This is a genomic window from Paenibacillus sp. FSL R5-0908 (genome assembly GCF_038006245.1).
Classification (GTDB): Bacteria; Bacillota; Bacilli; order Paenibacillales; family Paenibacillaceae; genus Paenibacillus_AQ; species Paenibacillus_AQ odorifer.
In genome coordinates this window covers 1,268,267-1,325,937 of sequence record NZ_JBBOUV010000001.1, presented here as the reverse complement: position 1 = coordinate 1,325,937, position 57,671 = coordinate 1,268,267, and the positions used below count along the sequence as shown (strand labels likewise).

At 45.0% G+C, this 57,671-nt stretch carries 54 protein-coding genes (2 of these 54 running past the window's edge); 29 read left to right on the top strand and 25 right to left on the bottom strand.

The window, feature by feature from the left end; translation table 11 throughout:
* The 6 genes from MKZ09_RS05895 to MKZ09_RS05870 all read left to right on the top strand — a co-directional run.
* Positions 1–159 carry the 3' portion of an STM4014 family protein gene (locus MKZ09_RS05895; RefSeq protein WP_256719291.1) on the top strand. Its footprint begins 1,179 nt before the window's first position, so the window shows 159 of its 1,338 coding nt (coding positions 1,180–1,338); its start codon lies off the left edge, out of view; it ends in the stop codon at positions 157–159.
* Entirely contained in the window at positions 159–941 is a 783-nt protein-coding gene (locus tag MKZ09_RS05890) for an STM4013/SEN3800 family hydrolase (protein ID WP_038568987.1), read from the top strand. Before MKZ09_RS05895 ends, MKZ09_RS05890 begins: the two co-directional genes overlap by 1 nt.
* Before the next feature lie 32 nt (positions 942–973).
* Complete coding sequence (locus MKZ09_RS05885) at positions 974–2,323, top strand: STM4012 family radical SAM protein (RefSeq protein ID WP_076207693.1); 1,350 nt, start codon at positions 974–976, stop codon at positions 2,321–2,323.
* On the top strand, positions 2,320–3,186 hold the full coding sequence (locus MKZ09_RS05880; protein WP_076207690.1) for an STM4011 family radical SAM protein: 867 nt from the start codon (positions 2,320–2,322) through the stop codon (positions 3,184–3,186). The genes MKZ09_RS05885 and MKZ09_RS05880 overlap by 4 nt, the downstream gene beginning before the upstream one ends.
* A gap of 103 nt (positions 3,187–3,289) precedes the next feature.
* On the top strand, positions 3,290–4,027 hold the full coding sequence (locus tag MKZ09_RS05875; protein WP_076207688.1) for a glycerophosphodiester phosphodiesterase: 738 nt from the start codon (positions 3,290–3,292) through the stop codon (positions 4,025–4,027).
* 4 nt (positions 4,028–4,031) lie between these two features.
* Positions 4,032–5,264: an SLC45 family MFS transporter gene (locus tag MKZ09_RS05870; RefSeq protein WP_076207685.1), complete on the top strand. Its 1,233-nt coding sequence runs from the start codon at positions 4,032–4,034 to the stop codon at positions 5,262–5,264.
* A 65-nt stretch (positions 5,265–5,329) separates the two neighbouring features.
* Here the strand turns inward: MKZ09_RS05870 and MKZ09_RS05865 are convergent, their stop codons facing one another.
* Complete coding sequence (locus MKZ09_RS05865) at positions 5,330–6,148, bottom strand: GGDEF domain-containing protein (RefSeq protein ID WP_081387703.1); 819 nt, start codon at positions 6,146–6,148, stop codon at positions 5,330–5,332.
* A 77-nt stretch (positions 6,149–6,225) separates the two neighbouring features.
* Complete coding sequence (locus MKZ09_RS05860) at positions 6,226–6,813, bottom strand: histidine phosphatase family protein (RefSeq protein WP_038568983.1); 588 nt, start codon at positions 6,811–6,813, stop codon at positions 6,226–6,228.
* 234 nt (positions 6,814–7,047) lie between these two features.
* Here MKZ09_RS05860 and MKZ09_RS05855 point away from each other — a divergent pair, with 234 nt between their 5' ends.
* Positions 7,048–8,202 carry a phosphodiester glycosidase family protein gene (locus MKZ09_RS05855; RefSeq protein WP_076207774.1) on the top strand — a complete coding sequence of 385 codons (1,155 nt, stop codon included), beginning with the start codon at positions 7,048–7,050 and terminating at the stop codon, positions 8,200–8,202.
* A 324-nt stretch (positions 8,203–8,526) separates the two neighbouring features.
* Here the strand turns inward: MKZ09_RS05855 and MKZ09_RS05850 are convergent, their stop codons facing one another.
* Positions 8,527–9,432: a GNAT family N-acetyltransferase gene (locus MKZ09_RS05850; RefSeq protein ID WP_076207683.1), complete on the bottom strand. Its 906-nt coding sequence runs from the start codon at positions 9,430–9,432 to the stop codon at positions 8,527–8,529.
* A 539-nt stretch (positions 9,433–9,971) separates the two neighbouring features.
* Between MKZ09_RS05850 and MKZ09_RS05845 the strand changes: the two genes are divergently transcribed.
* From MKZ09_RS05845 to MKZ09_RS05795, 11 genes are all read left to right on the top strand, one after another.
* Positions 9,972–11,090, top strand: a complete 1,119-nt coding sequence (locus MKZ09_RS05845; RefSeq protein WP_076137728.1) for an IS4 family transposase — start codon at positions 9,972–9,974, stop codon at positions 11,088–11,090.
* 517 nt (positions 11,091–11,607) lie between these two features.
* A complete protein-coding gene (locus tag MKZ09_RS05840; RefSeq protein ID WP_076208509.1) occupies positions 11,608–11,970 on the top strand; it encodes a hypothetical protein in 363 nt (120 codons plus the stop codon).
* 139 nt (positions 11,971–12,109) lie between these two features.
* The gene (locus MKZ09_RS05835; RefSeq protein WP_076138722.1) at positions 12,110–12,808 is read left to right on the top strand and encodes a response regulator transcription factor; all 699 of its coding nucleotides are present in this window, start codon (positions 12,110–12,112) and stop codon (positions 12,806–12,808) included.
* Entirely contained in the window at positions 12,805–13,803 is a 999-nt protein-coding gene (locus tag MKZ09_RS05830) for a sensor histidine kinase (protein ID WP_076208510.1), read from the top strand. Before MKZ09_RS05835 ends, MKZ09_RS05830 begins: the two co-directional genes overlap by 4 nt.
* 239 nt (positions 13,804–14,042) lie before the next feature.
* Complete coding sequence (locus tag MKZ09_RS05825; protein WP_036679832.1) at positions 14,043–14,813, top strand: ABC transporter ATP-binding protein; 771 nt, start codon at positions 14,043–14,045, stop codon at positions 14,811–14,813.
* Positions 14,788–16,734 carry an FtsX-like permease family protein gene (locus MKZ09_RS05820; RefSeq protein WP_076208511.1) on the top strand — a complete coding sequence of 649 codons (1,947 nt, stop codon included), beginning with the start codon at positions 14,788–14,790 and terminating at the stop codon, positions 16,732–16,734. Before MKZ09_RS05825 ends, MKZ09_RS05820 begins: the two co-directional genes overlap by 26 nt.
* Positions 16,735–16,878: 144 nt before the next feature.
* Positions 16,879–17,835: a helix-turn-helix transcriptional regulator gene (locus MKZ09_RS05815; protein WP_076208512.1), complete on the top strand. Its 957-nt coding sequence runs from the start codon at positions 16,879–16,881 to the stop codon at positions 17,833–17,835.
* A 105-nt stretch (positions 17,836–17,940) separates the two neighbouring features.
* Positions 17,941–18,399, top strand: coding sequence for an SRPBCC domain-containing protein (locus MKZ09_RS05810; protein ID WP_076208513.1), 459 nt, complete (start codon positions 17,941–17,943; stop codon positions 18,397–18,399).
* A 226-nt stretch (positions 18,400–18,625) separates the two neighbouring features.
* The gene (locus MKZ09_RS05805; protein ID WP_036679839.1) at positions 18,626–18,880 is read left to right on the top strand and encodes a FeoA family protein; all 255 of its coding nucleotides are present in this window, start codon (positions 18,626–18,628) and stop codon (positions 18,878–18,880) included.
* Positions 18,877–19,608, top strand: coding sequence for a FeoB small GTPase domain-containing protein (locus tag MKZ09_RS05800; RefSeq protein ID WP_038568974.1), 732 nt, complete (start codon positions 18,877–18,879; stop codon positions 19,606–19,608). Before MKZ09_RS05805 ends, MKZ09_RS05800 begins: the two co-directional genes overlap by 4 nt.
* The gene (locus MKZ09_RS05795) at positions 19,586–20,995 is read left to right on the top strand and encodes a nucleoside recognition domain-containing protein (protein ID WP_076208514.1); all 1,410 of its coding nucleotides are present in this window, start codon (positions 19,586–19,588) and stop codon (positions 20,993–20,995) included. Before MKZ09_RS05800 ends, MKZ09_RS05795 begins: the two co-directional genes overlap by 23 nt.
* Before the next feature lie 1,173 nt (positions 20,996–22,168).
* Here MKZ09_RS05795 and MKZ09_RS05790 read toward each other — a convergent pair.
* Both MKZ09_RS05790 and MKZ09_RS05785 read right to left on the bottom strand, forming a co-directional pair.
* Positions 22,169–22,864, bottom strand: coding sequence for a hypothetical protein (locus MKZ09_RS05790; RefSeq protein WP_076208515.1), 696 nt, complete (start codon positions 22,862–22,864; stop codon positions 22,169–22,171).
* Positions 22,865–23,064: 200 nt separating this feature from the next.
* On the bottom strand, positions 23,065–24,474 hold the full coding sequence (locus MKZ09_RS05785) for an aminotransferase-like domain-containing protein (RefSeq protein WP_076130628.1): 1,410 nt from the start codon (positions 24,472–24,474) through the stop codon (positions 23,065–23,067).
* Positions 24,475–24,642: 168 nt separating this feature from the next.
* On the opposite strand from MKZ09_RS05785, the gene MKZ09_RS05780 reads away from it, so the two are divergent.
* The 4 genes from MKZ09_RS05780 (at position 24,643) to glpX (ending at position 28,233) form a co-directional block, all read left to right on the top strand.
* Complete coding sequence (locus tag MKZ09_RS05780; RefSeq protein WP_076208516.1) at positions 24,643–25,575, top strand: DMT family transporter; 933 nt, start codon at positions 24,643–24,645, stop codon at positions 25,573–25,575.
* A gap of 154 nt (positions 25,576–25,729) precedes the next feature.
* Complete coding sequence (locus MKZ09_RS05775; RefSeq protein ID WP_081394446.1) at positions 25,730–26,374, top strand: helix-turn-helix transcriptional regulator; 645 nt, start codon at positions 25,730–25,732, stop codon at positions 26,372–26,374.
* A gap of 12 nt (positions 26,375–26,386) precedes the next feature.
* Complete coding sequence (locus MKZ09_RS05770; protein ID WP_038568970.1) at positions 26,387–27,193, top strand: pyruvate, water dikinase regulatory protein; 807 nt, start codon at positions 26,387–26,389, stop codon at positions 27,191–27,193.
* A gap of 44 nt (positions 27,194–27,237) precedes the next feature.
* Positions 27,238–28,233, top strand: a complete 996-nt coding sequence (gene glpX / locus MKZ09_RS05765) for a class II fructose-bisphosphatase (protein WP_076208518.1) — start codon at positions 27,238–27,240, stop codon at positions 28,231–28,233.
* A gap of 89 nt (positions 28,234–28,322) precedes the next feature.
* Here glpX and MKZ09_RS05760 read toward each other — a convergent pair whose 3' ends face one another.
* Positions 28,323–28,874 carry a general stress protein gene (locus tag MKZ09_RS05760; protein WP_038568969.1) on the bottom strand — a complete coding sequence of 184 codons (552 nt, stop codon included), beginning with the start codon at positions 28,872–28,874 and terminating at the stop codon, positions 28,323–28,325.
* Positions 28,875–29,075: 201 nt separating this feature from the next.
* Here MKZ09_RS05760 and MKZ09_RS05755 point away from each other — a divergent pair, with 201 nt between their 5' ends.
* Together MKZ09_RS05755 and MKZ09_RS05750 are read left to right on the top strand one after the other, a co-directional pair.
* Entirely contained in the window at positions 29,076–29,924 is an 849-nt protein-coding gene (locus tag MKZ09_RS05755) for an AraC family transcriptional regulator (protein ID WP_038568967.1), read from the top strand.
* 94 nt (positions 29,925–30,018) lie between these two features.
* Complete coding sequence (locus tag MKZ09_RS05750; protein ID WP_305953789.1) at positions 30,019–31,008, top strand: aldo/keto reductase; 990 nt, start codon at positions 30,019–30,021, stop codon at positions 31,006–31,008.
* Positions 31,009–31,108: 100 nt separating this feature from the next.
* On the opposite strand, the gene MKZ09_RS05745 is transcribed toward MKZ09_RS05750, so the two are convergent.
* From MKZ09_RS05745 to MKZ09_RS05725, 5 genes are all read right to left on the bottom strand, one after another.
* The gene (locus MKZ09_RS05745) at positions 31,109–31,840 is read right to left on the bottom strand and encodes a ZIP family metal transporter (protein WP_036676473.1); all 732 of its coding nucleotides are present in this window, start codon (positions 31,838–31,840) and stop codon (positions 31,109–31,111) included.
* Between the two features lie 181 nt (positions 31,841–32,021).
* Positions 32,022–32,825 (bottom strand): phosphonate ABC transporter, permease protein PhnE, encoded by an 804-nt coding sequence (phnE, locus tag MKZ09_RS05740; RefSeq protein WP_036676480.1) that lies wholly within the window; start codon positions 32,823–32,825, stop codon positions 32,022–32,024.
* A complete protein-coding gene (gene phnE, locus MKZ09_RS05735; RefSeq protein ID WP_036676482.1) occupies positions 32,822–33,613 on the bottom strand; it encodes a phosphonate ABC transporter, permease protein PhnE in 792 nt (263 codons plus the stop codon). The genes phnE (MKZ09_RS05740) and phnE (MKZ09_RS05735) overlap by 4 nt, the downstream gene beginning before the upstream one ends.
* A gap of 1 nt (position 33,614) precedes the next feature.
* Positions 33,615–34,397 (bottom strand): phosphonate ABC transporter ATP-binding protein, encoded by a 783-nt coding sequence (phnC, locus tag MKZ09_RS05730; protein WP_076208520.1) that lies wholly within the window; start codon positions 34,395–34,397, stop codon positions 33,615–33,617.
* Positions 34,398–34,526: 129 nt separating this feature from the next.
* Entirely contained in the window at positions 34,527–35,504 is a 978-nt protein-coding gene (locus tag MKZ09_RS05725) for a phosphate/phosphite/phosphonate ABC transporter substrate-binding protein (RefSeq protein ID WP_038568963.1), read from the bottom strand.
* Positions 35,505–35,681: 177 nt separating this feature from the next.
* Between MKZ09_RS05725 and MKZ09_RS05720 the strand changes: the two genes are divergently transcribed.
* Positions 35,682–37,259 (top strand): bifunctional metallophosphatase/5'-nucleotidase, encoded by a 1,578-nt coding sequence (locus MKZ09_RS05720; protein WP_076208521.1) that lies wholly within the window; start codon positions 35,682–35,684, stop codon positions 37,257–37,259.
* Here MKZ09_RS05720 and MKZ09_RS05715 read toward each other — a convergent pair.
* The 3 genes from MKZ09_RS05715 to MKZ09_RS05705 form a co-directional block, all read right to left on the bottom strand.
* The gene (locus tag MKZ09_RS05715; protein WP_076208522.1) at positions 37,256–39,025 is read right to left on the bottom strand and encodes a M3 family oligoendopeptidase; all 1,770 of its coding nucleotides are present in this window, start codon (positions 39,023–39,025) and stop codon (positions 37,256–37,258) included. The two genes, MKZ09_RS05720 and MKZ09_RS05715, sit on opposite strands and share 4 nt — an antisense overlap.
* 224 nt (positions 39,026–39,249) lie before the next feature.
* Positions 39,250–40,461, bottom strand: coding sequence for an MFS transporter (locus MKZ09_RS05710; protein WP_038568957.1), 1,212 nt, complete (start codon positions 40,459–40,461; stop codon positions 39,250–39,252).
* 11 nt (positions 40,462–40,472) lie between these two features.
* Complete coding sequence (locus MKZ09_RS05705; protein ID WP_036676493.1) at positions 40,473–40,925, bottom strand: MarR family winged helix-turn-helix transcriptional regulator; 453 nt, start codon at positions 40,923–40,925, stop codon at positions 40,473–40,475.
* 280 nt (positions 40,926–41,205) lie between these two features.
* Between MKZ09_RS05705 and MKZ09_RS05700 the strand changes: the two genes are divergently transcribed.
* Together MKZ09_RS05700 and MKZ09_RS05695 are read left to right on the top strand one after the other, a co-directional pair.
* Positions 41,206–41,745, top strand: coding sequence for an NADPH-dependent FMN reductase (locus MKZ09_RS05700; protein WP_036676495.1), 540 nt, complete (start codon positions 41,206–41,208; stop codon positions 41,743–41,745).
* Between the two features lie 188 nt (positions 41,746–41,933).
* Positions 41,934–42,842 carry an EamA family transporter gene (locus tag MKZ09_RS05695; protein ID WP_076208523.1) on the top strand — a complete coding sequence of 303 codons (909 nt, stop codon included), beginning with the start codon at positions 41,934–41,936 and terminating at the stop codon, positions 42,840–42,842.
* 67 nt (positions 42,843–42,909) lie between these two features.
* Here MKZ09_RS05695 and MKZ09_RS05690 read toward each other — a convergent pair whose 3' ends face one another.
* From MKZ09_RS05690 to MKZ09_RS05675, 4 genes are all read right to left on the bottom strand, one after another.
* A complete protein-coding gene (locus MKZ09_RS05690; protein ID WP_076208524.1) occupies positions 42,910–43,515 on the bottom strand; it encodes a flavin reductase family protein in 606 nt (201 codons plus the stop codon).
* A 17-nt stretch (positions 43,516–43,532) separates the two neighbouring features.
* Positions 43,533–44,510, bottom strand: a complete 978-nt coding sequence (locus MKZ09_RS05685) for a ring-cleaving dioxygenase (RefSeq protein ID WP_076208525.1) — start codon at positions 44,508–44,510, stop codon at positions 43,533–43,535.
* Between the two features lie 299 nt (positions 44,511–44,809).
* Positions 44,810–46,018, bottom strand: a complete 1,209-nt coding sequence (locus MKZ09_RS05680; protein WP_036676501.1) for an MFS transporter — start codon at positions 46,016–46,018, stop codon at positions 44,810–44,812.
* Positions 46,019–46,160: 142 nt separating this feature from the next.
* Positions 46,161–48,743 carry an S-layer homology domain-containing protein gene (locus MKZ09_RS05675; protein ID WP_341040703.1) on the bottom strand — a complete coding sequence of 861 codons (2,583 nt, stop codon included), beginning with the start codon at positions 48,741–48,743 and terminating at the stop codon, positions 46,161–46,163.
* A 264-nt stretch (positions 48,744–49,007) separates the two neighbouring features.
* Here MKZ09_RS05675 and MKZ09_RS05670 point away from each other — a divergent pair, with 264 nt between their 5' ends.
* Positions 49,008–49,985, top strand: a complete 978-nt coding sequence (locus MKZ09_RS05670) for a tRNA dihydrouridine synthase (protein ID WP_036676503.1) — start codon at positions 49,008–49,010, stop codon at positions 49,983–49,985.
* Positions 49,986–50,122: 137 nt separating this feature from the next.
* On the opposite strand, the gene groL is transcribed toward MKZ09_RS05670, so the two are convergent.
* The 7 genes from groL to MKZ09_RS05635 all read right to left on the bottom strand — a co-directional run bounded on the left by groL (position 50,123) and on the right by MKZ09_RS05635 (position 55,599).
* Positions 50,123–51,754 carry a chaperonin GroEL gene (groL, locus tag MKZ09_RS05665; RefSeq protein WP_036676504.1) on the bottom strand — a complete coding sequence of 544 codons (1,632 nt, stop codon included), beginning with the start codon at positions 51,752–51,754 and terminating at the stop codon, positions 50,123–50,125.
* 78 nt (positions 51,755–51,832) lie between these two features.
* On the bottom strand, positions 51,833–52,114 hold the full coding sequence (gene groES / locus MKZ09_RS05660) for a co-chaperone GroES (protein ID WP_036676506.1): 282 nt from the start codon (positions 52,112–52,114) through the stop codon (positions 51,833–51,835).
* A gap of 511 nt (positions 52,115–52,625) precedes the next feature.
* Complete coding sequence (gene tatC / locus MKZ09_RS05655; RefSeq protein ID WP_076099398.1) at positions 52,626–53,393, bottom strand: twin-arginine translocase subunit TatC; 768 nt, start codon at positions 53,391–53,393, stop codon at positions 52,626–52,628.
* Between the two features lie 143 nt (positions 53,394–53,536).
* A complete protein-coding gene (locus tag MKZ09_RS05650; protein ID WP_036676510.1) occupies positions 53,537–53,779 on the bottom strand; it encodes a twin-arginine translocase TatA/TatE family subunit in 243 nt (80 codons plus the stop codon).
* Between the two features lie 139 nt (positions 53,780–53,918).
* Complete coding sequence (locus MKZ09_RS05645) at positions 53,919–54,404, bottom strand: MogA/MoaB family molybdenum cofactor biosynthesis protein (protein ID WP_036676512.1); 486 nt, start codon at positions 54,402–54,404, stop codon at positions 53,919–53,921.
* Positions 54,405–54,489: 85 nt separating this feature from the next.
* Positions 54,490–54,960, bottom strand: coding sequence for a cyclic pyranopterin monophosphate synthase MoaC (gene moaC, locus MKZ09_RS05640; protein WP_076099399.1), 471 nt, complete (start codon positions 54,958–54,960; stop codon positions 54,490–54,492).
* 3 nt (positions 54,961–54,963) lie between these two features.
* Positions 54,964–55,599: a 5-formyltetrahydrofolate cyclo-ligase gene (locus tag MKZ09_RS05635; protein WP_076137219.1), complete on the bottom strand. Its 636-nt coding sequence runs from the start codon at positions 55,597–55,599 to the stop codon at positions 54,964–54,966.
* Positions 55,600–55,843: 244 nt separating this feature from the next.
* Here MKZ09_RS05635 and MKZ09_RS05630 point away from each other — a divergent pair, with 244 nt between their 5' ends.
* Positions 55,844–57,671, top strand: the 5' portion of a protein-coding gene (locus tag MKZ09_RS05630; RefSeq protein ID WP_076147091.1) for an ABC-F family ATP-binding cassette domain-containing protein. It continues 113 nt past the right edge of the window; 1,828 of the gene's 1,941 nt are visible here — the first part of the coding sequence; it begins with the start codon at positions 55,844–55,846; the stop codon falls past the right edge of the window.

The following is a 57,671-nucleotide window of genomic DNA, read 5'->3' as shown; positions in this document are numbered from 1 at the left end:
CAGCAGTGTTTTGTCGCCGATGTTAATCCTTTTGGCGATTTGCTGTACGATGTGAAATACCGTGGCTGCAGCACCTACGAATGGGAAATGAAGGTATTGACCGCCAGAGACTATATTACTCATCCCTCAACACCGCTTATAAAGGAAGGATCCTCTTAATGGATATGAACACTATCGTTGGCACCCATGACATTCTAATGATCACGCTTGATACCCTTCGATACGATGCAGCTACTATGGAGGAAGCGAACTGCCCGAACCTGTGCGGAACGGGACCCTGGGAGAAAAGACATACTCCCGGCAGCTTTACTTATGCGGCCCATCACGCTTTTTTCGGCGGCTTCTTGCCTACTCCAGCTACAACGGATAAGACTGAGCATATCCGCATGTTCCACTCCCGAAACACCGGCATGAAGACGCATCCCCATACATGGCTGTTCGATACGCCGGATATCGTGTCAGGACTTGCTGCTGAGGGCTATCGTACGGTTTGTATTGGAGGTGTTATTTTCTTCACCAAAAAAAATCCACTCGCTCGTGTGTTGCCAAGCTATTTCCAGCAAAGCTACTGGCGGATGACCTTCGGTGTGACCAATCCGCGTTCCACAGAGCATCAGGTGAACCATGCCTTAAAGCTGCTAAAGGATACTCCTAGCGAGCAAAGATTGTTTATGTTCCTCAACGTCTCTGCCATTCACGGACCAAATCATTATTTTGTACCTGGTGCTAAAAAAGACTCTGTAGACAGCCAGCGCGCCGCTCTTCGTTATGTGGACGGTGAACTGGGCCGGTTGTTCGATGCGTTCCGGGAACGCGGCAATCCGGTCTTCTGCCTGGCTTTTTCAGATCATGGAACCGCTTATGGGGAAGATGGCTATCAGGGGCATCGCCTTGCCCACGAGACGGTATGGAACGTCCCTTATCGGGAGTTTATTTTATAATATTTATAACAAGGAAAGGATGGAGAACTGATATGACGTTATCGTCCTTCTCTTTAGAAGAGCTTCACAAGTGGAAAGACAGCATTACTGCTCACCCTTACCGTTCTTATCTGTATTCCTATCCACACAAAACGGCTTACAGGGATTTGCAACCTCCGATGCCGCTAGAAACACTCTGGCGTGATGAGCCTGCGGAATCTTTCTTTCTATATATGCATATTCCGTTTTGTGGCGCACGCTGCGGATTCTGCAACCTATTTACCCTGCCTGATAAACGTGCAAATGTTCATGCCACATACGTGGATGCACTGGAACGCCAAGCAAAGCAATGGGCGGAATTCACCAGACACAGGCCTTATGCCCGTTTTGCGATCGGCGGTGGAACTCCCACCCTGCTGGCAGCAGATCAGCTCCGCCGCTTGTTCCATATTGCCGTTGATACGATGGGACTGGATACAAATACAGCCTCCATCTCAGTGGAAACTTCACCGGAGACGATTACCGAAGAGAAGCTGAATATTCTTAAAGAGTATACGGTGGATCGGGTCAGCATGGGCATCCAAAGTTTTGTTGCAGCTGAATCGGCAGCCATCTATCGCCCACAAAATCCGGATGAGGTGTATCGGGCACTAGAGCTGCTGGGGAAATATGATTTTCCCATACTAAATTTAGATCTGATCTACGGGCTTCCGGGGCAGACGGTCGACTCTTGGCTATATTCGCTCAATCAAGCGATCAGCTTTGAGCCAGAGGAAATTTTCATCTATCCGCTCTACACTCGAGAGCATACGATTGTGAAGCCTGGTGATATCCAGCGTCAGGACGATATTCGCCTAGACTGCTACAAAGCCGCTGGTCAGCTGCTTAGAGCGAGAGGATATCGCCAATACTCCATGCGTCGTTTCGCCAAGGAAGACGCCGGAACAGCTAAACCCATTCTCGATTATAGTTGCCAAGAAGAAGGAATGGTCGGCTTGGGCTGCGGAGCCAGATCCTACACCCGCCATGTGCATTACGCTTCCCGTTATGGGGTAAGCCGTAAAGCAACCGAGAGCATTATTGCTGATTACATTGCGACGGATCGTTACGATACTGCGGATTACGGAATTGTGCTGAGTCTTGAAGAACAGAAACGCCGCTTTATTCTGAAGGCGATTCTACATAGCGAAGGGCTGAAGCTTGAAGATTACAGCCAGCGTTTCGATCAATCACTCTGGAGTGATTATCCTGAGCTGTCCAACCTGCTTCATTCCGGTCTTGGGCAGGAGGGAGATGGCATCCTGCGTCTTACCACCGAAGGGATGGGTTACTCTGATTCGATTGGGGATTGGTTTATTTCTGGGGAGATCCGAGAGCAGATGGAAAGGTTCGTATTGCCATGAATGCGGTCCTCTACTACCGCGGCTCCCTCACGTCCTGCAACTATGATTGCCCCTATTGTCCTTTTGGCAAAACAAGAGACAGCGCAGCTACACTCGCCAAGGACCGCCAGGGGCTGGAAGCCTTTGTAGCGTGGGCCTCTGAGCAAGGTGCGACAGGTCATCGGCTTTCTATATTTTTTAATCCCTATGGCGAAGGGCTAATTCATCGCTGGTACAAAGAAGCAATGATTGCTCTCTCCAATATGGACCATGTAGAGAAGGTAGCGATTCAGACCAACCTTTCTGCCAACCTGGATTTCATCTCCCAGCTGAATCGTAAAAAAGTGGCCTTTTGGGCCACCTACCACCCCGGACAAGTGCGAGAGGATAAATTTCTGTCGCAGTGTTTGACTTTATACGAGAACGACGTTCCATTTAGTGTGGGAAGCGTTGGAATACGCAGCGCTTTTTCAGCGATAGCTTCACTTCGCTCTGCATTACCAGAGAACGTGTACTTATGGGTCAATGCTTACAAAGATAAACCGGATTATTATACAGCAGAGGATTTTGCCTTCCTTAGCGAGATTGATCCACATTTTTCTGTGAATGCTATGGATTATGAAAGCCTTGGCCAAGCCTGCAATGCAGGAAAAGATGTTTTTTATGTACAGGGCGCTGGGCTTGTGAAACGCTGCTATAAGGACAGAGGGGTCATAGGCAATCTTTACCGTGATGGGCTCGAAGGTCTCTCTGCGGTTAGAAGCTGCCGAATGAAGGTATGCGATTGTTATATCGGTTATATTCATATGCCCGAGCTGAAGCTGCGGAACATCTATGAGGATGGACTTTTGGAACGAATCCCTTATGGCGCTATGAACAACTGATTTTAAAATTCCAGACAGGGTTTCTTTACTCTCTGTGGAATATGACAAGTAGCCCCCATCTATAGGGGCATAGCAAACACTAAAGTTGGAGGGACAATAACTTATGAACAACATCATTAATTTTGCGCATCGTGGAGCGTCGGCAGTGTGTCCAGAAAATACTATGGCGGCATTTTGCAAAGGTCTTGAGCTGGGTGCAACCGGAATAGAAACTGATGTACAAATGACCAAGGATGGCGGCCTAGTCCTCATTCATGATGAAACTCTAAACCGCACGACAAGCGGAACCGGCTATGTGAAGGATCATACACTCGCAGAACTGCTGGAGGTGGACGCAGGCTCATGGTTCGGACCTGAATTCAAAGGTGAGCGCCTTCCATTGCTGGAAGATTTATTAGATCTGCTGCAAGGTAGAGATACCATACTAAATATCGAGCTTAAAAATGGCACTTTTTTATATCCGGGCATGGAGGAAAAAGTGATCGCGGCCGTACGGGATTTCAAGATGAGCGATCGCGTCATTTTTTCGAGCTTCAACCATTATTCACTAGCTTACTGTCAGTCGCTGGCACCGGAGATCAGAACTGGAATTCTGTACGGGGAAGGCCTGTATCGTCCTTGGGATTATGCAGCTACACTTGGAGCGACTGCGTTGCACGCTTATCATTTTGCGGTACTGCCTGAATTCGTCGAAGAAGCTGCGAAGCATGGCGTCGCCTACCATCCTTGGACCGTTAATGATCCCGAGCGGATGAAATATTTAATTGAAGCGGGTGTATCAGGCATTATTACCGATCATCCAGACCTACTCGCTGGACTTCTGGCTGACAAGGGAGTGTGATGGTGTGAAAAAAGTCTGGCTGCTCGGATTCGGCTTTTTCAGCATCAGCATTACATGGAGTCTGTATAACGCATTTGTACCTTTTTTCCTCGAAAAATATGTACATAGTGTAGCCCTTATCAGCTTCATGATGACGATTGATAATTACTTCGCCTTATTCTTGCAGCCTTGGATCGGCAATCGGAGTGACCGCACGACCTCGCGTTTTGGACGCAGAATGCCTTATCTTATGATCGGTATGCCCTTCGCTGCCGTGCTGACTATGCTGATTCCGTTTCATACCGGACTATTTACACTGCTTTTATTTATGATGCTGATGAATTTAGCCATGAGTTTATACCGTTCCCCCACCGTCGCTCTCATGCCCGACATAACACCTGAAGAGCAGCGTACAAAGGCTAACGGATTAATTAATTTCATGGGTGGATTCGGATCAATTCTGGCTTTCGGCGTGGGTTCGATCCTCTATAAATCAAATCCTGCACTGCCATTTCTCGTTGCTGGACTGATTACCCTGTTATGTCTGTTTATCGTATCGCGTTTCATCAAAGAAAAACGGGATGGTGTGAATAAAAGCCCTATGCTTTTATCCGATACAGCGGAGAGCCCTTCTGCGACAGTAGTTAATCCTTCCAGAATCTCCTTTCGCGGCCAGCTGGATCGTACTACAGTCTTTCTACTGGCAGCGATCTTCTTCTGGTTTGTAGCTTATCAAGGGGTCGAAACCTTGTTTACATTGTATGGCAAAAACCATCTGGGCCTCAGTGAACAAGCAGCCTCCTTCTCCCTTACCTTCTTCTCCCTTGCCTTTGTGCTGTTCGCTATTCCGAGCGGTTGGCTGGGTGGGCGATTCGGGAAAAAGAAGATCATTATCGTCGGCGTATGTGGCCTGATGACGGTCTTTGCGCTTGTTGGGTTTGCACAGGACCTGCTGGTGCTTCGAGCGTTGCTCCTGACAGGAGGAATCTTCTGGGCTTGTATCAACATCAACTCTTATCCTTATGTTGTTGCTACGGGGACTGAGGAAAGTATTGGTACTCGAACAGGGATGTATTATTTGGTCTCTTCACTGGCAGCGATCAGCTCACCACCTTTGCTGGGGCTAATGATTGATATTTTTGATTACTCCATCCTGTTCTATGTAGCAGCGATTAGTATGGCGGTTGCCCTGCTCTGCCTTTTCTTGATGAAGGGACGCAAGCAAGTGCCCCACAAGTTTCACACACCGGGAGCCTAAAAAAGCGTCAGCCTTAGACATCTATTTATGTCCAAGGCTGACGCTTATATTTTACACTTAACAAACTAATTTTTATAAACTGAATAACGACCTGTACCGAGCTGTTTGGCGGTGTACATCGCTGTATCTGCCTCATGCAGCAGCCTGAAATGATCCACCTTGCCATGACTAATACTGATGCCTATGCTCGCAGATACAAAGAGGTTGTGCTCTCCCAGCTGATAATGTCTGGTCGTCTTCTCCAGAATCTGCACCGCTAACTGCTCCGCTTCCTTCTGATTGCAGCCTTTAGCTACGATCACAAATTCATCACCGCCTATACGGAAAATATGGCGTTTTCTTTTGCTGGAAAATTGACTTAACCTTCCTCCCACTTCTTGCAGCAGTAAATCGCCCACATGATGTCCTAAGCTGTCATTGATGGATTTGAAACGGTTCAAATCCATAAACAATACAGCTAGTTGCTCATTTACTTTGCAGCGATCCCAAAAGTGATCCATTCCATTCTTGTTTAACAGCCCCGTTAAGCCATCCTTATAGGCAAGTTCTTTAAGCTGCTCTCTTTCCGCCAAAACAAGGTTCAACCGTGTAAGCAAAAACATTAAAACAGCTATCGTAAGCGCGTATATCAATAACGGAGTGAAAATCCCCCCATTGACCTCTATAGTTTCTTCTAAGGATTTTTTGCCTAGCTGATGCATTGCCCACAATCCAACGACGATAGTTATAATGGAAAGGCCCGTATAAACCGCTCTTTGTTTTGGTTCCTTACTAGCAACATCCCGGTAAAATCTCAATACTAAATAACCTACAACCCCTGCGATGATAATGGACATTAACGTTTGTAAATAAATCTGAACCTCTACCACCTTTAATTCGCACATCCTTCTGAACTACAAATAATTAGCTTACTGTACTGCGATACCAATATATAAAAAAGCTCTGAACATTATCTGAACACTTACTCTTTCTCCAAATGCCGCGCACAATTATATAACTCGCAGTTCCATGAGCCATCCGATTCGGATTTTGTTATTCGCGTAATTGACGTATTGTTCAATAATACTGTGCCGTCCAGTTCTGGAAGTAGTCTTCTAAGGCTACTGCGTAAAATCGCACCATGGCTAACGATCAGAATATGACTGCCTGGATGTCTCGCCGCAATTTCTTCAATCACTTCGCTGCCTCTGAGCTCGCTGGCTTCTGGAGTTTCCAAACCCAAATCTAACGTCTTCCAATCGGTTCCCCAGCGTTCAATCCGCTCTTGCTGCGTAGTTCCTTCAATAAGTCCCGCATACATCTCTCGAATGCCCGGCGCTAAACCCGTGATCTCAAGGCCTAATCTTTCTGCAATAACCTCTGCCGTTTGCCGCGCTCTGAGTAAATCGCTTGAATATATGTAATCCCATTGTTCTGTGCTCAGACGTTCAGCCAGTAGTTGTGCCTGTTGCAGACCTTCAGCATCCAATGAATTATCCGTATGCCCTTGCACTCTGCCTTCTTTATTCCACGCGGTACTTCCATGGCGAATTAAACCTATTGTAGTCATAAAAATCTCCTTTTAGCTATTGAGTCTAGTGGCCGTTGTGATGCTGGATATTGTGCTAGTTATGGTGCTAATCTCAGTGCAATTTCAGTACTAATATAAATAATATAATCTATATTCTATCAGATTCACCCTATGAACATTTAAAAATAAAGGTTATCCAAGTTTTTGAACATGAGGTATAATAAACCTTGTCGTTTTTTACAACAGCTACAAGATAAGGAGTAATTGTTAATGATGAAAAAGCTAGGGTCCACTCTGTTTCTTACCTTCTTACTGCTCATTCCACTTGTCGCCACTTGCCCATCCACTGTTGGTGCAACACCAGTTCCTAAAAACACCGTCTATGTGGACAAGAATAACCATTCATACATACCACTGCGTCTCTTAAATAGCTTCACTGGTATACAGTCTGTATGGAATCCTAACGAAAAACGTATAAGCATTACGAATGCAGACTCCACCATTACGCTTACATTAGGTCAAACCGCTGCGCTCGTCAATGAAAAGTCGGTTACACTAACTGATCTTGCTTTCAGTGATAATGGCACGGTATATATCCCGTTGTCTTTTATCAGTACAACGCTTGGCATTCAATTAACTTGGGATAAGGAAGCCTCTTCATTAACCCTTAAGAGTAATGATATTGCAACCACTGTTCCTGTACAGTCCGGCGCACTAATCAAAGCGGATTCGTCACCAGTTGTCAGCGCTAGTAAAACCTTCAAGGTTGGCGGCAGATCCTTCAAAGCCCAGACAGTTACAGTGTCCCTGCTGCATCCTAAGGTGAAACTTGATGTCGTACTGGCTGGAAATACGGTTGGAAAAGTGGAGGACCTAAGCAGTCTGGCTAAACGTAATAATGCCGTAGTTGCCATTAACGGAACATTTTTTGATGCCTATACAAAAGGAGCATACAAAGCTCCATACGGCTACATTGTCAGCGGCGGAAAAATGCTTAAAAACAGCTCCGGGGATCGCCGGACGATTTTCACCTATGACAGCAACCATCTGGCGACACTGATTCCTGGGCTGGATTTCACAAGCCGCTTCGCTTCCGGTTCTATGGAAGGAGCTCTTCAAGCCGGTCCGCGTCTTCTTGTGAACGGTAAGGTATCCCTTAATGTCGCGGCAGAAGGCTTCAAAGATCCGAAAATCTTAACCGGCGGCGGAGCACGCAGCGCGCTCGGATTAACACGCGACCATAAGCTCATTCTGCTGACCACTGGTGGAGCCACCATCCCACAGCTGGCAGAAATGATGAAGCAAGCTGGAGCGTATCAAGCCATGAATCTGGATGGTGGTGCATCCAGCGGGCTCTACTATAACGGCAAATATCTTACGTCCCCTGGGCGTCAGATCAGCAATGCGATTGTAGTCAAATATCAATAAAATCTCCTGGGCAGACGATTAGTTGCGAGCGCTGAGCTTTGCGATTTGGCTCAGCTACAGCTACTGCTCGGCTTCGGCTTCGGCTTCGGCTACGGCTACGGCTACTAAGAATATTGTACAAAGTGCAATCAGAGGTAGTTTGCAGCGCATAATTGCTATGGCGGTATAATTGCTGTGCGACGTATGAGATTACTATGCAGCATATGATTGCCGAGCTTAACCCAAAAATCCCCTTGATGACTTAACCATCAAGGGGATTTTTCATAATATATTGCCAGTTTAGGTACTGCTGACAGATTCAGAGTTGGGGGCAGCCGGAGCAACTTAATCTGTGTGACCTGAATATTCCCACACCTGCAACCAAACTTCTGTAGTAAAGCCCAATTTCTCGTAGAAAGGCTGCATCGAACCTACATAAACTTTACTAGCTCCGAGTTGTTTTAAACGGTTAAATCCTTCGTGTAGGACCGCCCGTCCCAATCCCAGCTTTCGATAATTAATGGATGTCCCTACAGGCTCCAGAATACCAATTCTATTGCTGCTGTCCCAAAAAATATTACAAAAGGAAACCACTTCACCCGCGTCATTCACAACGCTAAGATCGAGCTGCGGATTATAGCTTGGAGCGTTACTCATATTCCCATAATGCAGCAGCGTGAGCTCTGCCTCCGCCGTTTCTGCATAGTCGAAGGCCATAATATGTCCGAGCGCTTTTGCAGTAACCTCGATCTCATCTCCGCTGCAAATTCTGAAGCCAGAGGGGAGCTCCACAGGAAATTGCTTATCCAATCGCAAGGAGTTTACGCTTTCCTTACCACCCGTTTGATGATACCCCCTCTTACGAGCAACCTCTGCCGCAGAAGTCATATTTTCCGGTATTGGCACATACAGCTCTACGTAACCACCGTTCTCTTCCTCAGCTTTTTGTTCAGCAAAAGCGAACATTTCTTCAAGTAATTTTTCCGGAGGATTCATCTCAGCACACTGAAAATAGAACCCATCGTCCCTGCATACTACAGCTGCAAGCTCTCCATTCTCATACTCCCATAAGCCCACTTTTTGTTCCCATTGCTCCAGCGTTCCACTTCTCGTCTCCTGAAAAAAAACAACAAATTCCCAGCGGTCTATAAGCCAGGTATTTGGAGTCTTTAGCTTACTGTAACTTTGTATAAGAAAATGACGTACCTTTAGCAGATCTTCTGAACGGTAGCTTCTAAAATTAATGTTCATTTTCCGCGCCCCTCTCTTTAATTTCATATTAAGGGGGATGCAAAATGAAGCATATATCATAATTAGTTATTATTATTTTATACTACCGAATATGATCCGTACGTTCACAAAACAAACATTTCTTGAGTGGAAATTGTGAGCTCCACACATCCGTTAACTGCATTTAGTGCAACTATTTCCTCAGAATGTTACTTAAAAAAATAGTTAGTTGTATTTCGTGCAGCTAAATTTCTGGTTTTCCTTTAATTGCACCGAATTCACCCTTTTTAGTTGCACGAAGTGCAATTAAACGGCTTCTAATGAGTATCTACGCAGAAATAAGTGTATAAAGTGCAATTAGAGAAAGTTTTGGAGTGGGCGGTCTTCTTCCGGAGGAAATAGTCACTGATCAAGTATTTTCAAGCGATAATTATGAGCTCCACACATCCGTTAACTGCATTTAGTATAGGCCTGTTGATTAACCAATAAAAGGTAGAAAAAAGGCCGCTCATTCGGTAAAGTGTTTGTACCCCTACAAACATCCGAAACGAGGCGACCTCATGAGAAAGTCTACTTCATTATCAAATATTCTGCAATTGGTGATTCCCGAGGAAAAGATACTCCATCTTCTTAAAGAGCTGAAGTATATTGATGTGGCAAGAAAGTTTACGGTATATGATTTGTTTCTATTTTTGGGCGAAGCTGCCTTCCAGCAGTGGGATGGATACCGGGACGGAGAACAGCGGATGGCCCTTTGTGGGCAACGTTCTGTAGATCATTCTACTCTCTCCAAAAAAGCCAAAGACGTTCCTTTTGAATTATTCAAGCGTTTGCTGGATCTCATGATTGGGTTGTGTAATCGAAAGACTCGGCGTGTACTTGGTATTCCAAAAGAGTTGCTGGTCGTTGATTCTACCACAATTACGGTAGGTTTGGGACGACTGCCTTGGGCTCCACACAAAGGTCAAAAAGCGGGTGTTAAGCTACACGTAGGGATCGTTGGAGACCACGGCGAATTGCACAGAGTCACCGAAACGACGGGATATGAACCTGATTTGAAGAGTTGCCCAGACTTATTGGACTGGAGATATATTTTGGTAGCAGACCGAGCGTATGGCAAGCATAAGGGATTTGACAACTATCAAGAGCAAGAAAATCGGCAATATTTTGTAATTCGCCTTCGTGACAATACGACCTTCCAGAATCCGATCCCAAGAGAACGAAAAAGCCCTTTTACGGGAACGATTGAACAGGATCTGACCTGCCAATTAGGTAAGACAAAGGCGCTCACTCAGAACAGGTTTCGGGTGGTGATCCTAAAAGATCCGAAAGACAATCCCGTCATTCTCGCTACAAATCTGCATTGGCATTCAGCCGAACGAATCGCAGATATCTACAAGAAACGGTGGCAGATTGAGGTCTTTTTTCGTTGGATCAAGCAACATCTCAACATTCCGAAATTATTTGGAACAACGCCAAATGCAGTGTATGGACAGTTGTACACGGCGTTACTCATTTATGTTTTGCTTAAATTCCTGTTTGAGCAAGGAAATACAGTTGTGCATGGAAGCGCTAAATTGACATTCGCCGACTTTGATCGGTTATTTACTTTACAAACTTTACCACCGGAGTGGAGGATTTATTTAGCTAATGCAGTGTTTTTTCCTGCCATAATTTAGCTAATCAACAGGCCTGCATTTAGTACAACTATTCCTCAGAATGCTCATTCAAAAGTTAGTTTAGTTGTATTTCGTGCAGTTAAATTTCGGGTTTTCCTTTAATTGCACCGAGTTCACCCTTTTTAGTTGCACGAAGTGCAACTAAACGGTTTCTAATGACTATCTACGCTGAAATAAGTGTACAAAGTGCAATTAGAGTAAGTTTGTTGAGTGCGCGATCTTCTTCCGGAGGATGTACAAAGTGCAATTAGAGTAAGTTTTGGAGTGGGCGATCTTCTTCCGGAGGAAATAGTCACTGATCAAGTATTTTCAAGCGATTTTTATGAGCTCCACACATCCGTTAACTGCATTTAGTACAACTATTCCTCAGAATGCTCATTCAAAAGTTAGTTTAGTTGTATTTCGTGCAGTTAAATTTCGGGTTTTCCTTTAATTCCACTAGATTCACCCTTTTTAGTTGCACGAAGTGCAATTAAATGGCTTCTAGGGACTATCTACTCAGAAATAAGTGTACAAAGTGCAATTAAGTCTGGATAATCCGCTTGAGCTAAATCTGGATTGCATAGATCTAGATCGGTTAGATTTTAGATCAGTTAGTTTTGGATCGATTAGCGGTAGATCGGTTAAAGTTGGATCAGCTAGAGCTATTCAGCTAGAGCTAGGTCAGCTAAAGCTAGGTCAGCTAGAGCTAGGTCAGCTAGAGCTAGGTCAGCTAGAGCTAGGTCAGCTAGAGCTAGGTCAGCTAGAGCTAGGTCAGCTAAAGCTAGGTCAGCTACAGCTAGGTCAGCTACAGCTAAGTCAGCTAGACTTGGATCAGCTAGAGCTAGATCAGCTGAAGCTAGGCCAGCTACAGCTAGGCCAGCTAGGCCAGCTAGGCTAGGCCAGCTAGGTCAGCTAGACTTAGATCAGCTAAATTCACCTTGATAAATCTAGGTGGATTCTTAAGTTGATCATTAGTACTCTTTTTGCATAATTTTCCTTGTCCATGTTACTGTATAACTGAACAAAGGAGTGAAAATATGGAGACGATTCTAATCATAGAGGACGATGCCAAGCTGGCAAGCTTGCTGAGCACGTACCTATCGAAATATGGGTTCCGTACAATTATTGTAGAGGATTTCAACAGGGTGCTGGAGACTTTTAATGAAAGCTCGGCTGACCTTATCTTACTGGACGTCAATCTGCCTAAATATGATGGGTTCTACTGGTGCCGCCAGATCCGTTCCCTCTCACTCTGCCCGATTCTGTTCATTTCTGCACGGGATAGTGGAATGGATCAGGTGATGGCGCTTGAGAATGGTGGGGACGATTATATCACTAAACCTTTTCACTATGAGGTTGTACTTGCCAAAATCCGCAGCCACATACGTAGAGCATACGGTTCATACTCACAGACTCAAGAAGAGCATAAACTCCAGTCTGGAGGTTTAATCCTCTATCCTGAACGATATATGATCCAATACGACGGGCACACGAGTGAGCTAACCCAGAAGGAAGCGGTTCTACTGGAAGCTTTACTGCTTAAGGAAGGACGAGTGGTTAACCGGGAGCTTCTGCTCGATCTCATGTGGAAAGATCAGCATTTCATAGATGACAATACATTAAATGTCTACATAACCCGTGTCCGCAAAAAGCTCAAGGATCTCGGTCTTGGCGACATTGTGGAAACCGTAAGAGGCGCTGGCTATCGGCTTAATGTCTCTAAGGATACGCCATGAGACTTTTTTGGAGAGACCAGATCTCACTGATCCTATTCTATCTGCTTCAGATGCTGCTTATCCCTTTGCTGTATTGGCTGTCTGGTGAGAACAGACCTATCTCTATCATGCTTTATGGAATCGCCTTGAGTACCGTAGTTCTACTGCTATATCTAGGCTACCGATACGTTCAGCACCGGAGATTGTATGCAGCATTAAGCGAACCTATGGACATGCTCCAAAAACATCTTGTTTCCTTAGGAGACACTCCTCTTTCAGAAGCTATCCATGAGTTATTGCAGCTGATTGACCGCCAGTATCAGGAGCAAGTGAATGCGCATGCGCGCCAGATGGATCAGCATATCGTATTCATGAATCGCTGGGTTCATCAAATGAAGACCCCGCTCTCTGTAATTCAGCTTACGCTAAAGGATCTTGAAGAGGAGGCTGCCGCAAGTATTCAGGAGGAACTGGAACGTCTGCGCGGAGGGCTGGAGATGGTCATCTACACTTCAAGACTTGACCGATTTGAAAATGATTTTCAAGTTGAACCGTTACTTCTGCGCAAAACCGTTAGTAAGGCGGTAGCCGAAAATCGCAGACTATTCATACGCCGGGGCATAAAAGTAGATGTACAGGTGGATGCCAATCTAGCAGTATATAGCGATGCCAAATGGTTAATGTTTATGCTGGCCCAAATCTTAACTAATGCCGTAAACTATACCTCCGGTTCTGGCAAAACCGTTACCCTCTCAGCTCAGCGTGTGGGCACCGACACTATTCTGGATATTACCGATCAAGGGATCGGCATTTCTCCTGAGGATCTGAAGCGGGTCTTTAATCCCTACTTTACGGGTGACCGCGGACGACATTATCATGAATCGACAGGAATGGGACTGTATCTCGTCCGGGAGATTTGCAACAGGCTCGAACACAAGGTGGATATTCAGTCCCGGCTCGGGGAAGGAACCCGCGTGCGGCTTATTTTTAGCAACAGTGATCATCTACAGAAATAATATTGAGGGGACTTCGTCGTCATTATTCATGGCTTTGAAGCCTCCTTCTTCTTTATAGGCTACTTATCTCTCAACCCATTCTCCACAATGAGAAAAGCGAACATAACCTTAACTTCTCTGTAAGGAAACCTTAAGGTAAATCCATAGCAGCTAATCTCTCGATCTTATAAATTATATACATAACCCGTTCCACGAATAAGGCGGATGAAATCATTTTTTTATTGGAAGGAATGAATGATATGAACGTATTGGAAGTCAAAGGACTTCATAAGGTATACCCCGGCAAAATAGTGACCCAAGCCCTCACCGATATTCATCTTAATATTGAAAAAGGTGAATTTGTCGGAATTATGGGACCGTCTGGTAGCGGTAAAACAACACTGCTCAATATGGTATCCACAATCGACCAGCCGTCCTCTGGCGAAGTGAATATCAATGGCAGCAACCCTTATCTTTTGAATAAAAAAGAGCTCGCCCACTTTCGCCGAAAACAGCTAGGCTTTGTGTTTCAGGACTTCAACCTGCTTGAGACGTTAACCGTCGCCGAAAATATTGTGCTGCCCCTGACTTTGGATAACCGTAAGCTCTCACAGATGGAGATCTTGCTTCAAAGAGTCGCTGAACGCTTAAACATTACCGATATTCTGAGCAAACGCACCTATGAAATTTCAGGGGGACAACGTCAGCGGACCGCAATTGCCCGGGCGATCATCACCTCTCCTTCGATTATTTTGGCCGATGAACCTACGGGTGCGCTTGACTCCAATTCTTCGCGGATGGTGATGGAATCGCTGGAGGATATTAATCACAAAGAAGGCACCACGCTAATGCTCGTAACACATGATCCACTGGCAGCGAGCTACTGCAACCGAATTGTTTTTATAAAAGACGGCAAACTAGCAGCGGAAATTCATCGGGGAGATAACCGTCAGGCCTTCTTCCAAAAGATTATCGACACACTTTCGTTCTGGGGAGGGAATAGTCATGAACTTTCCTCAATTCGCGTTTAATAATGTACGCCGTAATTCGCGCGCTTATTTTGCTTTTTTCTTAAGCAGTGCTTTTATGGTCATGATCTTTTTCTCTTATTCAGTCTTTATTTATCACCCTAGTATTACGAACATCGCGCTGGGTGCGAATTCAGCCTCCGGCATGCAAATTGCTTCTTACATCGTATTTATCTTTGCGTTCTTTTTCGTACTATATTCGATTAGTGCGTTTCTGAAAATGCGTAATCTGGAGTTCGGCATACTGATGATTTTAGGCGCACGCCCTGGCCAGATCAACAAGCTGATTCTTATAGAAAACATGCTGATCGGACTGCTCTCTATAGTAACAGGTGTGTCTTTCGGCATGCTTTTATCCAAATTATTCTTGCTGCTAAGCACGACAATTATGGGCATGGAGCCACTGCCCTTTTATTGGCCAATGAAGGCGTTAATGATTACTTCTATCTCTTTTATTTCATTATTTCTGGTCATTTCGATCTTCACATTATTGTTCATTCGTAAACATCAAGTTCTTGAACTACTTAAGGGAAATGTTAAACCTAAAAAAGAACCCCGTGTCTCCTTGTTGTTCTCGCTCTTTGGACTTCTGCTGTTGACCGTCGGCGCTCTCGCGATTCGGAAGCAATTGTCCCCGTCCTCACTGTTAGTCGCCGCTGTCACAGGTATCGCTGGAACCTACTTTTTCTATTCTCAGTTATCTGTATTGGGCATTCGCCTACTAAAACTAAGACGCAAACGGTTGTGGCGCGGAACCAATCTGCTGTGGATTTCCGAGATGAGTTATAAAATTAAAGACAATGCAAGAATGCTGTTCCTTGTAACTGTGGTTACCTCGCTTGCCTGCATGGCTTCGGGAATTCTTTTATCGATTAATCAAGCGAACTCAGACCTCTATAAAAAATCCCCATTCGCTGTGAATTATACGATTTATGATCCGAAGGATGAAGCACCAGATTTAGAGCCCATTCACACTATATTAAAGAATGCTAAAGTCGAGTATACAGAAAATAAAGTAGACTTAATCTCTGCTTCCATTCAAGGAATCGATAAGGAAATAATACTTGGAATTGATCTGATCTCCCGCTCACAGTTCAATCAACTGGGCTTACAGATGGATGTATCCGAGGTTGGACCCTTGTCTGAAAAAGAAGCTGTATTACTGCTGAACCCACATATGGATTCACAGAATTATGCTGCTAATCGAGCGATTCATTTGAAGGTTCAGAAAGATGAGGAACTGATGTTAAAAGAATTACGAACACCAAAGGTGCATCCAGTAGATCCAATGGCCACCTCACTTCTAATCGTAGATGACAACTTATATCATAAGATTTCTAATTCAACAGAGAAGTACACGAGACCTTATGTGAAATATCTATACAAAATCCCTGCATGGGACGGTCCTACACCTAATGACAGCTCAGCTGAAGCTGTTGTCACCAGAGACCTCATCCAATGGAATAAAGCTGCTAACAAGGCTAATCATCAATACAGCTCTATACTGGGATCGCGAGTAGACAGCTATCTCTCGACCAAGCAGGGAGCCGCCATGCTTAGCTTTATAGGGATTTTTATCGCTCTGATCTTCTCACTTTCATCGGCCAGCTTTCTCTTTTTTAAGCTTCATACTGAGCTCAATACAGATAAGCAAATGTATAATGCTTTATCCAAAATCGGTTTAAGCACTAAAGAAATGTCAGCTTCTGCTACCAAACAGATTTCGGTACTTTTCTATATTCCGATTATTATTGCCACCATCCAGACTCTTGTCGTGATTCGTCCGATACTGAAACAGATTAATATCACAAATGTAACTGTGCCCGTGCTTACTACATCAGCTGTATTTCTGGTTGTGCAAACTATCTATTTCCTTATTGCGAGATCACGTTACATTCATAGTCTCAAGAAAATAATGGTGTAACGACATGTCGAAAAGAATCATAACCCTGGATGTACTTCGCGGCTTGGAACTTATGTCAGCACCAAAAGGTTCTCTAGCTGATCATTAGGCAATTTGCTATAGTTAGTGAGCTATTAATTAATGAAGCAAGGAGGTTCTTGATTTATGTCCAAGGCTGATCACATGTTATCCATTCTCTGGATGCTCAAGCAACGGGGAAGAACCGCCGGGGAACTAGCAGAAGCGCTAGAGATCAGTGTCCGCTCTGTCTATCGTTACATCGACGCGTTATGCATCAGTGGCGTACCCATTATCGCGGATAGTGGACCTGGTGGTGGCTATAGCCTTCCGGAGCATTTTTCCGAGGCCCCGTTATTCTTTGACTCCGACGAACAGCGTTCCCTCCTGCAAGCCGCCTCCTTTGCGCGGGGAACTGGATATCCTTATGTAGAAGCTCTAGATCAAGCAATCGCCAAACTGAAACGATACAGCAATGCGCAGCAATTAGAACAGATGGAGCGTCATGAGGGCGGGATAGAAACCATCCACTCCCCTGCTGTGCCGCTTCCCCACCTGCTGCAAGAGCTTGAATTAGCGACGGCGAACGGACATACCCTCCAGATGGAATATCGGAAGGGAAACGGGGAGACAATTTCTTCCCGCGCTATTGATCCTTATGGACTTGTACTGTGGAAAGGGCAGTGGTACACCGTTGCTTATTGCCATCAGAGGCAAGGAATTCGGTCTTTCCGAGTCGATAGAATGACTGAACTGAAACGTACAGAAGCTGTGTTTGCCCGTCCTGCTGGCTTCTCTGCACGTGATTTTTTGTTAAAAAGCTTGCTGCCCACACCAAATACTCCAGAGAAACTCATAGCAGTAGTCATCGCCGCCGATGAAGGAATCCTTAACGATCTATGCAGTCATTGGCTGTTTGGACATACGCTGGTCCAGCGCATTGACGGACAAGCCCGCTTTCAAGTCGATGAGACCTCCTTACTGACTTATGCGCCTTACTTCTTGTTGCCTTATGGATCAACACTACGAATCCTAGAGCCTTTAGCTCTGAAACAAAAGCTGTCCGCTATAGCTACCGATCTGGCAGCTTATTATAAAACTTAAAATGATTATTTTAGGATCACTGACCGTAGTTGTCAGTGATCCTTTTGTATAGTGTAAATAAGTCTAAGGGAATAAATGATTGTACAAACCAAGGAGGAATAAGGAATGAAAGAACTTCACTATGAATTTTATATTGGCGGAACACCTGAGCAGGTATGGGAGACTTTGATCTCTCCCGAAGGTACTAAACAGATTTACTACGGGAGTGTAATCCAATCCACCTTTAAAGAAGGCGAATTGCTGGAATACGTTGGTCCCGGTGCAGATGGCGATGAAACGATACATGTATATGGGACTCTGCTGGAGTTCACTCCACAAAAAGCGTTTCGTTTCACGCATAAGGTCGGCCCCTCCTATCATAAGGGTACAGAAAGATATGAATCGCGTATATCTTGGCTGCTTGAACCGGTGGGTGGAACTACTAAGCTTACGCTTATCCACGATGAATGGCATCCTGATGATCCTTCATATGCTGGCAGTATCAACGCCTGGTGGCAGGTTCTGAGTAATATTAAAACCTTGGTCGAGACCGGACTTACACTTGATTTTGGCAGCTGGTCGTAATTTTACTGCTAATTTGGAATTAAGCTCAACCCTGCGGAAAAGAGCGTACAAGCCCTCTTTCGTCAGGGGCTTTTTTTGCTTAATTTTATTTTGCCTAAGGGAAACATTCTTGTTGCAGGGACAAAGTTGTTACCATATACTAATGTTGTGCCAGACTACAAGAAATGTTCTAATACACAAAATAAAAACCATAGGCGGTAAAAATATAAATGAAAGAAGGGATCTCATGACTGGAACAACTATTCCTTTATCAGAAGCTGCAAAGGGTAGCACGCTGCGCATCAGCGACATTGAAGTCCAAGGTGTGCTTAGAAGAAGATTACTGGACCTCGGGTTCGTAGTCGGGAATATCGTAGAGGTGTTGCGGCGTAGTCCATTAGGAGATCCTATAGCTTTTCGGGTAAGCAATACGACCATTGCACTGCGTAGAGAAGAAAGTTCTTTAATATTCGGAGAATTAATTGGAGGTGTAGAAGCATGAGTCAGTTCACCGTCGCTTTTGCAGGCAATCCTAACACTGGAAAAAGCACACTATTCAACCTGCTAACCGGCATGCGACAGCATACTGGAAACTGGGCAGGTAAAACCGTCATTACTGCCGAAGGCGAATTCAAACACAATAACCATTCATACCTCGCGGTAGATTTACCAGGAACGTACTCCCTATACTCAAATTCCGCGGATGAAGAAGCGGCTAGAGATTATATTATTTTTGAACAGCCAGACGTGACACTTGTAGTGCTTGACGCTACTTCGCTGGAACGTAATCTCAATCTTGCCTTGCAAGTGCTGGAGATTACCGGACGGGCGGTTGTCTGCATCAACCTCATTGATGAAGCACGTAAGCTGGGCATCGACATCAACCTGAAGAGTATCTCCAAACGTCTCGGCGTACCCGTCGTTGCGATATCGGCACGCAATAAAATCGGGATCGATGCCTTATTGGATCAAGTGGAGCGAGTGGCTACAGGCGCATTCACAGCGCAGCCGTTGCGCATTAGTTACAACGAAGAGATCGAACGGGGAATTGCCGAGCTTACACCATTGGTAGAGCAAACCATCGGCACCAAATATCCCGCTCGCTGGATTGCACTGCGCTTATTGGACGGTGATGACAGCCTGCTTACTTCACTCAAAGAGCATATGAAAAGCAAGGATTTACCCGAAGCAAAGGAGGTCATCGGCCATGGAGTCACTGCCTATCACTAAGGGATCTGACGCTCTAGATTCCCTATTGTCCACCGCAAAAAAGCTCGCTGACGGCGGAGCCATTCGGGATGAGATTGTCAGTGGTATATACGGGGTATCTGCAGGCATCTGCGGGGATGCAGTTACTTATCGGGATAAGAAGAAACTGAACAGCACTTATAAGCTGGATAATATCGTGACCTCCAAAATTTGGGGTTTTCCCATCATGCTCGCCATTCTCGGTGTCGTATTCTGGATTACGATTGCCGGGGCTAACTACCCTTCTAGCTGGCTCGCTTCCTTCTTTGGCTTCATCGAAGGGTATCTGACAGCGGGATTTGAAGCTCTCCATGCCCCAGCTTGGCTGCACGGCGTGCTTGTGCTTGGCTTGTATCGAGGCACCTCATGGGTAATCAGTGTCATGCTGCCACCAATGATGATCTTTTTCCCCGTATTCGCGTTGCTTGAGAATTTCGGGTATCTGCCACGCGTAGCTTTTAACATGGACCGACTGTTCAAAAAATCAGGTGGTCATGGCAAGCAAGCTTTAACCATGTCCATGGGCTTCGGCTGTAACGCGGCCGCTATCCTCTCCACACGAATCATCGAATCGCCGCGTGAACGAATGCTGGCTATACTGACCAACAATTTTGTCCCTTGCAACGGCCGCTGGCCCACGCTGATTTTATTGTCTTCCTTATTTATGGCAGGAGCCGCTACGACAGGCGCGCTTCGTACATTCACCACTGCCTCCGTCCTAATGGGAATGGTTCTAATCGGCATCATTGTTACCTTGACTGTTTCCTGGGTCATGTCCAAAACTGCGCTGCGTGGGGTTCCCACACATTACACATTGGAGCTTCCTCCCTACCGCCGTCCACAAATCTGGAAGACCATACTTATTTCCTCCAAAGATAAGTCCCTTAACGTACTTACTCGGGCTATCGTCGTTGCTGCCCCTGCCGGGATTATCACTTGGATTCTAGGAAATCTGTTTATTGGCGGCGATTCTGTACTGAATCATATGGCTGCATTCTTTGATCCGTTCGCAAATTTGCTCGGCATGGATGGCTTTATCATCATGGCCTTTATTCTTGGACTTCCTGCGAATGAAATCGTATTGCCTATCCTGCTTATGGGCTATATGTCCTCAGGCGCTATGGTTGATATCGACAGCTTAGGCAGTATCAAAGATGTCTTTCTCTCACATGGCTGGACCTGGTTGACCGCACTCAACATGATGCTGTTCTCCCTGCTCCACTATCCTTGTGGTACGACACTCGTGAACATTTACAAGGAAACAAAAAGCATGAAGTGGGCCGTTCTCTCAGCAGTCATTCCGCTGGGTATCGCCATCGGAGTAACCTTTGCTGTCGCTCAGCTTGCCCGGTTATTTGGGTGGGTGTGACGAGGGCGAGGTAGGCTTGCGATCTAAACTCAAGTGACATCGTCTAACTTTAACTAACTTTATCTGACTTCAACTAGCTTCAAGTAACTTCAAGTAACTTCACAACTAACTTCAACTGATTTCACAACTAACTTCAACTGATTTCAACTTACATCAACTAACTTCAACTGACTTCACAACTTACTTCAACTGATTTCAACTTACATCGCAAAAACTCATCATTAACTCACTAAATTCACTTTAATCACATCACCCAAATTAACCTTGCTACACGGAATTCACCTTACTTTACCTTACAACATCTAAGGTTCAACTTGCTTCACTTTGCAACACCCTACAATATCTAGAGTTCATCTTGCTTCACTTTGCCACACCAACAATAACTAGAATTTGCTTCACAAAGTCCCGCCCACTTTGAAATCATATTCAGGGAATTTCTCCCTCAGATCCGAACTTTATAGGCACACATTGAACTTATTGCGGAATTTCTCCCTAATAATCGAACTTTATAAGCACACGTTGGACTTTTTGCGGAATTTCTCCCTAATAATTAGCCGATTATAGGCAAAAAGGGCAATTTCCGCAGAATTTTAGGGAGGAATTCCCCAATTATCGCTAATAATGAGTAAAACACGATAAAATCAGGGAGGATTTCCCTAATTATTGATTCTAGATGATTCCGAGCTACACTTGAGTACTAGATCAGCACTAGACCTGCATCGCCCTTCCACACATACAAGCACTAGACCTGCATCGCCCTTCAGCACACACCAGCATTAGCATCAGCACCTTTTCCGCCCACCAACAAATTCCGCCACTGATCCACCAACACAAACTGTCATCGTCCGCCACCCCATATCACACTAGCACTCTCACTAAACTTGCGCCCCCTTCCTTACATACCAGCACCAGCACCAGCACCAGCACCAGCACTAGCACCAACACTAGCACCAGCACTAGACCTACGCCGCCCTTCCACACCTACCAGCACTAGACCCTGCACCAGCCACCAACACAGCCCAACTCCAGTTACTCAAGGTCTTCTCAAACAAATAAGCGGTCGCTCGGATGTTTATCCCGAGCGACCGCTTATTTTATCACAACCCCTTATATACTCTTACGTCCTAACTTGATCCCACCATTACATTACATGACGTGACTCTACAGTTAGAGTCATTTTTTGCGCGTTCCATCATTTCTACGACGGTATAGAACAGCCCCAGCTATAGCTACTAGAACGATAATTATTCCACTAATCCCCACATTAACAAGTGGAAAGGAATCACTGTCCGCAGCGGGGTCCCCCGTTTGATCAGGCTCATTACTCCCTGCTCCTGACTCCGGTGAATTATTCGGGGTTACCTCCGGAGAAGCGGTAGGCGTCGTTGCCGAAATACCCGGCCCCAGCTCTTTTAGATCCACTGAGTCAGCGGTTAGCCGCTTAGTTCGACTGCATAAACTAGCCTCCAGATTACCAGAGTCTCCACCGTCTCTAGCATAAGCATAGACAATGTAACTTTCCCCTTCCACAAACTCAAAGCCGCAGCTTGCAGAAGATAAAGCCGTAGTCAATGTAACTTGGTTTCCCTCGACCCCTTTCCAGCTGGAATCCACCTCAAAGATTACCTTTACTGGATCAGCAGAAGAAATTATGTTCCCCTGAGACGGCTCCTTCATGTCCACTACTTTCCCGACAAAGACAGCTGTACTTTTCTCAAGAGCTTCCAGTGGCTCCGCAGGCATAACACAGGAACAAGCGTAAGTGACTGAGGGCCGCACCGTCAGCAAAGCCGTAAATATTAATAGGACACCTAGAAATATCATCATTGGACTTCGGAAATTGATCTTTCGCACTTTGATCTTTCGCACTTTGATAACCCCCTTCTTTACCTTACAGACGGAGCAAACGTGGAAAGTGTTACAGGAATTCCCAAACAAGTGATACAAGTTTACCCGGGAGCAATTCCCCTAATCCTCTTTTTAATTCCTCTAATCTTCTTCTTTAATTCCTCTAATCCTCTTTAACTCCTCATATCCTCTTCATTAATCCCCCATACCTGCTGTACCACTCACAGACTGTGCGCGATCCCAATCAAACGCTGTATTCCTTCGCGCAGCACCCCTTCGCTTGCAAAGGAATAACTTAGGCGAAGCCTTGACTTCATTTCTCCCAGTGGATCAAATAACTCCCCAGGAACAAAAGCGATCGACTGCGCCATACTTGAAGCAAACAGGCGATCCATCGTAAGATGCTCCGGTAGTTTCACCCATAGATTTAATCCGCCTTGCGGAGTCGTCCATTCCCAGCCAGTTCCCGCCAGCTCCTCTTCCACGATTTCCTTATGCACTTGAAGCGCAATGCGCAGCTTACCGAGATGCTGTTGCAAGCGTGGGGAGGTGTAGTAATGTAGAAATATTTTTTGATTCAGCAGCGGAGTGCCATTGTCCGCGAGTGATTTGGCCGTGATTAGACGCTCCATAAATGGATATCGGCAAGCCACCGCACAGATTCGTAAGCCAGGGGCTACATATTTACTGAAGCTGCTGATATAGATCACCCACCCCTCCGTATCATAAGCAAAAAAGGGCGGCGGCGGCTCCTCATCAAAATACATATCGCGGAACGGGTCATCCTCCACCAGTAAACAGCGATAACGTTCGGCTAGTTCTACCAACAGCTTGCGTTGTTGCACAGGTACCGTGTATCCAGTTGGATTGTGATGCGTTGGATTAATGTAGAACATACGCGGCTTATGCTTTTTCATCAAAGCTTCTACTTCCTCCAGATCATATCCCTCCGGAGTGATCTCTACCGGGACCAACCGTGCCCCCTCCCGGCGAAAAATATCCATAGCAACACTATAAGTAGGCCGCTCCACAAGCACCGTATCCAGAGGACCAAGTACAATCCGGGCAATCAGATTGATCGCCTGCTGCGCACCCGAGGTAATAAGCAGCTCTTCCGAAGTTAACTGCAGCCGATGTTGCTTCCGAAAGTGGTGGCTTAACGTCTCACGCAGCTCGTTATCCCCCTGGACCGAGGCATACGTTCCCATTACCTTGGGATATAGATCGAACACTTTTTTGACATAGTCAGATAGAAAAAGATTCGGCAGCAGCCCCGGATCAATCAGCGCCTGCGAGAACTGATACTTAACTGGCACTCTCTGAATATCAGACAGCGGATTAGTGAGCGCATAAGCCGATACTGCGGCTCCTACTTCAATAGCAGGAAGCGAGATTATGGGTGCCACGTAATATCCTGATTTATCTTTTACATAAACCTTTCCATCCTCCGTCAACCGTCTGTACGCTTTGAATACGGTCAGTCGATGTACCTTAAGCTCCTCCGCCAGCAGCCGTATAGAAGGAAGCTTATCATGTGCGACCCACTCCCCTCGCTCCATGCGATTTAATAGAAATTCATAGACCTGCCGAAACAAAGGATGATTATGCTCCGCTCCCACAACCTTTTTCATCTGGCTACAACTCCTCTCCGAACAACCTTGTAATCATATTGTACACGATTTCTGAATTAATCTGTTCTACTCAAGGCAATCTGTTCTGTCACCTCCCCTATATGATTAACAAAATGCCAGCTTATAAATTTTTATATTTTATAAAGCACAAAAAAGGGGACTTTTAAAATGATCTTATTTGCTTATGCACTTGTATGTCTGATCTTCGGCACGACCTTTCTAGCTATCAAAATCGGCGTAGATGCCGGTGCGCCTCCTTTTTTTTCAGCGGGCTTAAGATTTTTTGTCGCGGGCGCTGTTCTATTCCTATGGATGGTCTGGAAACGTAAAGCCAGCTTCTCCTTGCTGTTGCGCAAAGAAATGTTGTTCACCGGGTCTGCACTAACCTTCGGCACCTTCGCGGGTCTCTACTGGGCTGAACAATATGTTTCTTCAGGGCTTGCAGCTGTACTCTCTGCCACTGGACCGATCATGATCCTGCTGCTCCAAACCTCTATTCTTCGGCAAAAAGCACCCGCCATCTCCCTATATGGCTGCATCATCGGCTTCACTGGCGTACTGCTGCTGGTTCTCCCCAATCTCGCCGTTGATATTTCACCACTGTGGCTCATCGGTTGCGCCGTAGTCCTAATTGGAGAGTGTTGCTATGCTGTAGGTGCGATTTACTCCAAAAAAGTAATTAACAGTATGCCCGAGGTCTCACCGATTGCGCTGAATGCGGCTCAAATGATGTATGGCGGTGCGCTGTTATTCATTCTTTCTTTTGCCACGGAAAAAGTACATCCTGCATTTCTCTTCTCATTCGAGACAGTAGGTTCACTGCTCTATCTCACAGTTATCGGCTCCATGGTCGGCCATACCTTGTTCTACTGGCTCGTAGCTAAGACCAACCCAGTGTTTCCTTCTACCTGGCTTTATATTTCTCCACCGATTGCGGTGGGTGTAGGCTTTTTCTTTTACAAGGAGTCCGTATCTTGGATTACAATTCTCGGAGTGTTCACCATCATTGCCGGAACAATCCTAGTGAATGCTGATGCTTTAAAGCAATTACTGCAAAAAAAGAAGATCAACACTATTGCGTTAAAAAAATCAAATATATGACGTACTATATATTGCATTTATGACCACTATTGCGTATTATATAAACAAGTTAAATTAAACACAGCTAAATATGACTCATATATGAAAGGAGGATTCGCTTAACGGCGCTTCTTTTCTAAAGAGGAATGCCTTTTTATCGGAAGTGGAGGGAATTGTGATCGAACTGACATCACGTCAAATAGAGATTATCGATATCGTTAACAAAAGAGCTCCGATTACCGGCGAACAGATTGCCGAAAGTTTGAATCTTACCCGGCCTACAATTCGCTCGGATCTGTCTGTTTTGGTTATGCTCAAATATATCGACGCCAAGCCGAAGGTCGGGTACTTCCCAGGATTGAAATCATCCAGTCGTCAGGGAAGCGGTTATCTGCTGCAGGAAACGATAGTCAAAGAAATTCAAAGTGTACCTATAGTTATCCGTGAGACCACAACTATTCAAGATGCCGTAGTTACGCTTTTTCTACAAGATGTAGGCACTCTTATTATCTGTGACGAAGAGGGTAAACTCACGGGCGTTGCTTCACGTAAGGATTTCCTAAAGGTAACCTTGGGCAACCCCGGTGCAGTCTCCATGCCCGTAAGCATGGTTATGACGCGCCAGCCCAAAGTGGTCACAACTTCACCGGATGAGCCGGTGCTTGAAGCTGCACATAAGATGATTTTTCACGAGGTAGACAGTTTGCCGGTGGTTGTTCCCAGCGCTGCTGAAGACGGCGGTACAAAACTGGATGTGGTAGGACGTTTAACAAAAACCTCCATCATCAAACTTCTCCTCGAACTTGAAGCCAAAGGATAACAGGAGGAACCCATGAGCATCGAGCAATCTTCCAACTTAATAACGATATGCTCGGATTCTATAGGAGATACGGCAGAGGCTGTCGTGCAGGCCGTTATTCACCAATTTCAGAATCAGCAGGTCACCATTAAAAGATACGGCAATATTAGGCATGAAGACGAGCTACGCAAGCTTATGGAAGAAGCAGCTCAGCATCAAGGTTTTGTCGCCTATACATTAGTGCAGCCAGAATTAAGAGAAATGATCCGCGAGGAAGCGGTACGTCTTGATTTGCGGATCGTTGATATCATGGGCCCTATGATGCAGGCCTTCATTGATACCTTCGACGATGCTCCTCAGCAGCGGCCGGGTCTTCTCCACCAGCTCGACGAGAATTATTTCCGCCGCATAGAAGCTATAGAATTCACCGTCGCCTGTGATGACGGCCGTGATCTGGGTGCCATGCTCAAAGCCGATATCGTTCTGCTGGGCATGTCCCGTACTTCAAAGACACCGCTTAGCATCTTTTTAGCCCATAGAGGAAAAAAAGTCGTTAACTATCCGATTATCCCGGAGATTGGTCCTCCACAAGAACTATTAAGCTTGCCGCCGAACCGGCTTATCGGATTAACCATGAAACCCGAGTACATGCTGAAGGTCCGCTCTGAGCGGCTTAAGGTTCTCGGATTACCGACAGGCTCCCAATATGCAAGTCTGGAGCGGATCACCGAAGAGATGGAATACGCCGCTTCATTGTTCAACAAGCTGGGCTGTCCTGTAATTGATATTACCGACAAGGCTATAGAAGAAACCGCTGGTATTATTATGGGTTATATCTAAATTTAAGTTTACAAAATATATAGAATGCACTGGAGGGAATTAGAATGGAGCGCGAACTGGCCCTTGAGATTGTACGGGTAACTGAACTAGGTGCTTTATCCTCGGCTCGTTGGATTGGGCGGGGCGATAAAAATGCGGCAGATGATGCAGCCACGACTGCGATCCGTTCCATGTTCGATTCTGTGTCCATCGACGGAACTGTTGTGATTGGTGAAGGAGAGATGGATGATGCTCCAATGCTCTATATTGGTGAGAAAGTCGGGAACCAGAAAGGTCCCTCTGTCGATGTAGCCGTCGATCCACTCGAAGGAACTGAGGTTGTTGCCTGCGGCCTGCATAATGCGCAATCTGTTATTGCTATAGCAGATAAAGGCAGCCTGCTGCATGCCCCGGACATTTATATGGAGAAGTTAGCCTGCGGGCCCGAGCTTGCAGGTAAGCTTAGACTCGAGGACCCTGTAGAGATCACTCTGCAAAAAGCCTGCCATTACACTGGCAAATCCCTCTCCGAGTTAACCGTAATGGTGCTGGATCGCAAACGGCATGAGCAGCTGATTAATAGCCTGCGTGAAGCCGGGGTACGAATTAAGCTGCTTGGTCACGGAGATGTCGCTGGCGCTATTGCGGCTGCACTGCCAGACAGCGATGTCGATTTATATATGGGTTCCGGTGGAGCACCGGAAGGTGTTCTTGCTGCCGCTGCACTGAAATGCCTTGGTGGTGAAATGCAGGGCAGATTGCTCCCGGATGGACCCATAGAGCTGCAGCGCTGTGTACGCATGGGAATTGCCAATCCTACGCGAGTGCTACACATGGATGACATGGTTGGCACGGGCGACGTCCTCTTTGCCGCCACGGGTGTAACGTCAGGTGAATTCCTGAACGGTGTCCGTTTCATCGGCAAAGAACGCGCGGAGACACATTCGGTAATCATGCGGGCACAGAGCCGGACGATCCGCTATATCCGCAGCATTCATTTCCTGCCAGGAAAAGAAATACCGGCTGCGCAGACCGTTAGACAAAATGCTGTCTCTCTATAAAACCACAAAAAACAGGCTATCTCACTAGCAGTATCCTTTGCTAGTGAGATAGCCTGTTTTGTTTTTTTACACTGAATGCTAATTGCTTCTTATTTATTTCCAATACGCTCACTCGCTAATGGATCTATATTAGCAACTTTCTCAAAGCGTTCTGCGTTCAGGCTGTTATACTTTGCGAAGATTTGTTTCACTTCTTGCTCCTTCTGCTCGCCTTCCACATCCACCATTACTAGTATATGACCTTCATCCACGTAATTATCGTAGCTCTCTGCTTCCTCTTCAGGAATGCCAAGGCCAATAAGTCCACCGACTAACCCGCCACTGCCTGCGCCTATCGCCGCTCCGGCTAGTGTTGCCGCAAGAGGTCCGGCTGCAATAATAGGTCCAATACCAGGAATAGCCAAAGCGCCAATTCCCATCAGCAGCCCCGTTACTCCACCCAGCAGGCCACCAGTAGCTGCACCAGTAGCCATACCTTCCGGGGCCACGGTTCCCGACTCGTCTCTAAGCGTTTCCTCATCCGCTTTATTTCTCGCGATTATCGAAATATCCTCTGTCCTACAGCCCTGACGCTTCAACTCCTCAATAGCTCGCGAAGCTTCGTATTCGGCAGCAAAGACACCCACTATTCTCTTATTCATCTCCATTACCTCCTATTGATGTAGTTAGCTCATACGTTCAGCTTCATAGCTTACTTAACCAAACTGGACAAGGATAAACTACGATCTTTGAATTGCCTGCAATTCCGAGTTAATATTCCTTCTAAAATATGCTGTATAATAAAAGTAAGCGGGTACAACTACCCTAGATCAACTCTATAGAAGAAAGAGAAGGAATCATCCATGGCGATATTTAACTATAATTCTGAGCGTCCCTTCCGAGGCAATCCCGACTTGCATCTCCATTACTGGGGGCGGGAGCAGTGTCTTCCCGGGCATTTTTTTGGGCCTGGGGTCCGTGACGTATATAAGATACATTTTATCCATACAGGAACAGGTGAAGTTACTGTGGGTGAACAGACCCATTATCTTAAACCAGGACAAGCTTTTCTCACCTATCCGCATATCGTAACTGCCTACACAGCAGACATAGCAAATCCATGGACCTATTCTTGGGTAGCTTTTACCGGGGAGCAGGTTGATTATATTTTAGCCAAAACTGCCTTGTCACCTGAGCATCCGATCTTTCCAATGGATGAGCAGCTTATGCCTAATTTGTACGAGCTCCTGACACAAGCAGCTGAAGCTTCGGACAGCCTGGATCTACCTCTAAAAGCAATTATGTATGAGTTCTTCTCTCTGTTACTTCGAGCGGTGCCAGCAGTTCCAGATGTACTTCCTCTACCACGTCAAAAGAGTATTTACGTCGAGCAATGCCTGCACTTTTTGCATACACATTATTGTGAAAATATTTCGGTTGAGATGATGTCCTCTTCGCTCAAGCTGGATCGCAAATATTTATCCTCCTTGTTCAAACGGACAATAGGTATGCCACCACAGCAGTATCTATTAAATTTCCGCATCGCTAAGGCGTGCGAGCTGCTGACAGAGACCTTATGCACGATTGGTGAAATCTCACGTTCTGTGGGCTATCAGGACCCCTTACTCTTTTCGCGGATGTTCAAGAAGGTGAAAGGTTGTTCGCCAAAAGAATACCGTAGCCGTCATCTCGAAAATGACATTGTACTATAAACTTCTTCCTTGCTGACATACGTTTGTCCGCGATCTTTCGCTACAATAAGGACGTAACGTACTAAGTAATAAGTGTTTATAGGAGGAATAAATCATGTATAACGCAAGCGCTACCAGATATGACAATATGAAATATAATCGCACCGGAAAGAGCGGTCTACTCCTGCCAGCGATCTCGCTTGGTCTATGGCATAACTTTGGCGGCAACGACTTATTTGAGAATGGCCGCGCCATGGTAAGAAGAGCTTTTGATCTTGGAATCACTCATTTTGACCTTGCCAATAATTACGGTCCACCCGCAGGCTCCGCCGAAGAAAGCTTTGGCCAAATTCTTAAAAAGGATCTGACCCCTTATCGTGATGAGATGGTTATCTCGACTAAAGCTGGATATTATATGTGGGCTGGTCCTTATGGTGAATGGGGCTCCAAAAAATATCTCGTCTCCAGCCTAGATCAAAGCTTAAAACGTATGGGACTGGATTATGTTGATATTTTCTATCACCACCGCCCAGATCCAAATACACCGCTGGAAGAAACCATGGCTGCGCTGGACCTCGTGGTACGCCAAGGTAAAGCGCTGTATGTCGGGATTTCGAATTACGGACCTGAACAAACACGCGAAGCGGCACAAATTCTGCTTCGACTTGGCACGCCATGCCTGATTCATCAGCCAAACTATTCCATGATGTCCCGCTGGATTGAAGATGGCTTGCAGGATGTATTGTCTGAAGAAGGCATCGGCTCCATTGTGTTCTCCCCGCTACAAGGTGGCATACTGACCGATCGCTATCTCAACGGAATCGCTCCTGATTCCCGTGCCGCTGGCCCAAGTGTATTCCTGTCTGAGAATGCCATTACCGAAGAGGCGATCGGCAAGGTTCGCAAACTGAACGAGATTGCTGCTGCACGTGGACAAAAAATGTCTCAGCTAGCGTTATCTTGGGTACTCCGTGGAGGCAAAGTAACTTCTGCATTGATCGGCGCAAGTAAGGTAAGCCAGATTGAAGATGCCGTCGCTTCCTTAAATGCCCCAGAGCTTAGCGCTGAAGAGCTAGAGCAAATTGAGGCAATTCTGCGGGGATAATGCTTAGTTATAACAAGACAAAGACCAATGAGGTCAGGCAGCTTAAAGCTGCTCTGGCATTTCATTGGTCTTCTTTTTTATAGATTAGAGTTCTATTTGCTCACCCAAAAATCTGCGTGATGTACACCATGATCAATAATCCAAAAATAAACGAATACGTCGAAGGACGCTCATAACCATGGCCATGACTCTCCGGAATCAGCTCCTTGTAGACGATAAAGAGCATAGCTCCGGCTGCAAAAGCGAGACCATAACCCACAACATTATGCAGGTAACTGGCAGTAAAATACCCGATCACCGCAGATACCATCTCCATCAAACCGGTAAGCGTAACGATTCCTAAGGCTTTTAGCTTGCTTGTTCGCGAATTCATTAGAAAGACTGCAAGAATCAAACCTTCCGGCATATTCTGTGCGCCAATGGCAATCGCCACGGTAGGACCTAAACTGGCCTGTTCGCTGGCATAACTGAAACCTGTACTGAGGCCTTCTGGTATGTTGTGGATGAACAGCGCAATCATAACAAGCAGCGCTTTTGAATCCATATTGGTATAACCGGGCTTATTCTCCACATCGATATGCGGGATGTTATTTTCAATTAAATCAAGCAGCAGCACTCCGGTAATCAAGCCCAAGGTTAAAGCGATAATCCCCGATTCTTTGATCGACTGCGGCATGAGTCCAAACGTGGAGGCGGACACCATAATCCCCGCAGTGAAGGCTACGAGGATATCTTTCCACTTCTCGGATAACCTCTTCACGAACAGGATCGGAAATGCTCCAAGAACGGTAGCCATTGCCGATACAAAGCTGCCAATAAGCGCAGATTCCAAACCTTCAACTCCTTTGGTACAAGTCGGATAGACCAACATATGTTTCAGAAAAAATAATTATTACTTTTTCATACATTTTCGAATGGTCCAATATAGTATGGATCATATCATAAAAGACCTCCCCTAGGTTCGGTTCATACCCTAAGGAGGTCTTTGTCTCACATATCATTATGCAACTCGGTTACACCAGCTTCTTCCGGATCTTGCCGGAAATCAAATCAATAATTGTGATCATCGCAATGATACCTAGCAGTATAATCCCCACGCGATCCCAATTCCGTGAACTGAGCGCGAAGATTAACGGTGTGCCGATCCCCCCTGCTCCAATCACACCTAAAATCGTAGCCGAACGAACGTTAATTTCGAATCTATATAAGGTATAGGATAAGAATCCCGGCAGCACCTGCGGTAACACCGCAAACCACAATACCTGCATGCGGCTGGCACCAGAAGAAATTAAAGCTTCGAGTGGACCGTTGTCGATATTCTCAATCTCATCCGCGAACAATTTGCCGAGCATGCCCACCGAATGTAGTCCCAGAGCTAGCACACCTGCAAAAGAACCCGGTCCAACAGCCTTGATGAATAACAAAGCCATAATAATCTCAGGGAAGGTTCGTATAAAGCTCAACATCAGCTTGCCGGAACCTGAAATTACCTTTCCCTTGCTCATGTTAACTGCAGCCCAAAATGCAAAAGGAATACATAAAAAGGTCGAGATAAAAGTGCCTAGGATTGAAATAGCTAACGTCTCGAGCAATCCCCGCAGGAGATCCTCCCCATCTGGTAAATAAACGAAGGCCCAGTCAGGTGAGAATATCCCGGCAAAAATTGCTTTAGTAATGATCCCGGCGGTTTCTTTGAATCCATTAAACGGCACTCCCGAAAAAGCCCAAATATATAACGCGGCTAGGGCTACATAAATCAGCCAACGAAAACGGTTTTTACGGGGTTTAGGGACAAGGGTATTCCATGATTTACTCATATTAATTTCTCCCGCAGCTTAGTGCTTACATAATCAATAATCAGTACTACTGCTAATGTGAACAAGATGATGGTGCAAGTCTTATCGTATTCCAAAAAGCCTAGGGTGACTTCATAATAGTGGCCGATCCCACCCGCTCCTACCAGACCTAAAACCGCCGCAGCACGAACATTAATCTCGAAGGCATATAGGACATAAGACATAAAATGAGCCTGTACCTGTGGAATGACTCCGAACATAATGCGTTGAATCTTATTAGCCCCCACTGAAGTCATTGCTTCCAAAGGTCCTTGATCAATCGTCTCCATCGTTTCATAGGTAAGCTTGGCGATCAGCCCCAACGAAAATATCGTCAAAGCAAATATCCCAGGAAGCGCACCGAGGCCGAAAATGGCCACAAAGATAGAAGCCAACAGCAGATCGGGAATCGTGCGGATCAGGTTCAGCAGCATACGGACCGGATAATGAAGCCAACGGCTTTGCGTAATATTGCTTGCACACAACAGCGCAACCGGAACCGCTAGAATGGCACCAAACGTTGTGCCAACCAGCGCCATCCGGATCGTCTCCAGCATCGCATCTATAATGTTGTCAAAATACCCCCAGTTCGGGGGAAACATTTCCTTAAGCAAATCAAGCATATTCGGCAGACCGGAAATCAGCTCTCCGAAGGATGAATCGGTTAAGACAGCACTTCTCCACAGTAATACTACTAATATAATGGCTGTAAAATAATGTTTTATCTTTCTTGGCGGTTTGGGATGTAGCTTCTCTGCATTCACACTCATCTCACACGCCTCCGAGTACAGGCTCACCCAACAACTCATCCTGATGAATCGGTCTGCCGTAAATCTCCGCAAACCTCTCATCGGTTGCCTCTGATACAGGACCATCGAAGACAACCTCTCCTGCCCGGAGCCCGATAATCCGGGTAGCGTATTCTCTAGCCAGATCAATAAAATGCAAATTCACAATGGTCGTAATCCCGAGTTCCATATTAATCTTCTTTAGATCATCCATAACCTGCTTGGTTGTGAGCGGATCTAGTGAAGCTACAGGTTCATCTGCGAGGATAATCTGTGCCTCCTGCGCAAGAACACGGGCAATAGCTACACGTTGCTGCTGACCTCCAGATAGCTGATCTGCACGTGTATAGGCCTTCTCCGCGATATTTACCCGATCAAGGGATTCGAAGGCTAAATCGATATCCTTTTGTGGGAATCTGCCAAGTATCGTCCGCAGTGTGGAATGATAGCCCACCCGTCCTGCCAAAACATTACGAAGCACCGTCGTACGTTTCACTAAGTTGAAGCTTTGGAAGATCATTCCGATATTCCTACGGATCATTCGTAGCCGGCTTCCTTTTGAATTCGTAATGGACTGTCCGTTAATAAGAATATTACCTTCGGAAATATCATGAAGCCGGTTAATGGAACGCAGCAAGGTCGACTTCCCTGCTCCCGAAAGACCAACAATAGCTACAAATTCTCCGGCTGGAATGGTCAGGTTAATGTTGTTTAATCCTTTGGTTCCGTTTAGATACGTTTTGGATACATTACGAAGCTCTATCATGAAATCATCCCTTTATGTGTTTTCGTATATTCGTATAAAAGAGATAGCCAGATCCGGGGGGGAATCCGGAGCTGGCTATCCTTAATGCCTGTTATACACCAACATCGTTGTATCCTTGAACGGCCTGTTCTACTCTGTTTTTACTTTACTGTTGTATTCGCGAACAATGTCAAAGTTGCTGTCTTGTGATTTCACATAACCTTCATGAGAGTAAATGTCTTTGATAATCTCATGGCCTTCTGTGTCAGCTGCGATATCAATGAATGCCTGCTGGATTTTTTCAATCCATTCTTTATTCATATCTGAACGGACCGAAATCGTATCGTTAGGAATTTTATCAGTAAAGGCGAGAACTTGAGTATCTTCAAATACTTTTGGATAATCCTTAACGACCGTGTTCCGGGCATCTTGGAAAATAGCTGCTGCATCTACGTCACCATTCAGCACAGCAAGCACGCCTTGATCATGACCTTTAACCGTAATGGCTTGTACATCCTTCAGCGGATCAAGTCCCGCATCCATAAGCGTTGCAGCCGGCCATACAAATCCTGCAGAGGATGTAACGTTTTGATAGGCAATTTTTTTACCTTTCAAATCGGCAACCGATTTGATCGCAGAATCTTTCTTGACGATAATCATAGATTTATAGAAATCCGCTAATTCATCTGTTGGACCACCGGTTTCATCATTTACACCAAAACGTTGAGCCTGAAGAATAACCTCAGCTGCTCCTTTTTCTTTAGCTAACACGTAAGCAGTTGGAGGAAGGAAACCTACATCCACTTTTTTAGAGGCCATAGCTTCGATAACGGTGTTGTAATCAGTAGAGACACTTACTTCTACAGGAATACCGAGCTTGTCACCCAGTAATTTTTCAAGAGGTTTCGCTTTAGCTTCGAGCGTATCTGCATTTTGAGAAGGAACAAATTGTACAGTAAGCTTCTCTGGAACATAACCCTCTGCTACAGGAGCTGCCGTTTCCTTCGGTGCATTTGCCCCGTCCGTCGATCCTTGGTTTGCATTATTTGTAGTGTTGTTAGCGCCACAACCACTAAGCAATGTAATAGACATCATTAGCGGCAATACGAATTTACTGATTTTTCTCAAACGAAAGACCTCCACTGTTTTCTATTTTTATTTTTGAGTACTTCTAAACTATAGATGTGTTTTATTAAATCAATAGCAACCAAGCATCAAATATATGTAAAATTTATTCCAATCTCTTAAAGTTAGCAATTTATCTGCTAGAATGAGGTCTGAACTTATTATCAGGAGGGGCTACCTATGAATAAAGAGAATTCAATAACCTGTGAAATCCTCGTAACAAGTGATCTACATGGACATTTTGGGCCCGTCGATTACCGCACGGGGGAGAAACGACCAGCAGGCTTAGCAACAATTGCTACCCTCATTAAACAAGAAAGATCCCATACTCCTGAGCTGATCCTTATAGATAACGGCGATCTTATTCAAGGCACACCGTTAACTTATTATGCAGCTAAACATTATAGTAATGAGCTGAATCCGGGCATAGCTGCACTAAATGAATTGAAATATGACGCTGCAATTATTGGCAACCATGAATTCAATTTTGGCAAAACTCTGCTGAATAAAGCCGTTCAGGATTCCCGCTTTCCTTGGTTATCAGCTGGAATTATAGATAACACGACAAATCAACCCGCCTTTGGTAAACCCTATATCATCAAATGGGTAGATAAAATCAAAGTAGCCGTTCTAGGGGTTACGACGCATTACATCCCCCACTGGGAGAACCCTAGCCATATTGAAGGGCTTCAATTTGAGGATTCGCTAGAGACTGTAAAGCATTGGTGTGCCATTATACGGGCAGAAGAGCAGCCTGATCTGCTCGTTGTAGCATACCACGGCGGATTCGAACGCGATCTAAGCAGTGGAGAACCTGTAGAGAGACTAACGGGGGAGAATCAAGCCTACGCCATGTGTACAGAGGTAGAGGGCATAGATGTGCTAATTACCGGACATCAGCACCGCTCCATAGCTGGGGAGTTGAACGGTGTTACAATCATACAACCTGGTTGTAATGGACTTTCCCTCGGTAAAATTTCGGTTATTTTCCAAAAAGAAAATACACACTGGAAGATTCAGCGTAAACATGCCGAGCTCCTTAACGTTAATGAGACAACAGCTGCTGATGATATAATCCTAGAGCTGAACAGTACTCTTGAATCAGAAACACAAACCTGGCTGGATGAGAGAATAGGAACGGTTATCGGGGATCTGTCTATTTCCAGTGCTGATGAATGCCGCTTAGCTGACCACCCTTTTATAGAATTTATGAATAAGGTACAAATGGAGGCTACTGGCGTAGATATTTCTACAGCAGCCTTACTCAGTAACGATTGTAAGGGTTTCAGCGATACCATCACACGCAGAGACATTTTATCCAACTTCATATATCCCAACACCTTAACCGTCCTAAGACTGACAGGACAAGATATTAGAGAGGCCTTAGAACAAACTGCTAACTATTTCCAACAAGACGAGAACGGAATAATAGTCGTTAACCCCGCCTACAACGAGCCTAAACCGCAGCATTACAATTATGATATGTGGGAAGGAATACAATACGAGCTTGATACCGCTAGATCTGCAGGCGAAAGAGTCCTCCATCTGCTGTACCAAGGTCAGCCTATAGAGGACTCTAAAGAATATGAGGTTGTTATGAACAATTATAGAGCCAGCGGTGGCGGAGATTATGAGATGTATAAGGGTAAGCCGATTGTTCAAGAAATCATGATCGACATATCTGAAATTGTCACCGACTACATTGAAAAGCATGGCCAAATTGAAGCTACCTGTGACCATAATTGGAGAGTTGTTTAGGCTTTAGCGATGAACACCCCAATGTCGCTCTCTATCAGCTTCAACGCACTTCTCCAGAAGTCGACGGAGTGAACATCTAGATCCATTGTTGTTGCTACATCAACAATATTATGTTTGCTGGTATCCCTAAGGAACTGGCGATACTTAGGGGCGAACTCTTCGCCCCTCTTTAAATATTCCGCGTACAGTCCTTTAGAGAATAACAAACCAAAGGAATACGGGAAATTCAAAAATTCATTACTAGCCATAAAATATCCAGCTTTGTTCATCCACATGTACGGATGGATTGTACCCGGGTCAATGCCCTCACCATAGGCTTCCACCATACAGGCAATCATCAATTCATTTAGCGCTTGAACAGACAGCGGGCCTAATGCTCTTCTCTCATATAATTTGATCTCAAATAAATAACGGGCATAAAAGTCTACAAGATAATAACCGGCATCAGAAATACTTCTCTCCAGAATAAGCAGAGCTTCCTTCTCCGTTGAATTTGTAATTATGGCATGGTTCACTATCGTCTCACAAAAAATCGAAGCCGTTTCAGCAATCGGAATCGGGTAATCCGTATTCAGCATCGTTTCATTAGCCAGACAGGAGCTATGATAGGCATGGCCGAGCTCATGGGCAAGGATACTAATATCTATGGCATTTCCGGTGAACTGGGTCATAATTCTGCTCTCGCCAATCGGGAAAATATCGATGCAAAATCCATAACCCCCTTTGCCTGATCTAGGTTCTGCATCAACCCATTGCTGATCAAAAGCCTTCTGAGCAAAACAAGCCAGTTCCTCACTAAAGGTTGCGAAGCTCGCGATGATTGTATCTTTGGCGTTAGCGTATGTAATTTTCCCGTTTTCTACACCGACTGGTGCAAAAATATCGTAAAAAGGCAGCTTTGCCGGATGTCCCAGCAACTCGGCTTTCTTTTGATAATAGGTATGAAAGGCTGGCAGGCTCTCCCGAAGAGCAGTGAGCATAGCGGCTAAAGTCTCACTGTCCATTCTCGAAGCGATTAACACTTTTTCCAGCGAAGATTGATAACCCCGCATGCCATAAATCGTCAGCGCCTCACCACTAATGCCATTTAAGCTGGCTGCGCAGACCTCAGCAATAAGACTACAGGCTTCTGCCTCTGCTTCATAAGCAGCTTTTCTTAAGCTGGCATTATTCTCATAAGCCATACTTCTTAGCTCCGCAAGCGTCACTTGTCTAGTTTCCCCATCCACCACTAAATCTGCAAGTGTACTTGAAGTCCTCTCCATATACAGTCTGCTCCATGCTTTGGATCCTGTACTCTGCATTTTGGCTATAGCCATTTCAAGTTCTTCGCTTAACTCATAGCGGGATTGTAACAGGAGTTCTCGCAAATAAAATTGATGCTCCATTAGATAAGGGGAGCTAACGATAAGCTCATCCATATGATCACAAGTGCTAAACCAGCGCTTAAAAGCCACAACTACCCCAATGATTTCTGAATTGGCCTCCTCAATATCATCAGCAAGATTCATGGCTTCCTCGCAGCCACGATCTGCGCTGAGTGTTAACTCTGCATAAGCTAACAAGCATACATATATGCTTTTATAATCATTATAAATTCTTAAAAAGCCCTCCACAGGCATGGCTGTAACGTCTTTTACATTCAAATGGTGCTTAGCCCACCGCTTTAAATCTTGTACATGCTGGCCCAGTAGCTTGCGATCCCTTTTTAACTGCTCCGATTCAAGGGAAGGATATAAACTATCTAAGTTCCATGTCATATTCATCCGCAAATCTCTCCCCCTTCGATTCCTATTCTTCTAAGCATAATCCATCCTGCCAGAAAAGTGCATCGAAATAATGTACTTCTTCTCTTCATACACAAAAAAAGGACCCTGCCAACGTCCGGCAGGGTCAAAGTCTATATTATAAGGGGGTTATGTGATTACTATAACCCTCTTAGCTTAAAATAATATGAATAGTAGATAAAGATTGGCTTAATCTCCGAACCCTATTGACTTAAGGTTGAAGGATTCACTCTAGCCTTGTTAATCTGAATTCCCACATACACGATAAGGAACAACACCATAAACCCAGCCGAATAACGATACATTATCCCATAATCAGTTGCTGCCGAGATTGCCCCCAGAATAATGGCTCCGCTGGCTACACCCAAATCCGTTGAGTTATAAAACATACTGTTGGCCATACCATATTGTGCAGGTGTTGAGGTGCGAAGCATCCAAGCCTGGATCGTTGGCTGAATAGCGCCGAAACCAAGTCCATATAGCAGTGCAGAAACGATGAGCATTGGCATAGAGGTCGTATAAGAAAGCACAGTTAAGCTTGCAACGACGCAAACCGCCGCCGGGATTAGGACAGAAGCTGGTCCTCTTTTATCAAATAATCTGCCGGAGATAGGTCTTATAATGATGATCGTAACCGCATTAAATAAAAAGAACAGACCCACTTGCTCCAGATGAACTGATTCGCCGAATAAAGCGATAAAGCTTAACAATCCCCCGTAGGTAATTGCCAACATGACATTCAGAATGGCAGGCAATACTAACTTTGTATTAAACGGAACCTTGAGAGGTTTGGTGGATTCGCTTTGAGTTGGGGTTGGCTGTTTTTTCGGTTGTGCAGGAAGTGAACGAGAAAATAAAAGTACTGGAAAGGCAAGAAGTAAGGTTACCATACCAATCATAGCCAGTGTTCCAAAACCCGATTGTTTCATCACATTTAAGCCAATCATCGGACCGATCGACATCGCCAGGCTGGTAGATAAACCGAAATAACCTATCCCTTCACCCATTCTTTTGCTCGGAATAATCTGCGAAACAATCGTTGGAATAATCGTGCTGGCAATCCCGAATCCAATCCCATAGCCCACACGCATCAGCAGCAGCGAGCCAATGGAATCTGCTACAACATAAAGGCCGGTTATAGCGGCGGCAATTGCTAAGCCAATATATAATAATACATTGCGGCTAACCTTCCGCATCAGAAAAGCGGTCATAAAACGTGAAGCGATCGCAGTTAATGCAAAGACGCTGGTAACGAGGCTGACCATAATATCTCCGGCCTGAAATTCGCTTTTTACGTAAGACGGAAATGAAGATAACAACATCTGTAAATTCATAAATAAAAATAAAGCACTAATCGTTAAAGCAATAAAAGATTTGGTCCATAATTTCGTACGTAGTTCTTGTTGTTCTAACATAACTTGCCTTCCTACTCTCCATCTGTTATTTGATCTACATGATTGTTTATTCTTAGCAGCAATTCCATGAGCAACTCATATTCCTTACTAGAAATACAGTTCATAATCTCTTCTGTCACCTTATCTTCAATAGGAACGGTTTCCTTCACCAGAGACCTTCCTTTTTCTGTGATATAGACTTTAAAAGAACGCCGATCGTTTTCACCGGTTCTTTTGTAGATCAGTCCCTTTCCTTCCAAATGATCCAGAATTCGCGTTGTAGTTGGCTTATCCTTACCAGAGCGCTTAGCGATGTCCTTCTGAATCAGACCTTCCGTTCTGTCAATATGAAAAAGGACTGACCATTGCTCCGGTGTTATATCATGTTCTTTCAGCCCACTTTGAAATAACATGCTTAATTTACGATAAGTCGTGCCCATCATAAATCCTAACGTAAGCTCGGATTGGTTATGCTTTGTCGTCATGATCGTATCCCTTCTCAATTAACACTATTTTAATAGTTGCTTAAACAATTATATTCCTAACAACTAATTTTGTAAAGGTGAAGCAAAGCTATAAACTAACTATTATAAAGTTGCTTGACAAAGCACACTATGTGCGGTATTATTATCTCATCTTAAAGATACTTAACTTAAAGACAACCAGAGTTTACTACTCTTGAGATAATAATTTTAAAAGGTTGTGTACTTCATGGGATTCCTAGACAAACTATTTGGTAGAACAAAAATTGAGGAGGAACAAACAATGTCAAAATTAAACATCGGTATTATTCTCGGAAGTACTCGTCAAGGTCGTTTAAGCCCGCAAGTAGGAGAATGGGTTAAAAAGATTGCGGATGCACGCGGGGATGCTAATTATGAGATCATAGATATTGCAGACTTCAAGCTTCCACTATTGGGTGAGGCTGATGCAACTGAACAAGCAACAGCTTGGAACACTAAACTTGCTACACTAGACGGTTTCGTATTTATCGTACAAGAATATAACCACAGTATTTCTGCATCACTGAAAAATGCGCTCGATTATGCCCGTGAAGCTTGGAATAATAAAGCAGCAGGTATCGTAAGTTATGGTTCCGTAGGGGGCGCTCGTGCAGCTGAACATCTACGCGGAATCTTGGGAGAACTATCGGTAGCAGACGTTCGTGTACACCCTGCGTTGTCACTGTTCACTGATTTCGAGAACGGAACTGTGTTCAAACCAGCGGATCTTCATCTTACCAATCTTAATGGGATGCTGGATCAAGTCTTGGCTTGGAGTGGCGCATTGAAAACTCTACGTTAAGATAGAACGCCTTCCCCCTCTGTTATGTTATGAAGTACACCCTTTAGAATAGACTTTCGATAAACCTATGGTTTGTCCGGTCGCTTCTAGAGGGTGTATTTTTTATGTGTGACGAAATGAGCACCCTGTGTAGAATCTAATCTGGTATAATCGGCGGGGATTTTAAATTACATCAAGGAGCAATGATCATGTGGTTTATGTTTGCATTATTAACGGCCTTCGCTTGGGGAGGGGCTGACTTATTTTATAAAAAGGGGACCGATAGTCAGGATCGGTATAGCCATATTAAGATTGTCATTATCGTGGGGATAGTCATGGGTATTCACGCAACAGCTTATATGCTCATTCAAGGATTAACCTTTGATCCTATAGACTTAATCCGATATTTCCCTGTGTCTGCACTCTATATCCTGTCGATGGCAGTTGGTTATATTGGACTTAGATATATTGAGTTATCCATTGCCTCCCCCGTACAAAATTCATCAGGCGCTGTAACGACGATATTATTATTTATCTTTTTCACCCATGAGCTAGGGGCGCTTGAAATCGTTGGTGTTGCCGTTATCACCTTAGGCATTATCGGGATCGCCATCTTGGAAAAGAGAGCAGAACACCAAGCGCTTCAAAACAGCACCACACAGATTGATAAAAAATATCAGATTGGCGTGATCGCCATCATTTTTCCAATCCTATACTGCCTAATCGATGGACTTGGCACCTTTGCCGATGCTATTTATTTGGATGAACTCAGCCTGATTAGCGAAAAAGCAGCTCTGCTCGCGTATGAATACACCTTCTTTATATGTGCCATCTTGTCTTTTACATACCTGAAATTTTTTAAAAAGGTAAAGTTCAACCTATTTAAAGAACGGGATAAGGGCTTCGCAGCCATTCTGGAAACGACCGGACAATTCTTCTACGTATTTGCTATGTCCAGCAACGCCATTATCGCGGCACCACTTATTGCTTCATACAGCATTTTTTCCGTAATATTATCGCGCATCTTCCTCAAAGAAAAACTAAGCAAGGCACAATATACCGTTATTATCGTTGTGATTCTAGGGATTGCCTTGTTGGGGGTTGCGGACGAGCTGTAGCTTCGGTACACAAAAAGACCTGCTAAGTAGGCTTCATTGCTTACTAGCAGGTCTATTCTATAGTTGCTTATTCCGGCCTATCTATTGTAAAAATCTCTCCAAGAGTTGCGTAATTATTTCCCGCCAAGCGGCTCACAGCGTTTAGAACTCTCGGGTCAATGTGCCCCTCCTGATAGATCGATTCATCGATATGGAATTGAACAATTTCGCCAATAAACAAGTCACTCCCAGGTTCTTCACCCCCTAGAGGGATTGCTTGAACAAGCTTGCACTCCATCCGCACCTTCGCTTCCAAAACGCCAGGCACAGAAACACTTGTACTTTGAATCGGTGTAAGATTCGCCAATTCAATTTCACTTTCAGAAGCAGGTAATGTGGCTGCAGTCTGATTGATCTTCGCAACATTCTCCTCATCTACAATATGCACAACAAACTGTTGATTATCGTAAATATTACGGGCTGTATCTTTTAAACGGCCTGCTGGTCTTTGAATAGCCAATGAAACCATTGGAGGATTAGAAGAAACGATATTAAAATAGCTAAAAGGTGCACCATTTAAGAGACCCTCTTCTGATTGTGTTGTGACAAAGGCTATAGGTCTAGGAATAATAGTGCCAATTAATAATTTGTAATTTTCCCGCTCACTGTTGTGCTTTGGATCAATTGAAATCAATTTCCTCAGCCCCTTCTTCACTCTTTCACAAAGTCGATCGTACTTCTAACGGTATCAATAGGACGGACTAACTTCTCAATTTGCTCACGTTTAGGTTCCAAGAAAGGTGGCAAAGAAAGCTTCTCGCCAACGGTTTCATATTCCTCATCTCCCATAAATCCAGGCCCGTCAGTGGCAAGCTCAAACAATATTTGTGGTGCAACACGTGTATACAACGACTCGAAGAAGTGACGATCTACATATCCTGAAGTTTGGAATCCAAAGCCTTCAAAACGCTCTGTCCACTCGTCCAGCATCGCACGATCCTCTACACGGAATGCAGCATGGTGAACAGTCCCAAAACCTTGACGTGAATTCGGTAAGAACTCGTTATGCTCTACAATAATTTGTGCACCGTTTCCGCCTTCGCCAACTTCAAATAAATGATACGTCTCTTCCTGAGCAATTTCTTTAAACAACATCACTTTCTCCAATACTTCTTTGAAGTAGCTGAAGTCAGCAATTCGTACAAAGATCGGTCCCAAGCCCGTTATTGCATACTCCAAAGGGATAGGCCCTTTTTGCCACGGTGTACCTGATACGACACCTTTATTCAATTCATCTGAAATAAGTTGATACTGTTGATCATCGAAATCTACGAAGGATAATTTCTTTTTGCCGAATTGCTCTTTAATGCCGGTATGCTTCACTGCAAGCCGATCAAAACGCTTAACCCAGTAGTCTAATGCAGCATCTGTTGGTACCCGGAAGGATGTCTTCGCAATCTCGTTAGTTCCATGAACCCCTTTAGGGATGTTAGGAAAATCAAAGAAGGTCATGTCTGTTCCGGCGCTGCCCTTATCATCTGCAAAAAACAAATGATACGTCTGAATATCATCTTGATTAACTGTTTTCTTCACTAGACGCATACCTAACACGTAAGTAAAAAACTCGTAATTTTTCTCTGCGCTGCTTGTGATGGCTGTAACGTGGTGAATCCCTTTTAAGTTTCTCATTGTTATACACTCCTAATGTTTAGTTGATTTTGACTCGTAATATAATTCCCAAGAACAAGAAGGTTTAGTTTAATTATCTTAATGTTAAGATATCACTTAAAAAAAAGATCTTTTTCTACTGTACAAGCTCTTTGGTGGATAGTATCGAGATTTTTTATCTTCACTTTAAATATCTTTAACTTAAGATAAGTTTAGCACTGAATCTGTAGGAAGTCAACGCTTTGAAGCTTATCATATAAAAAAAGCTCCACACAAGTTCAATGAACTCGTATGAAGCCGGGATATTTTATATCATCTCATTAGGTTAAGTTATGATGCTGAGTGATGACCGCTGCTTGGCTTTGATGATCCATCTTATAACATATCAACGTAATCACACAGGCCAATATCGCCAGGATGGCAGCTGCTACAGGAAGAGAGATTAATCCTCCATGCCCGGCAACCACTCCACCGATCGCGGACCCGCCTGCAATTCCCAGGTTTGAGGCTACTGGATTCAATGAGGCAGCAAGATCCTTCGTTTTTGGTGAGAACTGCTTAGCTAAGTCAATCAAATAGAGCTGAGCAGGGGCGCTCACAATACTCGACATCATGGCTAGAGCCATTAGCACAATCATTCCAAGAATGGAAACAGATGCGGTCATACTAAAGATAACATAGACCACAGCTTGGATAAGGAACACGAATCTCAGCTTACTAACCGCATTCCCGGTCGCAACCTTGCCACCAATCCAGTTGCTGACAATCGTGGCAATTCCGTATACAAACAGCACACCGCTAACCGAGCTTTTAGGAACGTTCATGACTTGCTCCAGAATAGGTGTAATGTAAGTATACATCACAAATACGGCTCCCACTGCCGTAACCGGAATGAGAAATGCAAGAATAATGCGGCCGTTTGTGAGCAATCCGATCTGATCCTTGAGTGAGCTAGGCACAGGTTTCGGTAATTGGCGTGGAATATAGATATAATTTAGGACTATGGCAACTCCAGCTAATATCCCATTCAGAACAAACGCTGCTGGCCAATTAAAAAACTGCCCGACGAAAGTACCGATCGGCACACCAAAAACATTCGCAATAGCAAAACCACTCAAAATTGTAGCAATCGCTTTGCCTCTCTTCTCCTGATCAACCGCTTCATTCGCTACCGTAATGGCTACAGAAAGAACAAAGCCACATAGTATGGCAGTAACTATTCTAGTCACCAGCAGCATACTGTAAGTTCCAGTTACAGCACTCCACAAATTTAGCAGTAAAATCAATACAAGTGATACAAGAATCGTAATCCGTTTCGGAACACGGCTGCACAAGGACATCATAATTGGTGTGCCAATGGCATAAGAAATCGCGAAGCCAGATACCAATCCCCCGGCTGTCGCAAGCGTAACTCCGAGGCTTGAGGATATTTCAGAGAGTAAACCAACAATAATATACTCCGTCGTACCCAGAATAAAAGCCATAAAAGTAAACGAGAAAATCAATGCGTTCTGACGTGTTGTTTTCATGGTGCTCTCCATCCTGTTTATCTCTATTTTTATATGAACATACCTTACTCATAATACTCATTTAGACTATATTGAGCAATCCTATTTTTCATAAAAAAAGAAGCTTCCCACAAGTTCAAAGAACTCATGAGAAGCTTCTAGTTTAAGCCGGTGGCAAAATAATTAAGGTAATGACTCGTTCCTCGGAATAAGATCTGGCTGTTCCAGGTCCATCCGCATCTGCTTTGAACTTAATGAGATAGGTCCCGGGTGCCGGCATCACTTTATTGTGAAGTTCAAAAGCAATATCCGAAACACCTATGTTACTTCCTGTGAAAGTTAACGTATGCCCATTATTGCTAATTTGATCACTCGTCGGATGTGTCCATCCACTAATGGTATAATAGTCGTTTGTGGTAAAGGTAATGCCTTCCATCGTTACCTGAATTTCAGCATTCGTAAAGCTTTCTCCGGAGAAAAAGTCGAAGCGAATGCGCGATTGTGTAGAACCCGTTATCAGTTGTTTTGTTTTTGAACCGCCGCCTCCGTCAAAGCCATATATAGAGCTAGTAACCGTAGGTGTGGTCAGAACACCATTAACAAGCTCAATCGTAACCGCATGTGCAGCGTTCTTCGCTGATTCATTATTGGATGAATCCTTAGCGGTAATCACGAAAGTATACGCTCCTGCGGTTAGATCCCCAATATTGGCCGCACTCACAGATCCGTCTGCTGCACTGGTGCCTAATTCGATGGCTGTTCCTAATTCATCGGCATCTACTTCACCGTTCTCATTCGCATCCGTCCACAAGTAGGCTTGTACCGCTGCTCCTTGCTCCCCGATGGCTCCCGCTAACCCGCGAAGCTGATCTTGTGTCCCGTTGTAGTTGTCGATCGCCTCGAACTTGGCTGCGTCCACTACTGGTGCACTCGTATCCGGAACCTCGTTTTTGCTCAAGGTCACCGTAACCGCATGTGCAGCGTTCTTCGCTGATTCATTATTGGATGAATCCTTAGCGGTAATCACGAAAGTATACGTTCCTGCGGTCAGATCCCCAATATTGGCCGCACTCACAGATCCGTCTGCTTCACTGGTGCCTAAACCGATGGCTGTTCCTAACTCATCGGCATCTACTTCACCGTTCTCATTCGCATCCGTCCACAAGTAGGCTTGTACCGCTGCTCCTTTCTCGCCGATGGCTCCCGCTAACCCGCGAAGCTGATCTTGTGTCCCGTTGTAGTTGTCGATCGCCTCGAACTTGGCTGCGTCCACTACTGGTGCACTCGTATCCGGAACTTCGTTTTTGCTCAAGGTCACCGTAACCGCATGTGCAGCGTTCTTCGCTGATTCATTATTGGATGAATCCTTAGCGGTAATCACGAAAGTATACGTTCCTGCGGTCAGATCCCCAATATTAGCCGCACTCACAGATCCGTCTGCTGCACTGGTGCCTAATGTGATGGCTGTTCCCAATTCGTCGGCATCTACTTCACCGTTCTCATTCGCATCCGTCCACAGGTAGGCTTGTACCGCTGCTCCTTGCTCCCCGATAGCTCCCGCTAACCCGCGAAGCTGATCTTGTGTCCCGTTGTAGTTGTCGATCGCCTCGAACTTGGCTGCGTCCACTACTGGTGCACTCGTATCCGGAACTTCGTTTTTGCTCAAGGTCACCGTAACCGCATGTGCAGCGTTCTTCGCTGATTCATTATTGGATGAATCCTTAGCGGTAATCACGAAAGTATACGCTCCTGCGGTTAGATCCCCAATATTGGCCGCACTCACAGATCCGTCTGCTGCACTGGTGCCTAATTCGATGGCTGTTCCTAATTCATCGGCATCTACTTCACCGTTCTCATTCGCATCCGTCCACAAGTAGGCTTGTACCGCTGCTCCTTGCTCCCCGATGGCTCCCGCTAACCCGCGAAGCTGATCTTGTGTCCCGTTGTAGTTGTCGATCGCCTCGAACTTGGTACTTTCAACCACAGGTGCATTTGAATCTGAATTACTGCTATGCTCACTTTGCGAAGACGAAGACCCTCCAACAACAGGAGTAGGCACTGTTACCGGCTCTTTACTCGGTTGAGCAGTTGGGGTGGAAGCGGGCTGCTCAGTGTTTCCGTTCTCCTTAAACTTCAGAAACTTAGAAGCTACTAGAGCTACGGCCTGACGATCTACTTTGGCATCAGGATTAAAAAAATTATTATATCCGGTAATCAATCCATATTCCACAGCGGCAGCTATAGAATCCTTAGAATAATCAGCAATTTGGCTACTATCAGCAAATTGCAAAGTTCCAGCTTTACCCGTAGGATTAACTCCCAATGCTCTCACGAACATGACGACCATATCCTGACGTGATAAATTTTGCCCCGTACCGAAAAGATTACTGCCTGTACCCTTAATCAATCCGGCTTTGACAGCCGCCTCCACATAGCTGTATGCGTAGTTACTTGTGGGAACGTCCAGAAAGGTTGGCAGTGCAGGAGGGTTCGAAACATCCAGCTTTAATGTCTTTGCTAAAATAATTGCAAAATCCTGCCTTGTAATATTCGACGTAGGATAGAACTTACTCTCTCCAACACCGGTCACTATCCCCTGATCGAATAGCTCAACAATCGCTTTCTTTGCATATGAGCCATCAATATCAATAAAGGAAGCAGCTGCCGATCCTTTGGTCGGCATAATGATAGGGCTTGATAATACAGCAGCAGCCAATATAGAGCTTATCCATTGCTTTTTGTTCACTTGCTTATCCCCCTGTTCTTTGGATGCGTTATGTCGTTTGTCTATAATCGATTCGTTAACACGATTCGACTTTATATTACAAACTTTTCATCTACAGGATTATAACAAGTATCAATAAACAGATTATAAACAAATAGCCATGGACGAACATTCTCATATCATTGATTCTGTGCATCAAACGAGAAAAAATGATACTATGTATGATGGGTATAGGACTTTGCTATCCTTATATCGTTTTTATATATTACAACAAGAGGAGATAATATGAGTAACGAACAAAACTTTTGGCTTGATTTACCGAAGCCGTTTTTTATATTAGCACCCATGGAAGATGTCACAGATGTTGTATTTCGTCACGTCGTTAGTGAAGCTGCAAAACCCGACGTATTTTTCACAGAATTCACAAATACAGAAAGCTATTGTCACCCTGTAGGAAAAGACAGCGTACGTGGTCGATTAACGTTCACAGAAGATGAGCAACCGATTGTCGCTCATATTTGGGGTGATAAACCCGTATTTTTTGAACAGATGAGCATTGATATGAAAAAACTTGGTTTTCGTGGTATCGATTTAAACATGGGATGCCCGGCACAAAACGTCGCTTCGAATGGAAAAGGTGCTGGATTAATAAAACATCCTGAAGTAGCAGCAGAAATTATTCAAGCAGCAAAAGCAGGTGGATTGCCGGTTAGTGTTAAAACAAGATTGGGTTACTCTGATGTTGACGAGTGGCGCGATTGGCTAGGACATATATTGAAACAAGATATTGCGAACCTTTCCATTCACCTTCGTACAAAAAAAGAGATGAGTAAAGTAGAGGCACACTGGGAACTAATCCCTGAAATAAAAAAATTGCGCGATGAAATTGCTCCAAATACGTTGTTAACTATTAATGGAGATATTCCTGACCGCGCAACAGGATTAAAATTAGTAGAACAATACGGCGTTGATGGAGTCATGATTGGCCGCGGTATTTTCACCAATCCATTTGCCTTTGAAAAAGAACCTAAAGAACACAGCGCGAAGGATTTTCTCAATTTACTTCTTTTACAGTTGGATCTTCACGATAAATATTCAAATGAACTTGAGCCACGTTTATTTAAACCACTTCTTCGCTTTTTCAAAATCTATGTTCGTGGATTTAGAGGCGCAGGTGAACTAAGAAACCAATTAATGGATACAAGATCAACTGATGAAGTACGTCGGTTAGTAAAAACTGTTTTAGAGCAAGAATTAGATTAAATTATACCCACAAAAAAATGAGAGACCTCTCAAAAGTTCAATGAACTTATGAAAGGTCTCTCATTTTTGTACTATGTGGTCAAATGGTGTTTCCTCTCAAGGAAACTCATCATCGAATTGCTTCGATAATGATTTCCTTACATCATGCCGCCCATTCCACCCATGCCGCCCATATCTGGCATGCCGCCGCCTTTTTCAGGCTCAGGCTTGTCAGCGATAACAGCTTCAGTAGTCAAGAACATAGCCGCTACGGATGCAGCATTTTGCAGAGCGGAACGAGTTACTTTAGCAGGGTCAACGATACCCGCTTCGAACATGTTCACCCATTCACCAGTAGCAGCATTGTAACCAATACCTACTGCTTCTTTTTTCAAGCGGTCCACGATTACGGAACCTTCTTGACCAGCGTTAGCTGCGATGGTGCGAATTGGCTCTTCCAACGCGCGAAGCACGATGTTAACGCCAGTTTTTTCGTCGCCAGTTACGTCTACAGCAGCAACAGCGTTATATACGTTCACAAGAGCTGTACCCCCACCGGATACGATACCTTCTTCAACCGCTGCGCGTGTTGCGTTCAGGGCATCTTCGATGCGAAGTTTGCGCTCTTTAAGTTCAGTTTCAGTTGCAGCGCCAACTTTGACAACGGCTACGCCGCCAGCCAATTTAGCCAGACGCTCTTGCAATTTCTCTTTGTCGAACTCGGAAGTTGTTTCTTCCAGTTGAGCACGGATTTGGCTTACGCGTGCATTGATGTCCGCTTTGTCGCCGCTTCCGTCTACGATTGTTGTGTTTTCTTTAGTTACGCGTACTTGACGTGCGTTACCCAGTTGTTCAATGGAAGTGCTCTTCAGATCAAGACCGAGCTTCTCAGTGATCACTTGGCCACCAGTCAGGGCAGCGATATCTTGCAGCATAGCTTCGCGGCGGTCGCCAAAGCCAGGAGCTTTAACAGCAACAGCGTTGAATGTTCCACGCAGTTTGTTCACGATCAGCATAGCTTGTGCTTCGCCTTCGATATCTTCAGCGATAATAACAAGCGGTCTAGCTTGTTGAACGATTTTTTCAAGCAATGGAAGGATTTCTTGAGTGCTGCTGATTTTTTTATCAGTGATCAAGATGTATGGATTCTCCAAAACAGCTTCCATTTTGTCTGTATCAGTAATCATGTATGGGGAAATGTAACCACGGTCGAATTGCATACCTTCTACTACTTCAAGCTCAGTAGCGAATCCACGGGATTCTTCAACAGTGATAACACCGTCTTTACCTACTTTTTCCATAGCTTCAGCGATCAATTGACCTACTTCATCGTCAGCAGCAGAGATAGCAGCTACTTGAGCGATAGCTTGGGAATCTTCGATAGGCTTAGCGATTTTTTGCAATTCTTCAACAGCTGCACGAACCGCTTTGTCGATACCTTTGCGGATAACCATTGGGTTAGCACCAGCAGTTACGTTCTTCAGACCTTCGCGGATCATAGCTTGAGCCAGAACCGTTGCAGTTGTAGTACCGTCACCGGCTACATCATTAGTCTTAGTAGCAACTTCTTTAACCAGTTGAGCACCCATGTTCTCGAATGCATCTTCAAGTTCGATTTCTTTAGCGATCGTTACACCATCGTTAGTGATGAGTGGGCTACCAAATTTCTTCTCAAGCACCACGTTGCGGCCTTTTGGTCCAAGTGTAACTTTTACCGCGTTTGCCAGAGCATCTACACCACGAAGCATAGAGCGGCGAGCTTCTTCACTGAATTTAATTTCTTTAGCCATTGTGTAATTACCTCCTAGAATTTTTTGTATATCATATTACTTTAAGTAGTTTAGATTTCGCTTATGATCGACTCTTGCTTAGTCAAGAATCGCGTGAATGTCGCTTTCTTTCATAATCAAATATTCTTTACCTTCATATTTGATTTCTGTACCTGCATATTTTGAGAAAAGAACACGGTCGCCTTCTTTAACTTCAAGCGCTACACGTACTCCATCTTTCAAAGCTCCGCTACCTACTGCAATAATAGTTCCTTCTTGTGGCTTTTCTTTCGAGGAGTCCGGAAGCACAATCCCGAATGAAGTTGTTTCCTCCTGCTCGCTCGGTAGCACCAATACGCGTTCACCTAATGGTTTGATCATGAAAAAATAGCCTCCTTTAAAATTATGTTATTTTGCTTCAAAACATAGTTTAGAACTTACCGGTCAAACTTAGAATTCTGTGATGTTCTTGAAAAATATCAATGGAACCCTGCTAATCTCCAGCCCATCTCCTATTTTTCAAGAGCGTTAGCACTCAACAGCGTGCAGTGCTAACAACAATTTTTATGATACTCAACTTGAGCCCGGATTTCAAGTCTTTTTACACAAATTCGTATTAGTTTTCGCAAAAAAATACGTTTCACTGCTTGTCCAAGCACACACTCTATTACATTGTATCCACGGGTTTTGAAAATATGCGTAGGATTCCAGCGCCTTCCTCTCACCCCTTATAGATATGAACGTTGCTAGAATGGTTAAACCATTGCATCTAATGATCCTGATCGATCGATAACAATTACTTATTAAGTGTATTCAATCCAACTAATGAAATCAACTTATAGCAAAAAGCTGCCACATTCGTAGAAAATCTACTAAGCGGCAGCCTCTCTCCTCACTCCTGCTTCTGAACATAGCGTTCATCCCGTGCCGCGTCCGCAGCAAGTTGCTTGCGATAGACAAATGCAGATAAAAATACACTGAACTCATACAAAATGAGCAGTGGAATCGTCACTAGAAAGTCTGAGATAAAATCCGGGGGCGTGATAACTACAGCAATAAAAACAAGCGTGAAATAGGCGTACCGACGCATTTTACGCAAGCGTAGCGGGTTGAGAACTCTTAGTTTGGTCAGAAACATCACCAGCAATGGAAGTTCAAACAGCAAGGCCAGCGGCAATACCAGGCTGAACATGAAGTTAAAATATTGTGCAATCCCGTAGGTCTCTTCCAGTCCCATGCTTCTGGTAATTGAGATCGTGAACGAAAGTGCCATTGGAAAAACAATATAATAAGCAAAAGAAAGACCGATAAGGAAAAGAATAAACACATAGGGAACATAACGAAGTGTCGCACTTCGCTCCTCCGGCCGCAGGCCCGGACTGATAAATGCCCACAGCTGGTAGGCAATAAACGGGACAGAAATCACTAGCGAAACGGCCATCGCGATCTTCATGTACATCCCAATGCCATCCCAGAATGAGAATGCATGCAGAACAAAACCTTGCGCCAGGTCCGTGCTAATCAAATAATCGTAAATGGGCTTTGCACAAAATAATCCGCCTATTAATCCAAGGACAAATACGATTAACACATAAATAATCCGTTTGCGCAGCTCGGTGAGATGATCCACCACCGACATTTCTTCCGATTTCAGAGACATCCAGACACCATCCCATGACAAGAGTAAAAAAGATAACACTAACTTTCTTCAAAGCAGTGTCCGTTGCTGCGGAAAGCAAAGAAAAAGGGGCGTCTCCTCAAGTCTAGTAGACTCCTGAGATTGCCCCATTGAAAGATCTTCTATTATTCCGGCAGGCGTTTGTCCTGAGGAATATCTGCAGCGACCGTTTGCGGGGCCGTCGGCACAGGAGCTTCGCTCTTCTTCACCGGTTCATTATCCCCGATGATTTCACGCGCGCCTTCCTTAAATTCACGGAAGGTTCGTCCAACTGCACGGCCTAGCTCTGGCAGTTTATTTGGGCCAAAGAGCAGAAGTGCCAGTATGACCAACAAAATAATACCAGGAGTACCAATTCCACTAAACATTATTATTCCTCCTTGTCCACCTGTCCGTTCATGGTATCGTTTACTTTAATTTAATAATACCATAACTTATGTCACAGTTACATCCACTTTCTTCTATAAATAGATTATCATTGTGACGTGACAAGAAGATGACAAAGGGTTATTGGCGGTATTGGCCAGTTACCATGAGTAGTGCTTCCGGTAATTGATCCATAATAGCTGCCAGATTCTCATGAACACCCTTCGGCGTTCCAGGTAAATTGACAATCAACGTGCGACCGCGAATGCCGCATATCCCACGAAAAAGCATAGCTGCACGGTTTTTTTGCATCACTGTGCTGCGCATAGCTTCTGAGAGCCCAGGCACTTCCCGTTCTACCACTCGCCGAGTAGCATCCGGGGTCACATCACGAATTGCCAGATCTGTGCCTCCGGTGGTCAGTACCAAATCTGCCTGAAAATAGTCCGTCAGTTCAATCAAGGCTGCGATAATCTCATCTTGTTCATCGGGAACGATTCGATATTCAATGATCTCGCCACCTAGTTCCTCTTCCACCAGCTCCCGAATAACCTGGGCGCTCGTGTCTTCCCGTTCGCCCCTGGCCCCTTTATCGCTGGCCGTTAGGATTGCTGTCTTCCACGCCATAGGTTTGTCCTTCCTCTCTATATGTATAGTTGGCTGTACAGTTCAGCCTGCTCGCATCAGCGCTTCGAACAAAAGCAGCTGATACTTATTTGAGCGCATAATCTCCGTTCTTGCCCCCGCTCTTAGATACCAGAAGCGTCGGTCCGATAATCATATCCTTCTGAATAGCCTTACACATGTCGTACACCGTTAGTGCTGAGGCAGAAACAGCGGTTAAGGCCTCCATCTCTACTCCGGTTTTTCCTGTAGTATGGACTGTTGCTTCTATATAAAGTTCATCTTCGCTGTTATCGGAGAAGCTGATATCAATACCGGTAAGTGGCAGCGGGTGGCACATCGGAATCCAGTCTGACGTCTTCTTAGCCGCCATAATCCCGGCGATCTGCGCAACAGCAAGGACATCACCTTTGCTGATCTTGCCACTCTTAATGGCGCTCAGCGTTCCAGCAGCCATCTTGATCATACTCCGCGCGACAGCTGTCCGCTTCGTGATCTCCTTCTCACTCACATCCACCATACGAGCTCTTCCCTGCTCGTTGAAATGGGTCAATTCCATGGCTCACTCTCCTTTTCGGCAGTGCACTATACCATTTTCAGTAATCAGCATGTCCATTAAAGCGTCATGCTCATCCATCGGCACCCTTGGAACCAACTGCATGCCGTAAGCTAACCCGATCCATATCGGGGGCTGTGCGCTAACGTACCCGGCTTTCTCCCAAGACGCACGTAGCCGGTCATAGTATCCTCGACCGTAGCCAAGCCTGCCGCCTTGAAGATCAAATGCTAGCCCTGGTACGAACACAACAGCAGGTAGCTTAATCTCTTCAATCTCTAATAAATCTCTGCTGGAGACAACAGGTTCATGGATACCATAAGCCCCCGGCTCTAAATCGCTCCATGCATTCACCGCGTGGACACTCATTTCACCGCTCGCTGGAATTACACGCGGCAACAGCACCTTACGCTGATCTTTCCACGCCTGTGTGATAAGTGGGCGGGTATCAAGCTCTGAACGAAAAGACACATAGGCCATTAGTGAAGTTATACCCTTCGTCTCCAGCCACTCCAATGCATAGTGGCAGACTTCAGATGATAGTTTACTTCTCTGGTCCGAAGACAGCTCGTTTCGGGCGATGGTCTTCTCCGCTCGTAATTGTTGCTTTACTTTGGAGATCTCCGACTCCTCGCTGGACATTGTCGGCCTCCCCCTCTTATTCATCCCTAGCTTATCCTTGTTTGTAAATCCAGTTTACCACTCTTCTCCCCGGTTCGCCAAGGTGGATAGAACTGTGTTATCGGACTAGGTCGTTATTCCCTCCTTACATTAGATCGAACCCTCGCTTGGGAAACGCTTTTCATGTAAACTATAGAATAAGTTGTTCATACGGCTGAGGGATAAATACCAAGGCGAAATATGCAAGGGTGGAGGTTTCATCGTTATGCTTCTTCAAGCGACAGGAATTACTAAATCATATGGTATACAGAACGTACTGGATGGCATAAGCCTACAGGTAAATGAAAAGGAACGTGTCGGGCTAGTGGGTGTGAATGGTGCCGGCAAATCAACTTTTCTACAAATACTGGCCGGTGAGATGTCTTATGACAGCGGTCAAATTCATAAATCAAAAGAAACAACAATCGGATATTTAGCTCAGAATAGCGGACTTCAATCTGACAAAACCATTCATGAAGAAATGATGGCGGTCTTCGCTCCGCTGATCGAAGCCGAAACTGAGCTGAGAGAGTTAGAAGTGAGTATTGCTGATCCCAAGCTCGCGGAAGACCCCAAGCGGTACGAAGAACTGCTTGAACGGTATGCGCGGCGCTCGGATTGGTTCAAGGACCACGGCGGCTATGAAATGAATACACGGATTCGCAGTGTCCTACACGGCATGGGCTTCAGTGATTTCCCACCAGATACACCCATTTCTACCCTTAGTGGAGGCCAAAAGACCCGGCTCGCGCTGGCCCGTATTTTGCTTCAGGCTCCAGATCTTCTGATGCTGGATGAGCCTACTAACCATCTGGATATCGAAACGTTAACGTGGCTGGAGGATTACCTCCGCAGCTATGCTGGCGGGATTCTGGTTGTATCCCATGACCGTTATTTCCTAGACCGGCTCGTGACCACTATTGTAGAGATCGAGCGGCACCAGTCCCGGCGTTATACGGGTAACTACAGTCGTTATGTAGATTTGAAGGCTGCCGAATATGAAGCACGGATGAAGCAATATGAGAAGCAACAGGATGAAATTTCTCGAATGGAGGATTTCGTTCAGAAAAATATTGTCCGGGCTTCCACCACAAAACGTGCGCAGAGCAGACGCAAAGCGCTTGAGAAGATGGATCGTCTAGATCGTCCAATGGGCGATCTGAAGAAGGCTAGCTTCTCCTTTGAGCCAGACTTCATGTCTGGAAAAGAGGTGCTTCAAGTGCGCAATGTTGCGGTTGCCTTTAATGAAGGTTCACCTTTATTCAAGGACGCTTCTTTTGAGCTTCGTCGCGGGGAGACTGCTGCCCTGATCGGTCCCAATGGTATCGGTAAATCCACACTGCTGCAGTGTATGACCGGAGCCCGTGAGCCTTCTGCTGGAACGGTGAATTGGGGCACTAAAGTAAAAATTGCTTATTATGATCAGGAACAGACCCGCCTTAATCCACAAAATACGGTTATGGAAGAACTGTGGAGTGAATATCCAATGATCGAGGAAGCCAGAATTCGTACGATCCTTGGTAATTTCCTTTTTAGCGGAGAGGATGTTCTTAAGAAGATTTCCGCACTCAGCGGCGGCGAAAAAGCTCGGGTTTCGTTATCTAAACTAATGCTCCGCGGTGCAAATATGCTAATTCTCGATGAACCTACCAACCATTTGGATCTGGTCAGCCGTGAGGTTCTGGAATCTGCTTTAATTGATTTCGAAGGCACCCTGCTGTTCATCTCCCATGACCGTTATTTTTTGAACAAGATGGCTGAAAGGGTACTGGAGCTGCATCCCGAAGGGATCGACCAATACCTCGGCAACTACGATGACTATGTCGAGAAGAAACGAGAATTAGAAGAGATTGCAAAAGATGCCGCTGAACTAGCTACTAAAAACGTCAATAAGGACGCTGCTGTACCTGAAAAAAGCGCTGTAACCTCTTTTGAAGCAGACAAGCAGGCTAAGCGTGAAGAACGTAACCGCAAACGGCGTATCGCAGAGCTTGAGGAGAACATCGCCTCACTTGAAGAATCAATCGTATTTATAGAGCATGAAATGACTAAAC

Excerpts from the sequence above, each read along its gene's own strand:
- MKZ09_RS05890 (WP_038568987.1), top strand. The coding sequence starts at position 159 with ATGGATATGAACACTATCGTTGGCACCCATGACATTCTAATGATCACG.
- MKZ09_RS05885 (WP_076207693.1), top strand. The coding sequence starts at position 974 with ATGACGTTATCGTCCTTCTCTTTAGAAGAGCTTCACAAGTGGAAAGAC.
- MKZ09_RS05880 (WP_076207690.1), top strand. The coding sequence starts at position 2,320 with ATGAATGCGGTCCTCTACTACCGCGGCTCCCTCACGTCCTGCAACTAT.
- MKZ09_RS05875 (WP_076207688.1), top strand. The coding sequence starts at position 3,290 with ATGAACAACATCATTAATTTTGCGCATCGTGGAGCGTCGGCAGTGTGT.
- MKZ09_RS05865 (WP_081387703.1), bottom strand. The coding sequence starts at position 6,148 with ATGTGCGAATTAAAGGTGGTAGAGGTTCAGATTTATTTACAAACGTTA.
- MKZ09_RS05860 (WP_038568983.1), bottom strand. The coding sequence starts at position 6,813 with ATGACTACAATAGGTTTAATTCGCCATGGAAGTACCGCGTGGAATAAA.
- MKZ09_RS05855 (WP_076207774.1), top strand. The coding sequence starts at position 7,048 with ATGAAAAAGCTAGGGTCCACTCTGTTTCTTACCTTCTTACTGCTCATT.
- MKZ09_RS05850 (WP_076207683.1), bottom strand. The coding sequence starts at position 9,432 with ATGAACATTAATTTTAGAAGCTACCGTTCAGAAGATCTGCTAAAGGTA.
- MKZ09_RS05845 (WP_076137728.1), top strand. The coding sequence starts at position 9,972 with ATGAGAAAGTCTACTTCATTATCAAATATTCTGCAATTGGTGATTCCC.
- MKZ09_RS05835 (WP_076138722.1), top strand. The coding sequence starts at position 12,110 with ATGGAGACGATTCTAATCATAGAGGACGATGCCAAGCTGGCAAGCTTG.
- MKZ09_RS05830 (WP_076208510.1), top strand. The coding sequence starts at position 12,805 with ATGAGACTTTTTTGGAGAGACCAGATCTCACTGATCCTATTCTATCTG.
- MKZ09_RS05825 (WP_036679832.1), top strand. The coding sequence starts at position 14,043 with ATGAACGTATTGGAAGTCAAAGGACTTCATAAGGTATACCCCGGCAAA.
- MKZ09_RS05820 (WP_076208511.1), top strand. The coding sequence starts at position 14,788 with ATGAACTTTCCTCAATTCGCGTTTAATAATGTACGCCGTAATTCGCGC.
- MKZ09_RS05815 (WP_076208512.1), top strand. The coding sequence starts at position 16,879 with ATGTCCAAGGCTGATCACATGTTATCCATTCTCTGGATGCTCAAGCAA.
- MKZ09_RS05810 (WP_076208513.1), top strand. The coding sequence starts at position 17,941 with ATGAAAGAACTTCACTATGAATTTTATATTGGCGGAACACCTGAGCAG.
- MKZ09_RS05805 (WP_036679839.1), top strand. The coding sequence starts at position 18,626 with ATGACTGGAACAACTATTCCTTTATCAGAAGCTGCAAAGGGTAGCACG.
- MKZ09_RS05800 (WP_038568974.1), top strand. The coding sequence starts at position 18,877 with ATGAGTCAGTTCACCGTCGCTTTTGCAGGCAATCCTAACACTGGAAAA.
- MKZ09_RS05795 (WP_076208514.1), top strand. The coding sequence starts at position 19,586 with ATGGAGTCACTGCCTATCACTAAGGGATCTGACGCTCTAGATTCCCTA.
- MKZ09_RS05785 (WP_076130628.1), bottom strand. The coding sequence starts at position 24,474 with ATGAAAAAGGTTGTGGGAGCGGAGCATAATCATCCTTTGTTTCGGCAG.
- MKZ09_RS05780 (WP_076208516.1), top strand. The coding sequence starts at position 24,643 with ATGATCTTATTTGCTTATGCACTTGTATGTCTGATCTTCGGCACGACC.
- MKZ09_RS05770 (WP_038568970.1), top strand. The coding sequence starts at position 26,387 with ATGAGCATCGAGCAATCTTCCAACTTAATAACGATATGCTCGGATTCT.
- glpX (WP_076208518.1), top strand. The coding sequence starts at position 27,238 with ATGGAGCGCGAACTGGCCCTTGAGATTGTACGGGTAACTGAACTAGGT.
- MKZ09_RS05760 (WP_038568969.1), bottom strand. The coding sequence starts at position 28,874 with ATGAATAAGAGAATAGTGGGTGTCTTTGCTGCCGAATACGAAGCTTCG.
- MKZ09_RS05755 (WP_038568967.1), top strand. The coding sequence starts at position 29,076 with ATGGCGATATTTAACTATAATTCTGAGCGTCCCTTCCGAGGCAATCCC.
- MKZ09_RS05750 (WP_305953789.1), top strand. The coding sequence starts at position 30,019 with ATGTATAACGCAAGCGCTACCAGATATGACAATATGAAATATAATCGC.
- phnE (WP_036676480.1), bottom strand. The coding sequence starts at position 32,825 with ATGAGTAAATCATGGAATACCCTTGTCCCTAAACCCCGTAAAAACCGT.
- phnE (WP_036676482.1), bottom strand. The coding sequence starts at position 33,613 with ATGAGTGTGAATGCAGAGAAGCTACATCCCAAACCGCCAAGAAAGATA.
- phnC (WP_076208520.1), bottom strand. The coding sequence starts at position 34,397 with ATGATAGAGCTTCGTAATGTATCCAAAACGTATCTAAACGGAACCAAA.
- MKZ09_RS05720 (WP_076208521.1), top strand. The coding sequence starts at position 35,682 with ATGAATAAAGAGAATTCAATAACCTGTGAAATCCTCGTAACAAGTGAT.
- MKZ09_RS05715 (WP_076208522.1), bottom strand. The coding sequence starts at position 39,025 with ATGAATATGACATGGAACTTAGATAGTTTATATCCTTCCCTTGAATCG.
- MKZ09_RS05710 (WP_038568957.1), bottom strand. The coding sequence starts at position 40,461 with ATGTTAGAACAACAAGAACTACGTACGAAATTATGGACCAAATCTTTT.
- MKZ09_RS05705 (WP_036676493.1), bottom strand. The coding sequence starts at position 40,925 with ATGACGACAAAGCATAACCAATCCGAGCTTACGTTAGGATTTATGATG.
- MKZ09_RS05700 (WP_036676495.1), top strand. The coding sequence starts at position 41,206 with ATGTCAAAATTAAACATCGGTATTATTCTCGGAAGTACTCGTCAAGGT.
- MKZ09_RS05695 (WP_076208523.1), top strand. The coding sequence starts at position 41,934 with ATGTGGTTTATGTTTGCATTATTAACGGCCTTCGCTTGGGGAGGGGCT.
- MKZ09_RS05685 (WP_076208525.1), bottom strand. The coding sequence starts at position 44,510 with ATGAGAAACTTAAAAGGGATTCACCACGTTACAGCCATCACAAGCAGC.
- MKZ09_RS05680 (WP_036676501.1), bottom strand. The coding sequence starts at position 46,018 with ATGAAAACAACACGTCAGAACGCATTGATTTTCTCGTTTACTTTTATG.
- MKZ09_RS05670 (WP_036676503.1), top strand. The coding sequence starts at position 49,008 with ATGAGTAACGAACAAAACTTTTGGCTTGATTTACCGAAGCCGTTTTTT.
- groL (WP_036676504.1), bottom strand. The coding sequence starts at position 51,754 with ATGGCTAAAGAAATTAAATTCAGTGAAGAAGCTCGCCGCTCTATGCTT.
- groES (WP_036676506.1), bottom strand. The coding sequence starts at position 52,114 with ATGATCAAACCATTAGGTGAACGCGTATTGGTGCTACCGAGCGAGCAG.
- tatC (WP_076099398.1), bottom strand. The coding sequence starts at position 53,393 with ATGTCTCTGAAATCGGAAGAAATGTCGGTGGTGGATCATCTCACCGAG.
- MKZ09_RS05650 (WP_036676510.1), bottom strand. The coding sequence starts at position 53,779 with ATGTTTAGTGGAATTGGTACTCCTGGTATTATTTTGTTGGTCATACTG.
- MKZ09_RS05645 (WP_036676512.1), bottom strand. The coding sequence starts at position 54,404 with ATGGCGTGGAAGACAGCAATCCTAACGGCCAGCGATAAAGGGGCCAGG.
- moaC (WP_076099399.1), bottom strand. The coding sequence starts at position 54,960 with ATGGAATTGACCCATTTCAACGAGCAGGGAAGAGCTCGTATGGTGGAT.
- MKZ09_RS05635 (WP_076137219.1), bottom strand. The coding sequence starts at position 55,599 with ATGTCCAGCGAGGAGTCGGAGATCTCCAAAGTAAAGCAACAATTACGA.